Here is a 56,446-nt window from a genome sequence, read left to right as displayed (position 1 = left end):
AGTACCTGGGAGGTTTAGCGTGGCTTTATAATCCACTGCATTTTCAGGAGTTTGCTTATCGCTCATGCAAGTTGTCTTCCAGTTGAATCAGCCCATGGACTGACGCGTTTTACATTAAATATTCAGGGTAAAATTAAAAAGGGAAATTTGGATGATCTTGTCGAAATTCAAGAAGTTTTTCAACATCATCATCAATTCCCGCTTTAAGTGCTTCAAGCGAAGGGTAGTTTTTTTCGCCATGTAAATAGTTTAAAAACGTGACCCGCATTAACAAGCCATACAGATTAGCAGAAACATTGGGGAAATGTACTTCTAATCGCCATTCGGGATGTTCTTGCTTGATGGCAGGACGAGTTCCGACATGCCCTGCACCAAATAAACTGTTTGGGCTGTAGCCTGCAACACCTGTTTTGCTAGGATGTGCATTGCTGACTGTGTCGGTTAAGGAGGTGGTTTCGCAGACCACTTCAACGCCATAAATACCGTTTAAACAAGGACGATGACGGTTTAAACGTACGTTAATGGTGGGGAAATCTAGGGTACGACCAATTTGATCGCCATATTGTACGCGTCCGGTAATACTATAAGGACGTCCGAGCAGTTGTGCAGCGAGAGCCAAGTCACCTGCTTGTAGGGTTTGGCGAATACGTGTGGAGCTGACCCGTTCACCCGATAAATTTACAGTGCTTAAATTGGTAACTTGAAAACCAAAGTTACGTAAAAAGTCACTGTTGCCTTGACGGTTTTTGCCAAAATGAAAATCATCACCCAAAACTAAATGTGTGGCATTTAAGCTATTTTTTAAAAGGTGGGCAAAGGCTTCAGCATTTAAACTACGGAAGTGATTGTCAAACTTGGCCACGGCAATATAGTCGATGCCCAATTCAGTCAGATATTCGACTTTTTCCCGCAAAGAACTGATACGTGGCGGGGCATCATAACCTTTAAAAAATTCCAGTGGTTGTGGTTCAAATAGCATCACCACCGTTTTTAGTTGTTGTGCGGCAGCCACTGCTTTGAGTTGTTGAATCATCGCCTGATGACCGACATGCACGCCATCAAAATTGCCAATGGTCACGGCAGTTTGAGCTAAGTCGGTGGTAGAAGATAAAGCATTCAGGCGGAGCAGCTGCATGGTCGAATGAAAGTTGAAAATTTGTAAGAGCTATATATTGCCATATTCTCGCGCTTTCGTCTTGTTGTTGTGTTTTTAACCTGAAAAATTATCGAAAAATCAGGCAAAATCCGACAATTTAATCTGCAAATCGCAATCGGGTTTGCACCGCATTCAAATTTCTTTTCTAATGGGGCGGTTTTAATGAACTGCACGAGTAGATGGCTATGAATTCTGATTTTGCTTTAATTATGGCATTGCCCAGTGAGTCTAAAGGCTTGTTTGAGCAAGCTGGGATTCAGGTGCATTACAGTGGCATTGGTAAAGTGAATGCCGCATTTAAAGCCTTTGAAGTGATTCAGAAAACAGGCTGTAAAACCTTGCTCAATTTAGGCACTGCGGGCAGCTCCCATTTTGATGCGCATGCTTTGGTGGAAGTGAGTCAGTTTGTACAGCGAGATATGGATGTTTCACCGTTGGGTTTTCAGGTGGGGGTGACGCCTATGGATCAGGAGCATCCTGCAGAAATTGAGCTGGAACGCTATTTTGAGCATTTACCTAACGGAATTTGCGGTACAGGCGATAGTTTTGAAACGGGAACACCGAAAGTGCCGTGTCAGCTGGTCGATATGGAAGGCTATGCGATTGCCAAAGTCTGTAAAAAATTAGGGGTGCGGATGCTGTCGGTGAAATATATTACCGATGGTGCCAATGATACAGCGCATTTAGATTGGGAAGAAAACTTGTTGTTGGGTGCACAAAAACTATTGTCTTTGTATCAGGGTCTTAAATAATATCGTTACCAAAACACCACGACCCTAGTTTTAACTAGGGTCGTGAGTAAAAGTGCGTATCTTAGTTAGTGCTGTGCAATTAGTCTTCTGATTCTTGTTCAGGTGTGGCAGTGACCACAGCGGCTTGAGGTGCATCCACTTCGTCCTGACGCGGCATAATACCGTAGAGCATCATGTGAACCGTATGTTGCAAGACACGTTGCAACATACTGCGGTTACGCAGGGTTTTACCTGTCACCATTTCCATTTGCGTTGCAAAGTCGGCATAGTTTTGGGTAATCGCCCAAATATTCAAAATCAGCAATTCAGGATCAATCTGTTTAGACAGTTTGCCTTGCTCTTGCCACATGGTAATGACTTTGGCTTTGCGTTTGACCAGTTTTTTCAGAGGGCCTTTTAAAATTTCCTGAATATGTGGCGCACCTTGAATCACTTCTAATGCAAATAGACGTGATGCTTTCGGTTGAGTACGTGAAACCTCAATTTTCTGCAGCAGATAATTGGTAATTGCTTCATCAGGCTCGAGTTCAGCTTCGAGCATTTGCAAAGGTGCCAGCCATTTTTGTAGTACTGTAGTCAGTACCTCAACATATAAGGCTTCTTTATTTTCATAATAATAGAAAATATTCGACTTATGCATCTCTGCAATTTGTGCGATTTCGTCCAAACTCGCGCCGCTAAATCCGTATAAAGAAAATACGTCGAGTGCAGCATTGAGAAGCTGATAGCGTTTTTGTGTACTCTTTTTTTGTTCCATTCGTAATTTTAAAACAATGAAAAAAGGGAATTATTAATTGTACGGCAAATCATCAGGCTTGTGCATCTTTTAAAGATGTATTTTTAAAATATTTTTAGTTTATTCTGTAGTTTAGCTATTAAATCCGTGAAAAGTATGATTAGAGAGGGGGAGTATCTTGTTTTTGTATTTTCTGACTGAATGAATAAGTTTTTTGAATTTTCTATATAAATGATAAAAGTAAAGTTTCTTCCTGCCTTGCATCAATTTTATTTAAAAAAACTAAACAGTGGTGTGGATGCTGCCAATTTTGATCATCCCTACACTGTCGTGCTGACAGGTATAGGTGTGATGACCTGATTTAATCGGCAGCATGTTCCACGTGAAACATGTTTGGATTTTGGTTGTGCAGTATCATTCAACCTGTCAAAAAAACTCACTTAGAGCCGTTTTTTACACACAATTGAGTTGCGTTGATAGTTATATAAAGCCTGACGTGCATCGGGCAAATCATCGACACTGGCAGGAGCAAAGCCCTGTTCTAGAAACCAGTGTGCGGTGCGAGTGGTTAAAATAAATAATTGCTGAATGCCCATGGCTTTGGCTTTATCTTCTAAATAATCCAAAATTTGGCGGCCACGGTTGGATTTACGATAAGCAGGATGCACCGCGACACAGGCAATTTCGGCAGACTTGAGTTCATGAGCTGTGGTTGGAATTGGATACAGGGCGGCACAGGCGAGAATCATGCCGTCACGTTCAATCACTGCAAATTGTCCAATTTCATTTTCCAGACGCTCACGTGAACGATATACCAACACGCCTTCTTCTTCTAAAGGACGTAATAAACGAATCAAACCGCCTACATCCTGAATATTGGCCGTACGCACTTCTTCATAATGTGCATCACTCACCATCGTCCCTGAACCATCACGGGTAAACAGTTCTTCGAGTAAAGCACCATCGTAGGCATAGGAAATGAGATGTACCCGATGTACGCCGTTTAATGAGGCATCTTGGGCTGCATTTAAGTGTAAAGCCAATTCAGGATGATGTCGCTGAGCATCTTCAATATATGGATTTAAATGTTGCGGATGAACTTCACGTTGCAATTGACCTTCGGCATTCTGCAAACCGTGCTGCGCGCCTAAGAAAATCAGTTTGTCAGCTTTTAATTGAATGGCAGTTTTAGTTGCCACTTCTTCAGCCAACAAGTTAAACACTTCACCTGTGGTGGAATAACCTGTTGGACCGAGCAACACAATATTATGATTTTCTAAATGGCGTTGAATGGCATCGACATCTACAGTGCGGACTTCGCCAGTCAGTTGATAATCGACCCCATCACGAATGCCATACGGTTTGGCGGTGATAAAGTTACCCGACACCACATCAATCCGTGCGCCGTACATAGGGGAGTTCGCTAGCCCCATCGACAATAAGGCTTCAATTTGCAGGCGAATTGAACCGACAGCATTCATGACACACGATAAAGATTCACGAGTGGTGACACGACGTTGCAAATGAAACGGTGTATCAATTTGGCTGAATTTCAGATTTTGATTAATTTGTGGACGTGCGCCGTGGACCAAAATCAGACGAATTCCCAGCGAATGCAGCAGGGCAATATCGTGAATAATATGCTGAAAATTTTCATGCAGTACCGCTTCGCCATCGAACATGATCACGAAGGTTTTATTGCGATGGGCATTGATATAAGGCGCAGAATGTCGAAACCAATGCACATATTGTAAGGTTGTGCTGTGAGGGTTTTCTGCTGAAGTCATGCGCTGGCCTATTTCAATGATCGAGTGCTGTCTTTGATTCTAATCAAAAAATTCTGCAGCGGAAGACTAAATATAAAAAAACACCTGAATGGTGCTTCAGGTGTTGTGGAGAAATGCTATTTTTCAGCTCAGGCTGAACGGTTTTAGCCAATAATACGAATAATACGCTGGGTGCACTCATTAATCAGCACATAGTCACCGTTGACTTTATACCACTGCTGATAACGACCTGTGTTGGGTAAACGACGTGCTTCATGATCACTGACTTTGTAGCGGTTCGCATCATATCCGCGTGGGAGGTTTTGACCTACACGCCAGTCACGACTTGGATTCACGCGTTTTTGATCATAACGCTTTTGTTCCCACTGTGCATGATGACGTGGATTGTCCCAACGCTTGTCGTGATGTTTATAGGTGGCACTCGCTTGATGACGACGATCATCATAACGATGGTCGGGTGCTGCCATAGCCGATGTTGCCATGATTGCGCTTAAAGACAGTGCTAAGGTGCTGAGTAATTTTTTCATGCGACTTACCTTCAGTTTTAAATATGGGGTAGATGTGTCCAAATTAGTCAAATACTCAAGATAAATGATGGTGGAAATTGAGGTGAATTGTGAATTTTATGGAGAAAACAAGGAGAGCCTGAGCGGACTATCGCTCTATAAAAAAAGCCCAAAGTGAGCTTTGGGCTATGTATTTAGATATTGTGTATGTACAACAGTAGGTCTATAAACCTGCGATACGCAAAATCTGGTGATTTTCGACATCGACCAAAATGTAGTCTTGGTTGATTTTATACCATTGTTGTTTGCGTTCAGGGCGGGGCAAGTTATGTTCCTGATAATCGACTTTATAACCATTGCCACGATAATGCTGCGGCATGACATAACCCGTTTGCCATTTATGTTGCTGTAGACGTTTTACACCACGTTCTTCACGCATGCGGCGTTTGTCTTGCATACGCTCTTCAGCATCGGCACGAAATTCACGTTTATTTTGTGCTTGGTGACGAGGATGGTCAGCTGAGTCTCGATCAAATTGAGGAGCGGCAGTTGCAAAATTGCTGCTTAGTAAAGCACTGAAAGACATTGCCAGAACTGTCAAAATCTTTTTCATGTAAACCCCTCATTCTCTCATCTTGATATCACAGTTCATACTTTAACCATTAAATGCAGAGAAACTGTGAAGAAAGCACATGAATTTTTTAAATACGCTCTGCAGGATGCGGCATGGTATTGATTCTATTATGCGACAAAATACGAAATTTAGTAGCTATCGCTCAGAAAATAGGGGTGGGATGATTTTTCTTGTGCTAAGGAAAGGATGAGACATCACCATAGCAGCGTACTGCTATGGTCTGCTTTAGTTCCAATGTTCAGTTAAGCCTTGTAAAGATTGCACAGCGATGGCAACACATTCGGCTGTTTCACGATCATCCAAAGCCACAATTAAATGCTGACCTAATTGCAAGCTTTTAATACTTTGAATCACGGCAGTTTTACGTTGAATATCAGTCATCACAATTTACCTAATGCTTGTTGTGGAGATACATCAAGCATAGGTGATGTATATTGATTTGGAAAACCGTATAATTTTATAAAAACAATCCAATAAAACGATTATTGCCACCGTTGCCATGAGTTTTGCTTAATAGGCGTAGTTTAAATCGGTGTAGTCGGTCAATGATTTTTGAATATGTGCATTGATAAATTCGCGTACATCTTCAGTACTCATTGGTGCGCCTTGCTTGCTAATCACGTGTTCAATTTCAGGTTGCCCTTCAATTTTAATACGATAAACAAAGTTTTTAACCACTTTGTAGGCATCGTCCAGTTTTTCAATGCCTGTGACATAGTGGTAAGCATGTTCAAAATTAAGGTCGGTATGTGAAAATACAAACTGATCAAACAGTTTGATTTTCTGACCGTTGTCGAGTGCCTGAATGTCATCTACGATGCTGGCTTCAAACTTCATGCCATATTTTTCAGAAATAGGCTGACCATCAATCAGTAAAGACACCATACCATCTTCAAGTGGTGTCACGGTGATGTTGTTTAATTCAGTCATGTTGCTCTCTGCATCGTTGAGGTTGAATTGAGATGTGGAAGCATGGTAATCAGGCTTTGCATTGCCAAAAATAGGCAGGATAGAAACCTGAAAATGCTTGTGCGATGCCATTTTACCGCAAATCAATGTGCAAAAATTGGCAATATGCTAGGTTAAGTCCATAAAAAAGGAAGCAAGCGCTTCCTTTCTTCGGATCAAACGACAGAACTAATCCTGTGCATCAATACTTTGACCATTCATGTGCAAGCTGTCATCGCCCATTAAATATAAATAGGCAGGCATGATGGCATCGGGTGTAGGTAAAGTTTTTGGATCTTCATCAGGATAGGCTTTGGCACGCATGGCAGTGCGGGTTGCACCCGGGTTAATGCAGTTGTAGCGAATATTTGGATGCACCTGTTCTTTGGCAAATAACTGGCTCACCGCTTCAATTGCAATTTTAGACACCGAATAAGCACCCCAGCGTTCACGTGCTTCACGACCTACACCTGAACTGGCAAACACGACTGAAGCATGTTCCGATTTTGCCAAAAGTGGTAATAATTCCTGAGTGAGTACAAATGGCGCACGTAAATTCACTGCCATGACGTCATCCCAAACATCGGCAGGGTAATTTGCCAACTCAGTCCGTTCGCCTAAAATGCCTGCATTATGCAAAATACCATCCAAACGTCCGAATTGTTTGTCTAGGGTATCGACCAGTAATTCATAATCTCGTGGTGAAGCACTTGAAAGCTGCAGCGGCAAAATAGCAGGTTGTGGTGCGCCTAAACTTTCGATTTCATCATAAATCACTTCAAGTTTATTTAAGGTACGACCATGCAGCACTACGGTTGCTCCGTGTAGCGCATAACTGAGGGCAGCCGCTCGTCCAATACCATCACCCGCACCTGTGATCAGGATAATACGATCTTTGAGAAGATCGGGGCGAGGTTGATATTCTGAGTATTTCATGGGCATCCCTCCTGTTCATTTCTTATTGCTTATGGGTTGAGTTTCATGTCATCGCTTTACAGGACTGATTCAAGCATTGGCACTGCTGTTTTGCGTTGCAGCTTGCAGCACCAATTTGTCTAAAACCGTATGTAATTCAGTCACTGAATCCACTATACAATCTGCTTGCCATGCTGTTAAGTCATCTTTGTGTTGCAAGGGTAAATAACCGTATGCTGCCAAAATGGTATACATATTGGCGTTACGACCTGCATCGATATCACGTGGATGATCGCCCACATAAATACAATGTTCTGGGGCAATTTCAATCTGTTTGGCCGCCAAATACATAGGTTCTGGGTCTGGCTTGGTACGGCTAACATCTTCAGGGCAGACCAAAACTGCACAGCGTTCAGTTAAATTCAGTGCTTTGAGCAGTGCTTCGCTGAGCCAGCGCGGTTTATTGGTGACAATACCCCACGGAATTTGACGCTGTTCCAACGCATCAAGCAGTGGATACATGCCTTCAAACAGATCAGTTTCGACTGCAATATCTGCACCGTACAGGTCTAAAAAGCGTTGTCGATGGGCCAAAAATACAGGGTCATCTACCTCAAGTTCTGGATAGACCAATTTGACCATCGCCCGCGCACCTTCAGATACCTGTGTGCGAATGGCGTCTGCTGCCACAATCTCACAGCCTTTATCGCGGCACATATCTTGAATGATGCGAATAAAATCTGCAGCGGTATCAATTAAGGTGCCATCGAGGTCAAATAAAACCGCCTTCATTCTGTTGCCTCATTGACCGTGTAGACCATGTAGTTCACATCAACATTAGGTGCCAACCAATAGCGTTTAGTCAGTGGGTTGTAGTGTAAACCCGTCATATCTTTAAGTTTTAAACCCGCTTGGCGAATGTCGTGTGCCAATTCAGACGGTTTAATAAATTTATGATAATCGTGTGTGCCTTTGGCTAACATGCGCAGCACGTATTCTGCCCCAATAATGGCAAATAGGTATGATTTAGGGTTGCGGTTAATGGTCGAGAAAAATACATGACCGCCCGGCTTGACCAGTTTTTGGCAGGCTTGAATAATCGAGGCCGGATCAGGTACGTGCTCTAACATTTCCATGCAAGTCACCACATCGTATTGACCAGCTTGCTCATCTACCAATTGCTCAACAGGAATTTGGCGATATTCAATATTGTGTACGCCTTCTTGTTCTGCATGCAGGCGTGCCACGTTTAAAGGTGCTTCGCCCATATCAATTCCAAGCACATTGGCACCGCGACGAGCCATGCTTTCTGCCAAAATACCACCACCACAGCCGACGTCTAGCACTTTCTTGCCTGCCAAGCCGCCTGCGTGCTCATCAATCCAGTTTAAGCGCAGTGGATTAATCATGTGCAGGGGACGGAACTCGGAATGCTGATCCCACCATATGGCTGCAAATGCTTCAAATTTGGCAATTTCTTGTGGATCAACATTCAAATGCGACATGGGTGCCACCTCAATTGGGTCGTGATAATTGGAAAAATAGATATAAACCCTAGTGTAGCGTTAATTCTAAAAAAAGCGATAAAAGCTGTAAAAAAGTTCACAGAAGGAAAACGAAATCAGCATAATTGATTTATAGTGTTGCCATACACTAAACAGAATGATTTAGAGGATTATAAACGCAATGAAAAAATTCCTTTTAGGTAGTTTGGCAACTGCCATCTTTGCTATTTCTGGTAGCACTATGGCGGCAAATTTTGTAGCAGGTAAAGATTATAGCGTTGTCGCCAACCCGGGTAAGGTTGATGTACCGGGTAAAATTGAAGTGCGTGAGTTCTTTTGGTATGGCTGTGGTCACTGCTTTACTTTAGAACCATATATGCAAACATGGTTACGCCAGTTACCTAAAGATGTGAATTTTGTGCGTACTCCTGCAGCCATGAATCCTGTTTGGGAAATGAATGCACGTGGTTATTATGTGTCTGAAGCTTTGGGTGTGCGCAAGAAAACTCACTTGCCACTTTTCCATGCCATTCATGACAAAGGTCAGCAAATTTTTGACCAACAATCACAAGCTAAATTCTTTGTGAAATATGGTGTACCTGAAGCGAAATTTAACAGCATGTTTAACTCGTTTGCGATCACCTCTAAAATTTCACAAGCTAAACAATTGGCGCGTCAGTACCAATTGACAGGTGTACCTGCGGTGGTGGTGAATGGTAAATATATCGTTCAAGGCGATAACGGCAAAGTGATTCAAGTAGTGAACTACTTGGTTGATCAAGAGCGTAAAGCTAAGAAATAAGCAGATGCAATAACAAGATGATGCAAGGCTGAATCAGCAGCGCATCGCTAAAAACCGCAATGATTGCAACGTCATTGCGGTTTTTTTAATGCAGGTTAAAAGTGTGTTGTATGTTTAATCTGCGACAGGCTGCGGACGTTGCCAGTGGCAAATGCCACGAAATAATAAATGTACTTGAGTAATGGTTTGTTGAATAAAACGCTGCTGTTGTTCAGGTAATTTTTCGGCTTCAAATTGGCGTTCTAAACCAATCCAGCTCATTGCCCAATTTAACGATAAATTAATTAAAATATTGGCCAGAATGTGAAAATCTTCAGCATGCTGAAAATGTTGTACGCTTTCGACCCGTTGTAAATCATTAGCTAAATCTTCAATTAAAAAATCAATTTCACGGGCGATGGCTTGCCGTAAAATGGTCGAACCGCCCCAGCGTTCGGCAATTAAAAAAATCCATTGTTGTGGATGTTGATCGACAGATTTAAAAAATAGGGTCAATGCCTTTTCGGTCTGTGCATCGGGTTGGTATAAATAAGCTTGTCCCAACTGATACAAAATACCTTTAATGTGCAAGGCAACTTGATCGACCAAATCTAGCCCCAACTCATCCATATCTTGAAAATGCCGATAAAATGCGGTGGGCACCAGTCCAATCTGTCGTGAAATTTCTCTTAAGCTAATGCTGCTAAATGCACGTCCTGCGCTGCTGAGTTGCAGCACTGCATCCATAATTGCCTGACGACTTTGTTGTTTTCGTTCTTCCCGAATCGACATTGTATTTCCTGATTCTGCCAGTGCCGCGCAGTCTAACAAAAACCTGTGTTTCACGATAATACTAAAAGATGAATGAAGCCACTTTGTAAAATACAGGCAAAATTTACCGAAACAGCACACGTCAAGCTTTGGAAAAGCGACCTGCGCTGTGGCATCTGTTATACTTGCGGGCAATTTATTTGAGCCAAAAATAAGGACACATTATGCGTATTGACCAACGAGCTTTAGATCAATTACGTGAGGTAAAAATTACCCGTAACTATACTCGCTATGCTGAAGGTTCAGTGTTGGTAGAGTTTGGTCATACCAAAGTTTTGTGTACCGCAAGTATTGATAACTCTGTACCGCGCTTTTTAAAAGGGCAGGGACAAGGTTGGGTAACTGCAGAATATGGCATGTTGCCACGTTCAACTCATACCCGTAGTGACCGTGAAGCGGCGCGTGGTAAACAAAGCGGACGTACACAGGAAATTCAGCGCTTAATTGGTCGTAGCTTGCGTGCCATGGTCGATTTGAAGAAACTGGGTGAAAACACCATTACCATTGACTGTGATGTGATTCAGGCCGATGGCGGTACCCGTACTGCAGCCATTACAGGTGCAGCAGTGGCATTGATTGATGCTATGAATGTGTTGCTGGAAAAGAAAAAAATTAAGCATGACCCATTAAAGGGTTTGGTGGCTGCAATTTCTGTGGGCATGTACCAAGACCAAGTGTTATTGGATTTGTGCTATGAAGAAGATTCAAATTGCCAAACTGATTTAAACGTGGTGATGACACAAGCAGGTGAATTTATTGAAATTCAGGGTACTGCTGAAGATAAGCCGTTTAATCGTGTGCAATGTAATGCCATGTTGGAAATGGCAGAAAAAGGTATTCAGGAATTGGTAAAAAAACAGCAGCAAGCTTTAGGTTGGTAAGCTAAGCTTTTTGATGTTTTTCTGCTGTTTAAGAGCGCATCTTCGGATGCGTTTTTTTATGGATGAGATTTAGATTGCGATAGGAAGCGTGAAGCAAAAAGCTACAATATTGCAGGATGCGTTCTTTTAAGATGGAAAACTGTATGCAAAGAGCCTGAATGAAAAGAGGAGGAAAGCATGAAACTATTGATTATTTTAATGTCTGCCATGATGTTGTTTTTAACTGCATGTGATTCACGTACTGAGCGTGAAAATGAAGACAATCGTAGTGTACTCGGTCAAGCTTCTGACAACGACAACGACAACGACAACGACAACGACAACGACAACGACAACGACAACGACAACGACAACGACAACGACAACGACAACGACAACGACAACAAGGACGATGATTAAATTCAAAATTGAGGCATAAAAAAAGGAGGCTCATTTGCCTCCTTAAAATCAATTTTTGGAAAAAATTAAGGGTGCAGATTGCACCCTTAATTTTAAAAGTAATCGTTTACGCATTAAAACGCATTGATAAATCCACAGCTTTGACATCTTTGGTTAAAACACCCATCGAAATATAATCTACGCCTGTACTAGCCACTTCACGTAAATTTTCAATGGTGATGTTGCCCGACGCTTCAAGTTTGCAACGACCTGCCACATGCTTGACCGCATCAATCATTTGTTGCTGGCTAAAGTTATCCAACATCACAATATCAGCTTTGGCTTCAAGGGCTTGATTTAGTTCATCCCAAGTTTCCACTTCAACTTCTACAGGTTTGCCCGGAGCAATGGCATGTGCTTTGGCAATTGCCTGAGTAATGCCGCCTGCTGCCATAATGTGATTTTCTTTAATCAAAAAGGCATCAAATAAGCCTAAACGATGGTTTTGTCCACCACCGACCGTGACAGCATATTTTTGTGCAATGCGTAAACCTGGTAAGGTTTTACGGGTATCTAGCAGTTTGGTATTTAAGCCTTCAAGTTGTTGCACATAGGCTGCGGTTTTAGTCGCAACAGCAGACAGGGTTTGCACAAAATTCAGCGCAGGGCGTTCTACCGTTAACAGGCTGCGTGCAGAACCTGCCAATTTCAAAAAGGCTTCATTGGCAGCAACGTGGTCGCCATCATTTTTTAACCACGTGACTTGCACATTGGAATCGTATGCTTGAATCAGGGCATTTACCCACGGTTGACCTGCCAAAATCATGTCTTCACGGCTAATAATGGTGGCAGTGGCCTGCTCATCTTCAGGGGTCAATAATGCGGTAATATCACCATCGCCAATATCTTCTTGCAAGGCTTGCTGAATATTGATTTGGATGGATTGTTCAAGCAAAGCTGGAGAGATGCTCATAAGATTTTCCGTGTCGATCTTGCCCATGAAAATTGCGCGTTATATTAACACTGTTCTGCGCCTGGATGTGTTTTTTAGCCACGTTCGGGTGTAATTTAAGATGTTCATTGTCACGCGTTGGCATTAAACTGAAATTTGTGTTCTAGTTTTCTATTCTAATGGTTTGGGGATTGCCTTATGCAGCATGTGCCGTCGTTTCAGGTGGTTGAGGGTCAATTACAAGGGGCAAGACAAATCCCATCTCCGAATTTCAACGCCCGTCCGACAGACCAAGAGATTCAATTGCTGGTCATTCACAATATTAGTTTGCCGCCGTCACAATTTGGTGGCGGTTATATTGAGCAATTTTTTCAGAACCAAATGGATTGGTCGCAGCATCCTTACTTTCAGACCATTCAGGGCCTGCAGGTTTCGGCACATTTGTTGATTTTAAGAACAGGCGAGGTGCTGCAATTTGTTAATTTTGCAGATCGGGCGTGGCATGCGGGGCGTTCTAGTTATTTGGCACAGCCTGAATGTAATGACTATTCAATTGGGATTGAATTAGAGGGCAGTGATGACTTGCCTTTTGAAACAGCGCAATATCAGAGTTTGGTGCAGGTGGTACACAGTTTGCAGCAGGCCTATCCGAGTATTCAACAGCATATTGCAGGACATTCCGATATTGCACCGGGACGTAAAACTGATCCGGGGCCGTATTTTGACTGGCAGTATTTTCGTGAACAGTTATCTCAACTTAAAGCTTCGACATCACAGGAAAAATTGATCAATCAATAACAAAACTTTGTTGATGCTTTGATTACAATAGCGACTAAATTTTTAATTGGGTGGTAACGATGGCGCTTTGGCGATCGACCTTTATTGTCAGTGCAATGACCATGCTGTCACGGGTGCTAGGATTAGTCCGCGATGTGGTATTGCTGAATGTGTTTGGTGCAGGTAAAGATTTCGATACCTTTGTGGTGGCGTTTCGTATCCCCAACTTTTTCAGGCGACTGTTTGCCGAAGGGGCGTTTTCGCAGGCATTTATTCCTGTATTGACCGAATATAAAACCAGCCGCACTCATGCCGAAGTACAAATTTTAATTAGTCGGGTTTTTGGCTGTTTAATGACGGTAATGACAGGGCTAACCTTTACCGCCATGGTGGCTGCGCCTGCGGTGATGTATATCTACGCACCGGGTTTCCATAGCGACCCTGAAAAGTTTGCGCTAGCCACCGATATGTTCCGCCTGACCATTCCTTATTTGTTGTTTATGTCGCTGACGGCATTTGCCAGCAGTATTTTGAACAGCTATGGCTCATTTACCACGCCTGCCTTTGCGCCTGTATTGCTGAATGTGGCGATGATTGCAGGTGCATTATGGCTCACACCGTACATGGCAGAGCCGATTATGGCACTGGGTTGGGCGGTGATTATCGCGGGTGCTTTACAACTTGCGATTCAAATTCCAGAACTATGGCGTAAAAAGCTGCTGATTCCCCCTAAAGTTGATTTCAAGCATGAAGGGGTGGATCGGATTATGAAGCTGATGCTGCCTGCTTTATTTGGGGTATCGGTCACGCAAATTAACCTGCTACTCAACACCATTTGGGCATCTTTTATGCAGGATGGTTCGGTGTCGTGGTTGTATAGTGCGGAACGTATGACAGAGCTACCTTTGGGCTTAATTGGTGTAGCGATTGGGACGGTCATTTTACCGTCACTGTCTGCGCGTCATGCAGAACAAAATATGGATAAATTCCGCGGCATGATGGACTGGGCTGCACGGGTGATTATTTTGGTAGGTGTCCCTGCCAGTATTGCACTGTTTATGTTATCAACGCCTATTATCCAAGCCTTGTTTGAGCGTGGTCAGTTTAGTTTTAAAGATACGCAAATGACCGCTTTGGCCTTGCAATGTATGAGTGCAGGGGTGATTTCATTCATGCTGATTAAAGTCTTTGCACCGGGTTTTTATGCACAGCAAGACACCAAAACACCAGTACGTGTGGGTTTAATGGCTGTGGCTGCCAATGCGATTTTAAACGTGGTGTTTATTGGCTTCTTTAAACTGATTGACTGGCAAGCTGAACACATGGCATTGGCACTGGCATCATCAGGTTCGGCTTTGGTGAATGCAGGCATGTTGTATTTCTATTTGCATCAACGCAAGATTTTCCGTTTTGGTGCGCACTGGAAAAAACTCATGGTGCAGTTTGCAGTGGCAAATGCCGTGATGATTGCTGCGTTGTGGTATGCCTTAACTTGGTATAACGGTGATGTATCACAATGGATGCGTGTGGCAGAAGTCACTGCGCTGTGTGTGGTGGGCGTAGTGGCCTATGGGGTTGGATTGTTGGCAACGGGTTTTAGACCACGTCATTTAAAACCTTAATGAAGCGAAGTTGATCTGAAAAAATACCGCAATTTAAATTGCGGTATTTTTTTGTTTAAAGATGATGCGGCTTTGGATTATTTTACAATTTCTAAAAGTTCCACATCAAAAATAAGCGTGCTGTTTGGCTCAATTGCATCGCCTGAGCCAATTTGACCGTAGGCTAGAGCAGCAGGAATAAAGAAGCGATATTTGGCACCAACTTTCATGAGTTGTAAGCCTTCAGTCCAACCTTGAATGACTTGGCTGACCTGAAATTCTGCAGCTTGATCGCGGGCGATAGAACTGTCAAATACCGTACCATCAATTAAACGACCTTCATAATGGACTTTAACGGTAGAGGTGGCTTTGGGTGATTTGCCAGTACCTGCCTGTAAGACTTGATATTGCAAGCCAGACTTGGTGACTTTGACCCCTGCCTTTTTGGCATTATTGTTTAAAAAGGCTTGCCCAATTTTAGCATTGCTATCGGCTACTTTTTTAAGCTCAATCAGTTGTTTGGCTTCGGCTTGCTTTTTGAATTGAGTCAGCACTCGTGCCATTTCTTCATCGCTTAAACTGGCGGCTTGGTCTTGTGTTGCCATTTTTAAGCCAGCAATGAAGGCTTCGAGATCAATATCTTTTAAGGTTTCCGCATTGCTGCGCCCCATTAAATAACCAAAGCTATAACCGACCTGATCTGCAACAGGACTTTTATTGGTCACGGTTTTGGCAAAACTGCCACTGCTGAGCAGTGCGATACACACAAGGGCAAGGTGTTTTTTCATTCTTTTCGTCCTAAGACCATACAGGAGAGCCAAGCTCTCCTGAAAGGGTGATGTTGTTATTTCACTTCAATCAGTTCAACATCAAAAATTAAGGTGCTGTTGGCAGGAATCATGCCTGGTACACCTTGTTCGCCGTAGCCCAGTTTCGATGGAATATACAGCGTAGCTTTACCGCCTTCCTTCATGAGCTGTAAACCTTCAGTCCAGCCCGGAATGACTTGATTCAGTGGGAATTCAATTGGCTCACCACGTTGTACCGAGCTGTCAAATACTTTGCCATCGACCAGTTTACCCGTGTAGTGCACTTTGACCACAGAGCTTGCCGTTGGCTGTTTGCCTGTGCCTTCTTTAATCACTTGATATTGCAAGCCAGAAGCTGTGGTTTGTACGCCTGCTTTTTTGCCATTTTCAGTTAAGAATGAATCACTGGCTGTTTGTGCAGCTTGCGCTTGAGTGGCTTGTTTTTGTTGCAACTCTTGCTGGAATTGCTCATAGGCTTTTTGTAATTCTTCTTCGGTGTAGGCAGGTTGTTTACGCGCATGACCTTCACGCACACCTGTTACAAAGCTGTTGATGTCTAGCTCTGGTGGGGTTTGATGTGCCACTTCATAACCCAAAGCGTAGCTGATTTTTTCAACCGCAGAAGCATTTGCCGACGCTTTAGAGGTCGCCACTGCTGGGTTTTGAGAGGCATAATAAACAGGAACAAGTGCAGCACCGCCTAAAATTACAGCAACAGCGATGGGTAAGGCTTTACTCATAGGTTTTCTCAAATTCATTTTATAGTTAAAAAAGCAGCATTCATCTTAGCAGACTTTTTCACAGACTTTTCTAGTTTGGCACGTGGCTTTGCAGCCTGTGTCGATTCAACTTTTTAATATATGCTGCTTACGCAGTTTATTCTATAACAGACTGAATATCTAAAACATTTTTTATACATAAATCTTGCCCATCTGAGATGAGCAAGACCGTTAAATTGGGCAAGATTTAACTTAAAAATCAGTCAAAGTCGGCCTTTAACACCACCCGATAGCGTGCCTTGCCCTGATGCAAATGTTCAATTGCCTGATTGATTTGTGACATCGGAAAAACTTCCACCTGTGGGGCAATCTGTTTGCGTGCGGCAAATTGTAGTAATTGACGCAGCGCTGCAGGCGAACCTGTCGATGAACCAGTAACCGATTTTGCACCGCCAATTAAGCTGCCCGCCTTAATTTGCATGGGTTCTAGCGCTACACCTAGCATGTGAATAGTGCCATGTGGTGCAAGCGTACTTAAATAAGCATTCCAGTCCAAGCTTACGTTTACCGTACTTAAAATCAGGTCAAACTTGCCACGCTGGGTTTTAAGGGCAGCAGCATCACGGCTGTTCACTACATGGTCTGCACCCATAGCCAGTAATTCTGCGGTTTTGTCTGGATTGGAACTGAACGCCGTAATTTCACAGCCCCATGCTTTTAATAATTTGATGGCGATATGCCCCAAGCCACCAATACCAATCACCGCAACATGATGTACTGCCTGAATTTGATGTTTCAAGATCGGATCAAATACGGTAATTCCACCACAGAGCAAAGGCCCTGCACTGACAGGATCGACCTCATCGGGTAATGGAATTACCCATTGCCAACCTGCACGGACTTTATCGGCAAAACCACCTGCATGTCCCACAATGGTTGCGGTAGTGCCATTGCTGCACAGCACTTGTTCGCCTGCAATACAGGCATCGCAGTGTTGGCAACTGTCTGCAGTCCAGCCAATGCCTACACGTTGCCCCACGGTTAAACCTTTGGCTTCACTGCCCAATTGAGTAATCGTGCCAATAATTTCATGTCCTGCCACCACAGGATATACTGAGGAATGCCAGTCATTTTGAATGACTGAAAGATCGGAATGGCATAAGCCACAATATTCGACTTTGACTTCTACCTGATGCGCCTGCAGTTCACCCGCATCAAATTGATAGGCTTGCAGGGCTTCACCTGCCTGCATTGCGGCATAGGCTCGAATGGTATTACTCATATTGCACCGTCCTTGTCATAAGGCTGACTGTATTGATTGGTGATCTTGCTATTATGGGTTGAGCAGTTTTGAATACTAAAGCTTGGATGTTGCTTTAAGATGTTGTTTTAAAGTGACAGTGATTTTCATGATCATCGACCATGCCTACAGCTTGCATAAAAGCATAGCAGGTGGTCGGGCCTACAAATTTAAAACCATTTTTCTTTAAGGCTTTCGACATGGCAACACTAGCGTCGGTTTGTGCAGGCGCAAGACGATAGTCAGGTACATCATTCCTAATAGGTTGCTGTGCAACAAAACCCCAAAGCCATGTCACGACGTTTATATCGGCGTCTTTTAGTTTTTGCCATGCACGTGCGTTGTCACGAATTGCTTGTAATTTACCTCGATGTCGAATCAATCCAGCATCTTGTAATTTGAGCGCAATATCATCATCACTGAAGGCGGCAATTTCAGCAATGCTGTATTGAAAAAAATGCTGACGATACGCTTCACGTTTTTTTAATACAGTAATCCAAGACAAGCCTGCTTGCTGTCCCTCTAAACACAGCATTTCAAATAAATGCACTTCGGCAAATACAGCTTGTCCCCACTCTAAATCATGATAGGCAATATAGAGCGGATCATCGGAACACCAACCACAGCGTTGTATCGTCATGGGTCATGCTCCTTGTTGAATAGATAGCTGAATAGATGTGAATGGGACGGACTTAAAGCTGAAATGCTGCCCATTGGTCATGTTGGTTATCCCAATAATATAGTTCTGCCTGTTGCAGATCGTGAAAGGAAATCCAGTTGTCTTTACCAACTTTATCTGAATAACCTGTGCTGATGAGCAGGGCATCTTCAGTAATTTCCATGACCCAGCCTTGATGGACTTGTCCTGCCAATACAATTTTTTGTTGATTGCCAGATTCTGCAAATTCCACCAATCGATTTATCAAGGCTTCAGACATGAAATGTTCCTAACAAAATTAACGTAAATAAGGATAAGGATTGACCGCACCGCGTCCTTTACCATTTAAATAAAGTCCGTAATGCAAATGTGCGGCAGTGTGTCGGGCGTTGCCTGTATTGCCGACATAGCCAATATGCGTTCCTGCCTTGACATAATCGCCCACGTTTAAACCGCGTTTATGTCCATCCAAGTGTGCATAGTAATGCCAAGTGCCTGCAGGCCCTAATATCCAAATTACTTTACCACCTAAGCGATTATCGCGTAAGTCTGCAATTAAACCTTCTGTAGCGCTATACACTTTGCTGCCTTTGGCGGCAAGAATATCAATGCCTTCATGCAAACGTCCGCTACTACGAGATGCACCCCAAGTGTCATTCAACTGATGCGCTTTAATGCCCTGCACAGGAATGGGCAAGCGAGTTTTTAAACTCATTTGATTGAGTTTTTGCACCAAGGCAGGCGGGAGTGGGGTACTAGGACGTTTCGGTGCAGAACTACAGGCCGCAATCAATAAGGTAAAGAGTGACAGGCTTAAAACAGCAATCCATCGAAACATAAGACATCCTTGTAATGGCAGTGAAAGCAAAGATTTCATTCATCACGATGCTTGACTATGTCACAGATTGATTGCCGAGATCAATTTTTTCATGGCCGTCGGAATGCCCAAATCGCTGGCTTGTTGCGGACTATACCAATCTGCATTCAGTTCTATTGCCAAGTGTTCTTGTAGATCAGCATCGACCTGAAAACACAGTGCTTCAAGCTGCCAAGTGAAATGGGTAAAGCTATGTGAAATCTGTGCGCGTTGCTGTACCTGTTTAAGGCTCAAGCTTTGACACAGTTGCTCAAAAGCCTGTGCATCTTCAATGACAGGCAAACACCATAGTCCACCCCAAAGTCCTGTATTGGGACGTTGTTGCCATAACCACTGATCTGCGCATTGCAGTACTAAGACCTGTGCAGATTTAACGGGTACGGCTTTTTTCGGTTTTTTAAAGGGCAATTCCTGCTCTAAACCTTGTTGATGTGCTTTGCAGTGTTGTTGCATTGGGCAATATAAGCACAGTGGTTTTTTGGGGGTACAAATGGTGGCGCCCAAATCCATAATAGCCTGCGTATAGTCGTGATTACGCACTTCGGGGCAGAGCTGTTCTGCCAGTTGCCACATGGCACGTTCATGTACAGGTTTGGATAAATCATCTTCAATAGCAAAAAAACGTGCTAAAACCCGTTTGACGTTGCCATCCATAATGACGCCGTATTGGCGTAAACCCAGCGACATCATGGCACCACCCGTAGAGCGACCAATGCCCGGCAAAGCCATCCACTGTTCGAGCGTACTTGGAAAATGTCCTTGCTGTGCCACAATGGCTGCGGCTTTATGCAAGTTGCGGGCGCGGGCGTAATAGCCTAAACCTGCCCAATACGGTGCAACTTCATCCCAAGTTGCACGTCCTAAATCTTGCACTGTCGGAAAGCGCTGCAAAAAACGCTCAAAATATTGCAATACGGTTTTGACCTGAGTTTGTTGCAGCATGATTTCAGACACCCACACCGCATAGGGATCATCGGCGACTTGCCACGGCAGGTCATGGCGTCCGTGTTGATCGAACCACGTGAGGAGAGCATCGGAAAATGAAAAAGCAGTCATGCGAACCCAGTTTGTAAAGTAGCGGCTTAGTATAGCCAAACTGGCGTGGGAATTACGTGCATAAAAAAAGAAGATGAGCGTGCATCTTCTTCTTTAGGTTTGGTTTCACTTGGTTTGGGATAAAACGAGTCGTGGTTTAAATTTGACCGCTCATACCCCAACGGTTATCCAATTTTAAGGTCTGACCTTCATAGCGTGGAATAATGTGGATGTGTAAATGCTCAGATTTAGCATCAAACACATCGCCATCATTAAAACCCACATGGAAACCTGCAGGTTGATGACGCAATTGCAACTCATTGCGCGCCAATTCTAATAAAGACAATAAACTTTTACGTTCTTTGTCTGTAATGTCAAAAAAAGAGCCGACGTGACGTAGCGGAATGATCACGCAATGTCCTTTAGACAGGGCATTGGGTTCAGGCAAAATTACCCCAAATTCATTTTTTGCCAAAACATCATAATCATCAAAATTGCAATAAGGGCATTGCTCAGTCATTGTTATATCCTCTTCTTTAAAATTTTCTTGGCTTGCGTTGAGTATATGCTGCGTAATGTGAACAGCAGATTAATCTGCTAAACGACGATCCAACACTTCATACATGGCAGCTAAACCTTGTTGCTCTGCCGATGCGTTATAGCCTAAATCGACCCCATTGGCTTTGGCACGTTCATCAGCTTGAGGGTTACTAAAGCCGTGTTTGGCATCTTCAAAAATAATCACTTCATGCTCTACTTGAGCCGCGTGCATTTCTTCACGGAAACTTGCGACGTCGTCTAAAGTCACCATGCTGTCCAGTTCACCATGCAACACCAAAATCTCGGCTTGTACCTGACCTTGTTGTGCAGGGGCTTTCGGGCTGAGGTTGGCGTGGAAGGTCACCACTGCTTTTAATGCTGCGCCAGAACGAGCCAAATCCAGAACGACTTTGCCGCCATAACAGAAACCAATTGCAGCGAGTTTATCGCGATTTACTTCAGGTTGGGCAGCTAAAGTGTCCAAAGCTGCAGACGCACGAGTCACAATTGTGTCAGCATCTGCAAAAGTTTGCATCATCCATTCATTGGCTTGGGCTGCGGTGGTGGTGACTTTTTTATCGCCATACATATCAATCGCTAAGGCTGCAAAACCATGTTCAGCCAATTCACGCGCGCGTTGTTCGGTGTATTCGTTACGTCCCCACCATTCAGGTGCGACAATCACCCCCGCGACAGCTTGTGCTGTTTCTGGTGCAGCAAAATAACCGATCAGTTTGCTGCCATCTGCAGCCGTATATTCAATTTCGCGAGTTTTGATTGCTAAAGCCATGCCTTATTCCTTATCGTTTTCAATGCCATGATTAAAGCATAATAATATGGCACGCATTTTTAAAAACAGGGTAAATACTGCCTATAAATGTGAGAAAATATTTTTAAAATAGCCAAATTGGCATTTGTTGCGTAAAAAGCGGACATAAAAAAAGAAGGAAAAATCCTTCTTTTTTATCTGATTTTTAGGAATTTATAGACGAGGTCACTAGATTTTTCCGCGAGAGAGGAAACCAACAATTGCCAAAATCACAGCAATCACCAATAAAATAATGGCAAAGTCTTTGGATAAACCTGCGACACCACCAAAACCAAGTAAACTCGCGATTAACGCAATCACTGCGAAGATTATAGCCCAACGAAACATAATTGTTCTCCATGTGTTTTTATAGCTTCTGAATTTAGTATAGGGAGCTGAACGCAGCACACTGTTTTGTTTTTGTGTATTAAATGTTCAGTTGTTTGAGTTAAGTGTTTGATTCATTTAAAGACTAAACAAAAGCAACAAGTTGAAACAAGGCTGTTATAATGACGCAGTTTTGTTATTTTCTGTGCGCTATGTCTGATCAATTACGACCTGAATTTTGGAAAAACTATCCGCTGAATGCCTTAAATACTGCGGAATGGGAAGCCTTGTGCGATGGTTGCGGTTTATGCTGTTTGGTCAAACTAGAAGATGAAGACACGCAAGAAGTGGCCTATACCAAAGTGGCGTGCAAGTTACTGGACTGTAACACAGCACGTTGTTCAGATTATGCCAATCGCTTTGACTTTGTGCCCGATTGCATTCAACTTTCCCCCGAAAAACTAGAAAAAATTCACTGGTTGCCGCCAAGTTGTGCCTATCGTCGTTTAAAACAGGGCAAAAATTTGCCATCTTGGCATTACTTAAATACGGGCTCACGCCAAAGTGTGATTAAAGCCAAAAAATCTGCGGCAGGGCGTTGTATTTCAGAACTGGATGTTGCAGAAGAAGATATAGAAGATTATGTGGTGCGTTGGGTGCGTTAATTCATACTGCAGAATAAACTTTGAATCGTGTTTTAGCGATAAATCGGTACGATTAGAAATACTCCAAAGCTTGAGATCATAGTAGACTAGGTTGAAGTCAAGTATAGAAATAACAAGATGTCAGAGAGTCATATTCCACTGCCTGAGCGTTTGCGTCCACGCGATTTATCGCAAATTATTGGTCAAGATCATCTTTTAGGTGAGCAAGCGCCGTTACGCCAAATGATTGATCAGGGGCATTTGCCTTCAATTATTTTCTGGGGGCCACCAGGGGTGGGGAAAACCACCATCGCTTTGCTGTTGGCGCAGGCGGTAGATCGTCCTTTTATCAGCCTTTCTGCCTTGAATACTGGGGTCAAAGAGCTGCGTGAAATTATTGCCGAAGGCGGCGATTTGCTCACACCAGTGGTGTTTATTGATGAAATTCATCGCTTTAATAAGTCGCAGCAAGATGCCTTATTAAATGCGGTGGAAAAGGGCAAAATCACCTTAATTGGTGCGACCACTGAAAATCCATCTTTTGAAGTCAATAGTGCGCTGCTTTCACGTTGTCAGGTCTATACCTTAAAGGCTTTAGATGCCGATTCGATTCAGACTTTGCTTACTCAAGCCATTCAGCAAGATCAATTCTTAAAAGACCGTTATATTCAGATTGAAGAATTTGATGCTCTGATTCAGTTTGCTGCAGGTGATGCACGCAAGGCTTTAAACCTACTGGACTTGGTGGCAAGCACCTTTGAACCCGAGGTGGAAAATATCATCACCAACGCGATTGTGGTCAAGGTTGCGCAACAAAACATTGCCCGTTATGACAAGTCAGGCGAGCAACATTATGATTTGGTATCGGCTTTTATTAAGTCAATTCGTGGCAGTGACCCCGATGCTGCATTGTATTGGATGGCGCGCATGCTCAAAGGCGGTGAAGACCCGAGCTTTATTGCGCGTCGCATGTTGATTGCTGCTTCGGAAGATATTGGCAATTCAAATCCGAATGCCTTGTTATTGGCAGGCGAGTGTTTCCGCTCGGTACAAGTGCTGGGTATGCCCGAAGCGCGGATTATTTTAGGACAATGTGCAGTATATTTGGCAACCAGTGCCAAAAGTAACAGTACTTATTTGGCAATTAATAAAGCCATGGATTTGGCTGAAAAAACCGCCAACTTACCTGTGCCACTGCATTTGCGTAATGCACCGACCAAACTGATGAAAGAACAAGGCTATGGCGTAGATTATTTGTATCCGCACAATTACCCAGAGCATTTTGTGCTACAGGACTATTTGCCGCCTGAACTGAAAGGCACAAAGTTGTATGAGTCGGCACGTAATAAACGTGAAGTGGAAGGTGAGCGTTTACAACAACGTCGTTGGCAGCAGACTCAATCCTAAGCGATTTGGTATAGCTGAAAAGATATTTGTAAAAGTATTGGCATAAAAAAAGCTCAAGAATCAACTTGAGCTTTTTTAGATTTGTTTGCAGCCTTGAGTGCTGCATTCAAAGGTTTAAAGCGGTTTGATGTTTACAGCATTCGGGCCTTTTTGACCTTGCGCAATGCTGAATTCAACTTGCTGACCTTCGTGTAAAGTCTTGAAGCCTGAGTGTGCGATTTCGCTGAAATGCGCAAACACATCTGGACCAGATTCTGGTTGAATAAAACCAAAACCTTTAGTTTCGTTAAACCACTTTACCGTGCCTTTCATTGTCGGATTTGACATAGGGAAATATCCTGCTGAATTTTAATATGTTGCAATCTAAAAAAGATTTGGAATAACTGGGAAAAAGATGCGACTTAAAATCTGAACAAACGAAGGATTACAAAATAAAACTACGGACTTAGACGATTAAAACGAACTTCATATTTTTCTAGTATGACAACAAGCATACACGGAATTGCAGAATACACAATTTAAATTCAGATAAATTTAAAAATAGGCAGACAGACTGGGCATTGTGGATGGGGCGATTTTTTCAAAGATTTGGTTTGTAAACCCTGTTTGGTCTACAGCAAAATACAAAAAACCGAGCAATGTTGCTCGGTTTTGGGAATTCAGCTTTTAAAATTGAAAAGCTTGAATTAGATATTGTCTAAGTCGATGCCTAAACGTGCAGCAACTTCTTCATAAGCTTCAACCACACCGCCTAAACCTTGACGGAAACGGTCTTTGTCGAGTTTCTTCTTGGTGTCTTTGTCCCATAAACGGCAACCGTCTGGAGAGAACTCATCACCCAACACAATACGGTCGTGGAATACACCAAACTCAAGTTTGAAGTCGACCAAAATCATGTTACCTGCATCAAACAATGCTTTTAATACATCGTTGACTTGGTAAGTTAATTCTTTCATTTTTGCCAATTGTTCAGCATTGGCCCAACCTAAAGCAATCGCTTGAGATTCGTTTACCATTGGGTCGCCAAGAGCGTCATCTTTAAAGAACAATTCAAATGTAGGTGGGGTCAGTTCTTTACCTTCTTCTACACCTAAACGACGGCAGAGTGAACCTGCAGCGTAGTTACGAATAACGCACTCTACAGGAATCATGTCTAACTTTTTCACCAATACTTCGTTTGGTGTAAGTAGTTTTTCAAAGTGAGTTTCGATACCCGCTTCAGCCAATTTTTCCATGATAAAGGCGTTAAAACGGTTGTTCACCTTACCTTTACGATCTAGTTGTTCGATTTTTTCGCCATTGAACGCAGAGGCATCATCACGAAAGACTAAAATCAGGTGGTCTGCACTGTCTGTGGTATAAACAGATTTTGCTTTACCAGTATAGAGCAAGGTTTGTTTTAACATGAGGGAACCTTTTTCAAAAAAAAATGCCTAGTACGGCTAGGCTGGCCAATTTTGGTAAATCTGGGCCAACAGATCTGCAGCTTTTTCTTGATCTGCAAAGCTGTTATCGGCATTGAATACAGCTAGGTTGTTGCTCGAACCGACAGAGGTCAATCTTAAGACATAAATCTGTTGATCGACCTTAATGGTTGCCTCGTAACGGTTCTTACTTTGACCAACAATGCTGTAATTCAGACTGCTGAGGGTGGCAAGTGTGTATTGCCAAATTGTAGCAGAATTTCCATCAATTTTGAGCAACGGATTTTGGTTTCCGTCAACTACGGGTTGAGGACGTCCAATTTGCGTACTGTCTTGAACTGTGTTGCTGCTGGCTTGCATGGCTTCAGGACGTGGCATCGCAAAACGGTTGCCACGTGCATTTTCAAGCTTAGGTGCATTTGCCGTTGCTAAAGGGTCAACGCTTGGTGCAGGATACAACGGTGTTGCAGGTCGAACCACAGAACCTTCTGGATATTGAAGTGGTGCTAAAGTAGCGGCGTCTTTATAGTCCAATGAACCATTATTGATGGCAAGAGAACTACAACCAGCCAAACTCAATACTGAAAGTGCGGCGATCAAACCAAAACGTAATTGCATCATACTAAGCTCTTTTATTGAATGACACCCGCAGCCTGAAGGGCTTCGCGTAACGGTGCACGATATTGTTCTGCAAGCGGAGTTAATGGCAGGCGAATTCCTGTACCAATTAATCCCATTTCATGAAGTGCCCATTTCACAGGAATTGGGTTCGATTCACAAAATAGAATATTGTGTAAATTTGCAATCGCACTGTTTTGTTGCTCTGCACCTGCAGCATCACCTGCGATTGCAGCCGCGCAAACTTGGCTCATGGCTTTTGGTGCAACATTGGCAGTTACAGAAATATTGCCTTTTGCACCGTGCAGCATCAATTGATATGCCGTAGCGTCATCGCCTGAATACACCACCATGTTTTTGCCTGTTAAGCCAGCCAATAATTGCTGACCACGTGGCACATCGCCCGTTGCATCTTTTACGCCCACAATATTTGGGATGTCTGCAAGACGGATGACCGTTTCATTTGACATATCTACACCAGTACGACCCGGTACATTATATAAAATGATAGGTAAATCAACTGCTTCTGCAATTGCTTTATAGTGCTGGTATAAACCTTCCTGAGTTGGCTTATTATAATAAGGCGTTACCAATAAGGCCGCATCTGCGCCCAATTGTTGTGCTTCTTTGGTCAGTTCGATGGCTTCATGCGTTGAGTTTGCACCAGTACCAGCAATGACAGGAATACGCTTATTTGCGACGCGAATAATTTCTGCGATCACTTTGGTGTGCTCTTCCATACTTAAGGTCGATGCTTCACCAGTTGTACCTACAGCAACAATACTGTTGGTACCTTGTTCTATGTGCCACTCAACGAGCTTCTCGAGACCTTTCCAATCTACGCTGCCATCTTCTAACATTGGGGTGACAATTGCGACAATTGAGCCTTGAATGGTCTGTGCTTGCTGAGTCATTTTTTAAAAAGATCCTATTTTTCCATCCACAGAGGTGTAGAAAAGGTAGATGTGGATGGTTGCAGTATTTTGATTTGGGTCAAAATTCAATCAAATTGATTAAATAATGCTTAGCCAAATTATGACTGATTCAGTGTGTCAGAACAATATGCTTTCGTCAAAGCAATCATAAACTTTGTTTAATTTAGTATTTTAGGATCAGCAGCTTGTTGTTCAAAATAAAAAAATAATAACCATCTCCTTTGTACCCAAATTTTCATTGGTATGGCGCAACGGTATCAGCGTTTTTTTAGCCACATGAGCAAGAACAAAGCGCTGCTTTGTTTGCTGCGCAAGGGGGCGAGCATATTTTTTGCTGCTATTGCGTTATGTGCCAGTCATTTAGAATGACTAAATTTCCTGTCTCATGCCTTATATCAGCTAAAAAATATGTATCGCCGCAAACATAGACAAATTGTCAACAGACCCTAGATATTTATATAAAAAAACGCTCAATTCAGAGCTTATAGCTCTTATATCTGAGTGTTTTAATCGGGATATTTTGATTTTTGATTCTTAAGAATAATAGCTTTTAAGTCTACCTATGTTGTCGCTGACTTCTTAAATGGTGAGAAATCTTGCGCTGAATTTACTGCTTTAAGCGGGAAAATAGCGTGTAATTTGCCAGATTTATTGTTTTTTTCGCTATGTTTTTTTCTACATGCTGCGCAACACGTTTGCGCTGATCTGAAAAAATTCACTTTGGTCTAACACTTATTGATAGCTATTGCTGCAGTTTAAAACTGCGCAAGATGCAGGCTTTCACATGGCTATCTAATTCTAGTAGAGGGACCCAATGGATAGATCAACACAACATAGCGATCCGCGGCATGCGGTTATTACCGTCGCGATCTGCTTTTTAATTGCAGTGATTGAAGGTCTGGATATTCAGGCAGCAGGTATTGCTGCGGCAGGTATCCGTGAGCATTTTGGTTTAGACAGCTCGCAGCTTGGGGTATTTTTTAGTGCGGGTATTTTAGGTTTATTGCCAGGTGCTTTGGTTGGCGGACGTTTTGCAGACCGTATTGGTCGTAAAAAAGTATTAATCTGGTCTACAGCAGTCTTTGCTTTATTTACCTTATGTACGGTGTGGGTGAATAGCTTTGAAAGCCTATTGGCGGTGCGCTTCTTGGCAGGTGCGGGTTTAGGGGCAGCCATGCCAATTTTAATTACTTTGGCATCTGAAGCTGTTTCGCCACAAAACCGTGGTCGTGCTGTGGGCTTGATGTATTGTGGTATGCCTGTGGGTGCAGCCATTTTATCTTTAATTGCCAGTACAGATTTTGGCTCAAACTGGAAAAACATTTTCTATTTGGGTGGTTTGCTGCCATTTATTGTCATTCCATTGATGATGTGGTTATTGCCAGAATCACGTGAATTCTTAAAAGCACAAGCGGCAGGTAAAGATGTCACAGCACAAAATGCTGCGCCAAAAGCATCTTTTAAAGATTTGTTTAATTCACAAAACTTATTGCGTACCTTATTTATTTGGGTGAGTTACTTCTTTACCTTGATGGTGGTTTACATCATGTTGAGCTGGTTACCATCTTTATTTATGGAATTAGGTTTCTCGCGTAAAGAAGGCAGTACTGCACAGTTCTATTTCATGGTGAGTGCGACAGTCGGTACTGTAATTTTGGGTATGCTGACCGACCGTTGGAAAAAAGCCTACGTGATTTTATTGATGTATGGTGGTATTTTGGCAGGTTTATTTGCTCTAAATGCAGCGGGTTCACTCATGCAAATGTATATGGCTTCAGCTTTGGTCGGTGCTTTTGTGATTGGCTGTCAGGGCGTGTTATATGCTTTTGGTAGTATTGTCTACCCAACCGAAGTACGTGGTACTGGGGTCGGTGTTGCCTCTGCTGTTGGTCGTGTAGGCGCAATGCTTGGCCCTGCTATTGCAGGTCAGTTGTTGGCAGCAGGCTTTGGTGCGGCTGGGGTTATTTCAGCAGCCATTCCATGTATTATTATTTCAGCCATTTTCATGTTGTTATTGGTACGTCGTATTCAAACTGTTTAAAAGGATGAGAACAGTTGAAAGACCAAATAGCCTGCACCTGCAGGCTATTTTTTTGTATGTTGATCGCTGATTTTTGAGAAAAAATGCTCGAATGAAGTGTGACAAGTACTGTCGCAAAGCTGCCTGTTCTACTGGGTGACAATGACGCAAGCAGGGTATAATAAGTCCTAAAAAACAGTAAATATAAGAGTATCATTTGAAGCAGAAAAAATTGATTGCAGAATTTCAGTTGGATCAACAGCAGTTTTCGCTGTATCTGATTGAATATGAATTTATTTTAGAACTGAAACGCCATTTTCGAGCAACACGGACTTCTCCAAAACAAAACGCGTGGCTGGCATTTGCCGATCAAGCTACTTATGAAGATGTCAACGCAGGTATTGATGCCTTTCAGGTGATGCGTTTAACCCGACAGCATTTGGTCAATTATTTAACTCGGCATCCACTGCCTTATTTTTATTTTCATGCCGCGACTGCACGCAAAGCCAAAATCTATCCACGTTTTGTACGGCAATTATTGTTACAGCTACCGAACTATCAACATTGTGCCGAAAACGATTCTTTTTATTTTTATCAAAGCGATACAACTCAGACTTAAATTTCAGCTATGCTGAGGGTAGCGTTTAAGATGGGAAAGGAAACAGCATGCAGCAGCTGAATAATGCCTTGATTGTGGTTGATGTGCAAAATGGTTTTTGTCCAGGAGGTAATTTGGCGGTTGCAAATGCCGATCAAATTATTCCCTGCATTAATGCGTTGGGACGTGTGTTTCAGAACATTGTGATCACCCAAGACTGGCATCCTGCAACGCATGTGTCCTTTGCTGCCAACCATGCAGGCAAACAGGACTATGAGCAGATTCAGCTCAGTTATGGCGAGCAAGTGTTGTGGCCTGTGCATTGTGTGCAAGGCACAGCTGATGCTGAATTACACCCAGATCTAGATTTGCCTACAGCACAATTGATTATACGCAAAGGTTTTCACGAGCAAATAGACAGTTATTCTGCCTTTATGGAAGCAGACCGCAAAACCACCACAGGCTTGGCGGCCTATTTAAAAGCCCGTGAAATTGATACGGTTTATATTGTGGGCATTGCCACCGACTTTTGTGTGGCGTGGACGGCAATAGATGCCTGTGAGTTGGGTTTTAGCACCTATGTGATTGGAGATGCCACCAAAGCGATTGATTTAAATGGCTCTTTAGAACAAGCATGGCAACAGATGTTGGCACAAGGAGTACAGCGAGTACAAAGTCAGCACTTACTTGGCTAAAACTAGATAACGAACTGGCCGCGAAAGGGAAGGGCGAAATCTTCCTTTTTTCTATAAAAATAGATTAAATGTAAAATAAAATAAATAAAAATCAATTTTTTACATATACTCAATTTTGACGAAATGTTCTGCGATTGATTGTGGGTGTAACATGATTGTCATAATCTCTACCTACCATGCCTTGCACAGAGGCGAAATAAGCAGACTGTCTTAAAAACAGCATAGAGAAGATATGGAACACTTTCAGCATTCATCTGATACTTATTTTAATCGTGAACTCTCTTTAATTGAGTTTAACCGTCGGGTCTTGGCGCAAGCTTTAGACCCAGAGTTACCTATTTTAGAGCGACTCAATTTTTTAATTATTTTTTCACGTAATTTAGATGAGTTTTTTGAAATTCGCGTTGCAGGTTTAATGAAGCAACTCGATTTGAATGCCATTACCCGTACCCCAGATGCCATTCCGACTGAACAGGTCTTGGTAGAACTGTCTGATAAAGTGCATCAGGCGGTGAAGCAGCAATACGACACTTTAAATTATGCCATTTTGCCGCAGCTGCAAAGTTTAGGGATTCACTTTATTCAATACCATGACATTGTGGATAAACATAAAGCGTGGATTGCCGATTATTTTGCCCGTCAGGTACAGCCTGTTTTAACGCCAATTAGCCTAGACCCATCGCATCCATTTCCGCGTTTGGTCAATAAAAGTCTGAACTTTATTGTCAGTTTACAAGGCAAAGATGCTTTTGGACGTGAAATTGAAATGGCGATTGTGCCTGCGCCACGCTCTTTGCCACGTTTAATCAATTTGCCAAAAGAAGTGGCAGGTAGTGCGACTGAACATATTTTCTTGACTGCGATTATTCAGCAGCATATCAATGATCTGTTCCCAGGCATGAAAGCCACAGGTTGCTATGCGTTTCGAGTGACCCGCAATGCCGACCTGATTTTGGCCGAAGATGTCGATGATTTGGCAGTTGCCTTAAAAGATGAATTATCGTCACGTCGTTTTGGGCGTGCGGTACGTTTAGAAATTGAAGATGATTGCCCGCAAGATATTATTGATTATTTGCTCAGAGAGTTTGATTTAGATGAGCAGCAATTATATCGGATTAGCGGGCCGATTAACCTGTCGCGTCTGACCAGTAGTTTTGACCGACCTGAATTGAAATATCCACCTTTTGCACCTGTGATTCCAAAAATATTTCGGAAGCAAAAACCGATGTTTGAGATTCTGAAAAAGCAGGATGTGTTGCTACATCACCCATTTGACTCTTTTCAGCCGGTGATTAATTTACTCAAAGAAGCGGCGAAAGACCCAAATGTGTTGGCGATTAAGCAAACGCTGTATCGTAGTGGCCCAGATTCTGAAATTGTGCAGGTACTTGCAGAAGCCGCACGTAATGGCAAAGAAGTCACTGCCGTGATCGAGCTACGCGCACGTTTTGATGAAGAATCCAACATTATGGTCGCCAACGTCTTGCAAGAGGCAGGCGCAGTGGTGGTGTATGGCATTGTCGGCTATAAAACCCATGCCAAAATGATTTTGATTGTGCGTCGTGAGCAAGATCAGTTGGTGCGCTATGTGCATTTGGGTACAGGCAACTATCATGCGGGCAATGCACGTATGTACACCGACTATGGTTTGATGACCACACATCCTGATATTTGTGAAGATGTGCATCGGGTGTTTCAGGAACTCACAGGCATGGGCAGATCGGCAAAATTAAAAAACTTGCTGCATGCACCATTTACCTTGCACAGTGAATTGCTCAAACTGATTGAACAAGAAATCGGGTTTGCACAAGCAGGCAAAGCTGCCCGAATTATCATTAAAGTCAATGCATTGACTGAGCCTGAGTTAATTACGGCTTTGTACCGTGCTTCGCAGGCAGGGGTACAGGTCGATTTAATTATCCGCTCGATTTGTTGTTTGATTCCAAAAGTGAAAGGTATGTCTGAGCGTATTCATGTCCGTTCGATTGTGGGACGCTTTTTGGAACATACCCGCGTGTATTATTTTGAGCATGGTGGTGCAAAAAAATTGTACTGCGCCAGCGCAGACTGGATGGGGCGCAACTTATTTTCACGGGTGGAAACTTGCTTCCCTATTTTGGATGAGAAAATTAAACAGCGTATTGTAGAAGATGGCTTGCTGAGTTATTTGCATGACAATCAAAATGCGTGGGAGCTACAAGCCAATGGCGAATGGCAGAAAGCTGCTGTGGTGGGGCAGGCTGCTGTACACAATGCGCAAATGTATTTGGTCGAGCAGAAGCAGTTGAATGTGTAAATTGGGCTGCAGTAAATGGATGTGATCTAGCATCTGTGAGTATAAAAAACCTGAGTATGTGTGCATACTCAGGTTTTTATGCTTTTAAGGCATCTCATGGATTATTTTAAGAAGCTCTTGAATGTTTGCCTTTTAGAATTTCAGTTCGCAGGCTTTGCGCCAACTCAGCCGATTGGCTGTCCATGCCATTAACCATAAAGGCATGGCGCATCAGCACATTGGTCGGATTTGGCATACTCACCAATTCATAATGCGTAGACAGTTCATCTAGTAATTCATTCGGTAAATGCACTGCATTTTCACGAGCAGATAATTGATGCACCAAACGCTCTGCTGCCTGCACTGCAGATAACTGCATGGCTTCGACTGCGGTTGATAAACCACTGCGAGTTTGCAACACAAAACGCTTTTCTTCACGATAACGCTTATACAGCACTTCAGACAATAACTGGAACACCGTGCCAATCATGGCCATACAGGCTGCTGCATTTGGTGTATTGGCTGCAATACTGAGTGTTGCGCCATCTTCATGGAATGGTTGTACTGTTTGAATGTCGGAACGGTTTAACTTGTAGTGTTGTACGCACAGTTCAATGCTTTTGTTCAGGAAAATCTGACATAAGCTAAAATAAGGCACAGACACACTTTGCGTGACCGTGTCTAATAATTGTTTCGGGTCATAAAACTGAATATTCAGCGCAATGTTGTTTTGCTCTTGGCTTTGCTCAATGGCTTTGTTTGCTTTAGGCGACATCACAGGTTTAGGCTGTTGCTGTGCCTGCGCAAGTGCCAAAGCCGTTTGATGTTTTTCTTGTTCAAGGGCTTGCGTCAATAATTGTAATTCGTGTTTAAGGCGAGATTCATTATTAATGCGTGCTAAATATTCACTACGACTTGGACGGGCAATCGCGCGATAAGCCAACCATAACAAGCCATGAACCAATAATGATAAAAGTGTCGCTAACCATTGGGTACGCAGAATTTCACCAATACTTGGCTGAATTAAGGTAATTTCAATGCTGCCGACTTTCTTTTCATTGATGATTGCATCGCGGACAAAGACTTCACCTTCACGGGTACGTGACTGTCCACCTGTCGCCAAGACCTGATTTTGCGCATCTAAAATACGAATAGAAGCAATGCTTGGATTGGTGGCATAACGATTCACCAATAATGCCAGTGATACTGTATTGGCAGGTTCCAGCTCAGAAAGGCTGTCTGTGACCAGTTGGCTGGTCATTAACTGCCCCTGATTGGCGCGGTTTTCATTTAATTGGTGTGTTGTTGCAAGCACCAATAAAAAGGTGTGAAAAGCAAAACTTACAATCAATAGGCTAGCAAATAGCCCTTGTCTAGGCGCATTCAAGGTAAAACTTCCAAGGCATTTATATTCAATTTAGATTATGATTCTCACAATAGTTGTAGCTCAGACCCGAGTCAATTCATGCGAGAAATCATTCTTATATCATTTTTAGGACCTGACCAACCTAATCAGTTTACTCGATTAATGCAGGTATTGTCCGCTCATTCCTTACAAATCTTAGATGTTGGCCAAGCTGTTATTCATAATCAACTGACTTTAGGTATTGTTGTTGCATCAGAAGACCAGACTGCAACTGCTTTAGCCATGAAGGAGATTCTGATTTTAGCACATGATATTGGCTTAACTGTGCGTTTTAAACCAATCTCTGCAACTGAATATGAGCAATGGGTCAAAGAAGGCGGTCGTACCCGTTATATCGTGACTGCACTGGCACCAGAGCTGAATGCCTCACATTTACAGGCGGTCACGCATATTGTATCTAGCCAAGGTTTTAACATTGAAACTGTAACCCGTTTGTCGGGTCGCCCACAGCTTAATGTAGCCGAAGATGAACCTAAACGTGCTTGCATTCAGTTTGGATTAAGTGGACAAATGCTAGATGCAGTTGCCATGCGTGCTGCGTGTTTAAGCCTGTCGAATGAACTGAGTGTGGATGTCGCGGTACAAGAAGACAATGCCTACCGTCGTAACCGCCGTTTGGTGTGTTTTGACATGGACTCAACGCTCATTGAACAAGAAGTGATTGATGAGTTGGCGATTGAGGCAGGTGTGGGCGATCAGGTGGCGGACATTACCGAACGTGCCATGCAGGGTGAACTGGATTTTCAGCAAAGTTTCCGCGCGCGCGTAGCATTGCTCAAAGGTTTAGATGCTGCTGTGTTGCCTAAAATTGCCGAACGTCTGACCGTGACCGAAGGTGCTGAACGCCTGATTTCAACCCTGAAATCTTTGGGTTATCGCACCGCTATTTTGTCGGGCGGTTTCCAATATTTCGCAGAATATCTGCAGGAAAAATTGGGGATTGATGAAGTGCATGCCAACATTCTAGATGTGGAAAATGGCATGGTTACAGGCGAAGTAAAAGGTCACATTGTGGATGGTGCGCGTAAGGCATTATTGCTACGTGAACTGGCAGACAAAATGGGGATTTCTTTGGAACAAGCCATTGCGGTGGGTGATGGTGCGAACGACTTACCAATGCTTTCTATTGCAGGTTTAGGTGTGGCGTTCCGTGCTAAACCGTTGGTACGTCAAAACGCCAATCAAGCCATTTCAAGCGTGGGCTTAGATGGTGTGCTGTACTTATTGGGCGTGCATGACAAAGACTTGAACCGTGCCTAATATGACAATTCAATGAAAAAAACGCAGCAGTCATGCTGCGTTTTTTGTTTGTATAATCAGCAGATAACGATGAACGGTAAACAAAAACTGTCGATAAAAACCGCAACAGCATTGAATGAAAAAAATATTTTTTAAGGCAAAAAAATAAGGTGTTTTTTTGTAATGACACGCGAATAAAGAGCTAGCTTAGCTTCCCGAAAACTACAAAATTTAAAAAATGTAATGACAATATAATATTGCGACAAGGTGTGTCGCTTTATAAAAATACAAGTCTTTTTTTATCTAGAAAACGCAGCATAATGCAGACATAGAATTTAAATCGACATCCATTATTTATTTAAACGGTATTTGAAGTCGCAGACCAATTCAAAAAGAGGCTGCATCTTTAGACGGAGGTTTTTATGCTAACAGCGAATTTAGCGACCATTGTAGGCTTAAGCCTCGTCGCAGCTGCGTTGATTGCTGTTTTCTTTTCGCCTTATCGTCGCTGGTTAAACTTTATGTTGGCAGGTATGGTGTTTTGGGGTTTATTGGAAGTGGTGCGCTACAGTGTGCAAAGCGTATTTGAACTGCCAATTACCTACAGTTACTTGTCGGCAATTTTCTTGGCGATGACTTTGGTGACTTTATTATTATTACGAGAAGACCGTCGGGCAGAGCGTGCTTTGGCAAAACGTCGCTATATCGAACATACCCCAGTCTATGAAGACGATCAGCAGCAGTGCTCAAGCCGCTAAATCGTACAGACTAAATTCAAAAACTTTAAAAAGATGCAACTGGTTTGCATCTTTTTTGCTTTATCTGTACGGCAGTTTGCGCCATCCAAACAGCGACAAAATTTTAACACCCTCCTAAAGATTGTTATACAAAGCCTTGCAGCAAAAAGTGGGAGTTGTGATAGGATGAGTCTGTTCATTATCCAACAATTACAATAGGCTTCACTGTCATGAAACTTTCTGCAATTCCTGTGGTCAAACTTCCTTTGGTTGATGTCAGCACCGATCCACTTGACCTTCTCGTGGCAGGTTTGGCATTGCGTATGAAACAACTGGCACGTACCAGTCCAAAATTTATTGAGTTGGTGCATGAACGCCAGTTCCGTATTCAAATTGGCACAGACTTGGGTATGGCGCGTCAAATTATTGTCAACAATGGACATATTGACACTGTGGCAGGCGATGCAGAAAAAGCCGATTTTATTTTGCAGTTTGCAGACAGCGAGCAAGGCGTAAAAACCTTAATGAAAGGTGATCCAACTGCATTTATGACAGGCATGCAAAATGGCAGCATTAAAATGGAAGGTGATTTTGGCTTATTGGTGTGGTTTAACCAAGCAGCGAAATTGATTCCACCTAAACTACCAAAACCTGTAAAAGAAAAAATTAAAATGGCACGCCAGTTTATTAAACAAAAAACGGGTAAATAAGCTGCTCAGACCCAAACAAAAACCTCTGATCAATTTTTGACAGAGGTTTTTTTATATGTGATTTACTCGACTTCCAAACAAAAAGTCACAGGCCCGTCATTTACCAAATGCACTTTCATATCGGCAGAGAAAATACCTGTTTCCACCCTGTCAAACTGACTTTTGGCATAGTCCACCAATTGTTCATACAGCGCTTTGGCATCGTTTGGGGGCATCGCAGGGCCAAAATCAGGACGTAAACCTTTTTGAGTCTGTGCCATGAGGGTAAATTGTGAAACCAATAACACACTGCCATTGGCCTGACTGACATTCCAACCCATTTTGCCTTGTTCATCATCAAAAAAACGATATTTTAAAATTTTATCAATCAGCTTTTTGCCTTTCTCAAAATTATCGTCTTTGCCTAAGCCCAAAAATACCAAAATACCCTGTTGAATCTCGCCAGTGATTTCACCATCGACCACGACTTTGGCTTCAAGAACTCGTTGTAATAATGCGCGCATGGGGGACTAATTTTCTCAGTGTGGGGGATGGCTGCAGATTGTAGCAAACTTAGGCACTTTGGCGTGCATTAACATCAATCACGAAAGCATCAGAACGGTAGCTGCCCGCAGAGAGGTAAAATATCTTGGGAAGGCTACACTTCAGCAAAGTTGTAACAAGATTGTCGATAAAAGCCCTTTTTTGCTGAATAAAGTATGCTTTAATGCAAGAAGTACCGCGAAATGATGATCCCTATGACCCCCATTATTCAATCTCTGCTCGATACTGATTTATATAAATTCACCATGTTACAGGTGGTGCTGCATAAATTTCCGCAAACGCACAGTGTGTATCAATTCCGCTGCCGTAATCTTGAAGATACCGCGTATCCACTGAGCGATATTTTAGCTGAGTTGAATGCGCAGCTTGATCATTTGTGTCAGTTGAAATTTAAAGAAGATGAATTGCAGTATTTGCGTAATTTACGCTTTATTAAAAGTGACTTTGTCGATTATTTAGAATTATTTCAGCTCAAGCGTCGTTTTATTCACGCCAGTATTGATGCGCAAGGTCGTTTGGATATTCGGGTAGAAGGCCCGATGGTACAGGCCATGATGTTCGAGATTTTTGTCCTGGCAATTGTCAATGAACTGTATTTTCAGCGCATCCGTAATGATGAGGTTTGGGCAGAAGGTGAGCGCCGTTTACAGCAAAAAATTGCCCTGATTCAAAGTTACCAACAGCAGCAACTGCCTGAAGATCCACCATTTTTGGTTTCAGATTTTGGTACGCGCCGCCGTTATAGTTTTGCATGGCAAAAGCACGTGATTGCGGCTTTTCATCAAGCTGTACCTGAAGTGTTTCGTGGTACTAGTAATGTACTGTTGGCTAAAGAATTAGGCATTACCCCAATTGGGACAATGGCACATGAGTTTTTACAGGCATTTCAGGCGCTAGATGTACGTTTACGTGACTTCCAAAAAGCCGCACTAGAAACTTGGGTGCAAGAATATCGGGGTGATTTAGGCATTGCCTTGACTGATGTGGTCGGAATGGATGCTTTCCTGCGTGACTTTGATTTGTATTTTGCCAAGTTATTTGATGGCTTGCGACATGACAGTGGTGACCCGTATGTGTGGGGCGATAAAGCTTATGCACATTATAAAAAGCTAAAAATTGACAGTAAAACTAAAATGCTGACCTTCAGTGATGGCTTAAATGTCGAAAAAGCATGGGCCTTGCATCAGTATTTTAAAGACCGTTTTCAGGTTAGTTTTGGGATTGGTACCAACTTAACCAATGATATGGGGCAAACTGCGCTAAATATTGTGTTGAAATTGGTGGAATGTAATGGTCAGTCGGTGGCGAAATTGTCCGATAGTCCGGGTAAAACCATGACCGATAATGACACCTTCTTGGCATATTTACGCCAAGTTTTTGAAATACAAACGCCTGTTTAAAACCTGAGCACATTGAAAAAACCGAAGAAAATCTTCGGTTTTTTTCTAGATTAAAGCATGTGATTGTTAAAATTCTGCGAAAGTTATGAAAAAAACAGCATGCTATCAAAAATGACCTATACTAAGTTAAAGTTGATTGCCAAACAGACTGAACCGCATAAAAATGAGCACTTCTCCATTCAATTTTGGACTGCTGATTGAAGCAGAAGATTTAGTTCCCTCTTTAGGGCATGAAAAATTGCGCATTGTCGATTTGAGCCGCAATTCGGTGTACGAGCAATTGCATCTTCCGCATGCTTTACAGGTCAAACCGAGCATGTTGCTACGTCAGGATGAAGATACATCGGGTTTATTGCCTGAACCCGAGGCTTTACAAGACTTGATTCAGTATTTGAGTATTTCCCCTGAGCATCATGTGGTCGCCTATGACGATGAAGGTGGCGCATGGGCAGGGCGTCTGATTTGGAATTTACACTGTTTAGGCTTTGAAAATACCAGTTTACTAAATGGTGGGATTCACGCATGGTTGGCAGCAGGTTTTCCAACTACTTCTGAGGTTGAACCGCTAACACCCGTCAGCATGCTTGTTCCTGTTGCCGAGCAAAATCAGTATAGAATTCAATATGATGAGCTATTAGAAAAGTGCCAAAACCAGTCGGTGCAACTTTGGGATTGCCGCACCATAGATGAATATACAGGGCTGCGTTTGGCTGCACGACGCGGCGGTCACATTCCTGGGGCATTGCATTTTGAATGGAGTACTGCCCTTAATCGTGAAAATCATTTAAAATTGCATCCCTTAGAACGCACACGACAGCGTCTGGAACAACTCGGATTCAATTTAAACGAACCTGTAGTGGTGTATTGTCAGTCACATCACCGTTCAGGTTTGGCCTACATTTTAGGGCGTTTATTGGGTTGGAAAATTCAGGCCTATGATGGTGCGTGGAGTGAATGGGGCAACCGCCCTGACAGTCCTGTTATTACTGGAGAGTTGCCGTCTTGAGCCTCACATCACGTTTAAAAAAACAAATTTTCATTCAGGCACAACGCGTTGTGCCACAACATCAATTATCACGTGTTGTGGGTAAACTTGCAGCCAGTGAGCATCCTGTGCTCAAAAATGCGGTGATCACTGCATTCAAGGCGCAATACGGCATTGATATGTCTTTGGCAGAACAAAGCAATGCCTTGAAATATAAATCTTTTAATGAATTTTTTACCCGTTCTTTAAAGCAGGGTGTGCGGGAAATTGACAGCAATCCGAACAGCATTGTATCGCCTGCAGATGGGGCGATTTCACAGTTGGGTAAAATTGAAGATGGGGCAATTTTTCAGGCCAAAGGTCAGCAATTTACTGTTGAAAACTTAATTGCCGACCCGCAATTGGCTGAACCATTTAAAAATGGTCAATTTGCAACCGTGTATTTATCTCCGCGCGATTATCACCGTGTACACATGCCTTTTGCAGGCACACTCACCGAAACTTTATATGTGCCAGGTGAGTTGTTTTCTGTCAATCAAACCACAGCCGAAAATATTCCGGGTTTATTTGCCCGCAATGAGCGCATGGTGTGTTTGTTTGATACCGAATTGGGTCGTATGGCGGTTGTTTTGGTGGGTGCCATGATTGTGGCGGGCATTGAAACCGTGGCGACAGGCAAAGTGAAACCATCAGGGCGTTTGGAGCTGAATCAGCACCAATTATTCCTTGAAAAAGGTGCAGAATTAGGACGTTTTTATTTGGGTTCAACCGCGATTGTTTTGTTTGAAGAAAATAAAATGCAGTGGGATGCTGAATTCAAAGCCAATTCTGTAGTGGAAATGGGGAAAGCCCTGGGACATATCGTTTCTGCTGAATAAAATATGTGAATAAAGAAATAAAAAACGCCAAAGTAATTTGGCGTTTTTTTGTTTTTTAAATCTGTAATTTATTGTCTATTTTAGCTCAACCAGCGCTTAAGTTTCGTAATACAAACGCTCTTTCGGGAACACAGCTTTGAATATAGAGCCTTGATTTTCTTTAGATTCGACTTCTAAGTGTGCATTATGCTGCATCAAAACGTGCTTCACAATTGCTAAACCTAAACCAGTACCGCCTGTTTGTCGGCTACGTGCGCTGTCTACACGATAAAAGCGTTCGGTTAAGCGTGGTAAGTGTTTCGGATCAATCCCGATGCCTGTATCTTCCACAGTAAAATAACCTTGATTGCCATCATCATGCCAGCCAATGGTAATCGTCCCACCTTTCGGGGTATATTTAATCGCATTGGTGATCAGGTTGCTAAAGGCACTGGCCAATTCTACATCTGAACCAATCAGATCATAATGACTGTCAATATTTAAGTTGAGCGTATGTCCATAATCGACGTTATAGGCATGTGCATCGTCAAATAATTGATTCATTAAACTTGGCATTTCAATAATTTGATTTTTGGCGATGTTTTTTTCATTTTCCAGACGCGACAGCAGCAGCAGGTCATTTACCAAAGCGTTCATGCGTCTGGTTTGTGACTGCATTTGCTCAAAAGCACGTTTCCAACGCGGGTTAATATCTTCCTGATCGGTAAAGGTTTCGATATAACCACTCAGCACCGTTAGCGGAGTGCGTAATTCGTGTGAAATATTATCGACAAAGTCTTTACGCATTTGTTCTAGGTTATGCATACGCGTCATGTCGTAAGCAAATAACAAACGGCTATCGCCACCAAACTGAGTCATTTTGACTTGCACATATTGCCCTTCATGCACGCTAGATTTCATTTTTAAACCGTCAGGTGCTTGATCAATATGATTAAAATATTCAATAAAACTAGGTTGGCGCAAAATAGTGAGGATGTTGCGTCCACGGTCTAAAGGCTGAATACCCAATAGCTTTTCAGCAGCAGGGTTCCACCATTCAATTTGATGATTTTCATCAATCAGCATCACGGCTTCATCCAACGCCACCAATGAAGACTGGGCGCGATCAATCAACCCGACCATTTCGGCCTGAACGATACGTTCCTGACGTTGTGAGCGATAAACATTGAACAGTAATGCACCCCAAATACCATGCAGATTTGGCGGCACATCATAAGGACGATTGGAAATCCAATCATTAACTAAATAGAGGGAGCGCATTTGCTGAAGAAAAAACAGCAAAAAGGCGAGGCTAATACAAATCCAAAAATACCCAATCCCAAAACCAATCAAGCTTGCAATAATTAGGAAAAAGGCCAATAAACGAAAATCTTGTTTGGCAAAAGTCCATAAACTGCTGTAACGAACTTGTTTGAGGTCACGGGCGAGTTCAGGGACTGGGTAAGGTTCGTACATAAAATAATTTTAGCCTAAAGCAACATCCGCACGTGTCGAGAAGCGATAGCCTGTACCACGTACCGTTTGTACAAAACGGTCTACGCCATACGGTTCTAAAACTTTACGTAAACGACGAATATGCACATCAATAGTTCGGTCTTCAATATATACATTGCCGCCCCAGACTTGGTCAAGCAATTGCGCTCGGGTGTAAGCGCGCTCTGGGTGCGTCATAAAGAACGCCAATAGACGATATTCGGTTGGGCCCATTTCTAAAATATTGTCACCAAAACTGACACGCTGGCTGACTGGGTCCAAAATTAAACCGTTGGCATCAATAGTTTTTTCACCGCTTAAGGCATTGGCACGACGTAAGACCGCTTTAATACGTGACACCAGTTCACGGGTCGAGAACGGCTTAGTCATGTAGTCGTCCGCGCCAGCATCTAAACCTTGAACTTTGTGATCTTCTTCGCCACGTGCAGTGAGCATAATCACAGGAATTTCAGCAAGGTTGTCATCGCGTTTTAGGCGACGGCACAAGTCTACACCGCTGACACCGCCTGGCATCATCCAATCAAGCAAGATAAGCGCTGGACGTTGATCGACAATCATCTGATGAGCTTGTTTTGCATCTTCTGCTTGTAAGCACTGAAAGCCTGCCATATCTAAAGAGGTATGGATCATCTCCCGAATTGGAAGTTCGTCATCGACGATTAAAATGTAGTCATCTTTCACAACGCAATATCCTATAGATGTTAACGGTGGACCGTTTTATTTATGACAGGCTTATTACAAAGATTAATTATGACAGTATCATTGCAGAAAGGGTTGAATGGGCTATTTTTGCAATAATTTGTGACAAAATAGTGTCGATTTGATGAAAAAACTGAACAGATTCAGTCAAAGTAAATAGGGTCTGCTGACACTTCGTCTATGTTTGCGATGACGCATATTTTTAGCTGATATAAGGCATGAGGCAGGAAATTTAGTTATTCTAAGTGACTGACTCATAACGCAATAGCGGCAAAAAAATATGCTCGTTCCGAAGGACTGTAGCTAAAACTTTCTCAGATTGCGTTATGAAACTTGGCAATAGACCCACTATTCCCTGCCTGATCTGCTCAGTTTTAGCCTACAGCGCAAGCCATTTATGAAATGTCAGCAGACCCCTCTGAATTTGAAAAATATTATGAATATTTTTCGATTTTATGACAATGTCGAAGAATCTTTCACAAAAGCTTGCTCTTTTTCCGAAAAGGTCTGTAATAACGATAAAAATACAATACGGCAAGAAGACAAGACATCTTCCATGGATTGTTTGAAATCGCTCATCACCCAGCGAATCGCAATTTGGGTGACATAACCATTTAAGCCTGTCGCTACCAGTGAAATTTCTCGGTTGGGGCGGTCTAAATGCGGCATCATCAGCATGACAAAGGCCTGAATCATGCGGTCAAAACGCGACATAGTTTCGTGAATGGTGGCTTGGTTATGTAGTTCTTGCACCAGCATGGCATCAATATAAATAATACGTGCCATTTGCGGGTTATTTTTTAGCGTGGTCAGTAAAGCAGTCAGTCCTGCATCAATCATTTTTTTAGGATCAGCCGAGGCTTGCATAATGGCTTGCATGACATTTTGCTGTAATTCATCAATCAATTTTAAAAAAATGGTCTGAAACAGTTCTTCGCTTTTTTTAAAGGATTCGTAGAAATAGCGCTCGGTTAGTTTGGCTTCGGTACAAATATCTTTTACGGTCACGGCAAAAAAACCATGCGTGCCATAGGCTTGAATACCTGCCTCAATCAGTTTTTCACGACGCGCCTGTTTGCGCTCAGTTAAAGACAAGCCTTTAAACTGACGTTCTTTTTGTTGTTTCTTGGTGGTTTTTTCTGTTTCTGCAGTCACGGGCAGTTGTTCTGTCATGTTCAGTTAAGCCAAATAAGAACCGTAATTAGGCTTTATACTAGCAATAATTATCTGTTAAACCTATGTTTTCAGATTCATTTGCGATATTCGTACTGGCTTATATTGACAATACTTATTGTCAAAATTATATTTAAACCACAGCGCATCGCACAGCCCTACAAAACAACAAGCAGGTCTGAACTGTGCACGCCACATACTCAAGGAAATCACATGAAAAATTTTAAAAATAAAGTTGCCGCAATTACAGGCGCAGGCTCGGGTATTGGGCAGCAATTGGCTGTTCTATTGGCGAAGCAAGGCTGTCATTTATCGCTCAGTGATGTGAATGAACAAGGTTTGGCGCAAACAGTGGATTTGCTCAAAGACAGTAATGTGCGCGTGACCATTAAAAAGGTGGATGTTTCTAAATTAGAACAAATGCGCGAATGGGCAGCTGAAACTGTGCGAGACCACGGCTCGGTCAATATGATTTTTAATAATGCAGGCGTGGCGTTGGGTTCTACCGTAGAAGGTGCAAGTTACGAAGAGTTGGAGTGGATTGTTGGTATTAATTTCTGGGGTGTGGTCTATGGCACCAAAGAATTTTTGCCTTTAATCAAACAAACGGGAGATGGTCATATCATTAACATTTCCAGTTTATTTGGTTTAACTGCACAGCCAACGCAGTCGGCTTATAACGCAACCAAATTTGCGGTGCGCGGTTTTACCGAGTCTTTGCGTCAGGAATTGGATTTGGAAAATTGTGGTGTGAGTGCGTTGAGCGTGCATCCAGGCGGGATTCGTACCAATATTGCCAACAATGCTAAAATGAACGACAGCATGCGCACTTTGGGCATGAATCCTGAAAAATCGGCACGTGCTTTTAATAAATTATTGCGTTGCCCGCCTGAAGAAGCGGCGCGCCAAATTTTAGAAGCGGTACAAAAAGACAAGCGCCGTTTATTGATTGGTAATGATGCCAAAACTTTGGATTTAATCCAGCGTATTGTTCCAACGGGTTATCAGAAAGTTACCGCATGGGCGACTAAGTTGGGCAAGAAACGCGGTTAATCTAACTTACAAATATAACAGACCATTCAGACCAAAACCTGAATGGTTTTTTTCTTCCAGACAAATTGATAATACGCACCTTGACCGATGCACAGACTCACAAATGCCAAGGCATAGGCATACCAAATTCCTTGCAAACCCCACCACTGACTGAAGAAATAAGCACACGGTACTTCAATTAAAACAATCGCTAAAATATTGATGATCATTGGAACATTGACCGTGCCACTGGCGCGCATAATGGAGGCAAAAATTGCACTGGCACCAAAAAATAAAATGGCCCATAACACAATAAATAAGAGCTGCTGACCCAGTACCACCACCGCAGGATCGGTAATAAACAACGCCATCAGATATTTAGAAAATAAATAACCCAAGGTGACTAAAATACCTGTAATCAGCAAATTCATGCCTAAGGCTGTACGGGTCACTTTAGCCAGTAATTCGGCTTTGCCTGCACCAATGGCTTGTGCAGCAAAAATTGAAGCGGCAATTGCAATAGATAGCGCAGGAAATTGAATATAGTTCAACACCTGATTAACTGCGCCATAGGCGGCAGTGGCCTCAGCACCATGCCGATTGACCAAACCGACAATCACCAAACCTGCCATAGAGGTAGTGACCATTTGTAAGCCTGTGGGAATCCCTAAGCGTAAAATCACCTTGCTTAAATTGGGTTGATGCCGAATTTGACGTAGTAGATGCACATCCATTTTTAAGGGATGATTCTTTTTATTCAGGTAAATCACCAAAAAAATTAAAACAGCCAGATAGCCCAGAATGGTGGCAATTGCAGGGGCAATAATGCCCAAGCGAGGAAAGCCAAAATAACCTGCAATCAGGATGGGGGTAATCACCAATCCCATTAAACTAGTCAAACTCAGGGCAATGAGTGGCGTAAGGCTATCGCCCACTCCACGTAAAATAGAGGTATAAATAATATAAACAAACAGCAGTGGGCTGCCTGCCAACATCCATTGCACATACGGCAGGGATAGATGCATCACTTTAGGGTCTGTGCCTAATAATATTAAAATTTGTTCGGCAAAAATCACCCCCAAACAGGCAATGAAACTGCCGCCAATTAGGGTCATAAATAAAGTCGAACCGACAATACAACGCACTTTTTCGACATTTTGTGCGCCCCACGCTTGCCCGACCAACACGGTCGATCCTGCCGAAAGCCCAATCACAAAGGCCATCAGGCAAAAAATAATGGGAAAAAATACCGACACCGCAGCAATGGCTTCCACACCGAGCATTTGCCCGACAAAAATCGTGTTAATGGTGCCCGAAAGATTTTGCAAAATATTGGTGGCAATCAGTGGCAATAGAAACACCAAAAAGGTTTTCCAAAGCTGAGGGTGATCGACCAGTGCCTGAGGTCTTGCCATGCCAAATCCTGCGCTTCAATATGCGGTTGTTTGAAATTTCACCCTAGCATGATTTGGTCATAAAAAGCCTTAGCTTTTCAGTAACTCAGTGGCATTTGTTGCCGCTTAAATTGCCGATAAAATTTCACCTGCACGCAACAGGGTTTCGGTTTTTTTAGCAAAGCAGAAACGGATTAAACGTAAATCATCGGGTGGGGTTTGATAAAATGCAGACACAGGAATACCGACAATGCCGTGCTCCTCGGCTAGAAAATGGCACATATCGACAGCATTTAAGCCGGGACGGATATTGCTGTAATCTAAATTTTGAAAATAAGTGCCTTGTGCAGGGCTGAATTGAAAGCGTGAATTGGCAATGCCTTGATTAAACAAATCACGTTTGTCCTGATAAAACTTTGCCAGTTCTGCAATATGTTCAGGGTGCTGCTGCATATAATTTGCCAAAGCCACTTGCACAGCGCTAACTCCGCAGAAATTAATAAATTGATAGGCTTGGCGAAAGAGCTGCATTAAGGCAGGTGCAGCCGCACAGTAGCCTGTTTTCCAGCCTGTGACATGAAAAGTTTTACCAAAGGAACCCACGACAAAACTGCGTTCCCTAAGCTCAGGAAAAGACAGTGCAGAGCGGTGTTGATGCGCATCAAAGACCAAATGTTCATAGACTTCATCGGACAGCACCACAATATTATGTTCCTGAATAACATCAATTAAATGCTGCCAATCTTGCGCTGACCATACTGTGCCTGTGGGGTTATGTGGTGTGTTGATGATGATCATGCGGGTTTTGGCATGAATCGCATCTTTGACCATATTCCAGTCCACCTGAAAATGTGGAGCCTGCAGCGGAATATGAACGGCTTTTGCACCCAATAATTTTACACAGGGTGCATAACTGTCATAACTTGGATCAAAAATAATGACTTCATCGCCTGCCTGCAGCACGGTTTGCATGATGCTAAAAATAGCCAGTGTTGCCCCTGGGGTGATGGTAATTTCACTGATCGGGTCAAGCATTAGCTGATCACGCTGTAAAAATTGCTGTGCCAGTTGTTCGCGTAGTGGCAAGTAACCATCGCCCGAAGGATATTGATTGAAGCCTGCGTGTGTGGCTTGGCTTAAAGCATCCAGTAATGCTGCAGGTGGGGGAAAGTCGGGAAAACCCTGCGATAAATTTAAGGCATTCAGTTGTTGTGCCAAGTTAGACATGGTACTAAAAATACTCAGACCTTGAGCAGGCAGTTTCGCGTGAATATCGAGCATAGTGGGGTTCTGGTTGTGGCAGCAGCTTGTTTTACATCGTAGCGTTTTCAGGGGGGAATGCAAATGGGGTAAAGGGTGATGATGTGGCTTGAATAGATCGTTCGAGGCGTTATTTTTGATTGAACACCTCAAGATCGACTTATCAAAAAAATTTCATCTCAAATCAACTCCACCAATGCCCGAATAATCCCCAATCCCAGACCAATAAATGCACCTACCACTACACCATTGACCCGAATCATGTGTAAATCACCACCGACTTCGTTTTCAATTTTGCCAATCATTTCGCGCGAGTCCCATTCATGAATGCGCTCACTAATAAAGCGAATTACTTTTTCACTATATTGATCTGACAAGTTCACCGCAATCGTACTCATTTTTTCATTCAGTAATTGACGTACTGCGGTATTGGCAATGATATTTTCACCGACTTGCTGAATAGCAACACGCAGGTTTTGTGCAATTCCCGAATCAGGTTTTTGTAAATCTTCCTTAATCGCATTGCAGAGAATCACCACTGCACCACTGATAAAATTCAAGACTTGTGGACTGTCTAATAGGGCATTTTTAGTGTCATTTAGACGTAGACTGGCACTGCTGTTGTTATCTGCCAGTTGTAACATCAGTTGTTGCCCAGCCTCTTCAATTTTTTGTCGCCAAGGGTGTTCAGGGTCTGCCAACATAGATTCGACCCGTTGCAGTAAAGAATCTATGGTGCGTTGCTGCACATCAATTCCAATCCAGCTCGCACCTTTGGCCAGTTTCCACACGCCAAGCTCTTTAAACAATTGACGGGTCAATTCACGGCTTTTTTCAGGATGTTTCAGCATCCAGTCATGGGCAAGGTCTAAACCGCGTTGCAGCACATCCTGATGAAAGTCATTTTCCAAAACCGCACGCAGCATTTCACTGGCCAAGTGGTTGACCTGCGTGTTGCGAACCCATTGCACACTGTTGCCTTGAATAAAGCGCCCAATTTGTTCTTGCCCGACAAATTCAAAAATTTTCGGTACAGTCTGCTGAATGACTTGGGTCACTTGCGCATTATTTTGTGGATTCGCCAACCATTTGCCCACGGATAAAGATAAGTCAGTGCTGTGCAGGCTTTTTTGTACCACTTGGGGCGATAAAAAGTTTTCCTGTACGAAACGCCCCATCGACTCGGCAATACGGTCTTTGTTGCGTGGAATAATTTCGGTGTGATCACGTAAGAATTTAGGAATTGGCATTTTGCCAAAAGGATTGCGAAACAGCACCGTAATCGCATACCAGTCTGCCAGACCACCGACCACGCCTGCTTCGGCAGACAGCATTAGTATGTGAATCAACCACGTATATTCAGGCAGTAATTTTGCGGTTAGCATTAATGCCAGCCATGCCACCACGGCAATCACTAAAGCAATGGTGGCAAAGCGTTTACTGCGTTGCAGGCTCGGAGAGCTATGCTGCGAGCTGCTCGCTAAAGTGTGGTCAGACGCTGTATTCATGCAGGCATCCTTATCTCATTAGGGCGCGGCAGGGGCAGAGGTTGGTGGGGGTAATGGTTGTCCTGTGGGACTTAAACCATATTTTGCCCCCAGTGATTGTAAAATTAGGCTCGCATCAAAGGCATCTTCAGGTGCAGATTTTTGATCTTTAAAACACTGAATGGTGTAAGACACTTGAGTCGGATCGAGGGTCACCACTTGCGGCATATCATAGAATGGGTCAGGCCAGAATGGTGCGCGACGATGATAATATCCATACGGCGAATAGCTATACGGATAGTAACTTGGTGCAGGGTAAACCACGGCTTGTCTAGGTGGTTTCTGGCTACGGTTACTCGGATCATCTAAAACTTTAAAAAAGCGAAAACCGTGTTGCAGCGTGGTTTGTGCTGCTTTCACCAAAGTAATTTCTTCTGCAGTGCCAAAACTCATGTTATGACCCGCTAAAAAACTAATCCGATAGGTTTGCGCATTCAGTGGTGTGGTGCTGTATTGCCCCAACTGCTCAAAGCTGAGCGGTTTAGAGGATGTCGTGGCACAGCCTGTAAACAGCAAACTGCTGGCAAGGGCAAGACCGAGTAGGGAATATTTCATGTGAAAGCTCCTGTACACATCAACCAGCCAAGACAAGCTCGCCAGTTAGAAACTGCTATTGGGTTGGGTTAAAAACTCAAGTTCTTCTGCACTCGAAGGACGTCCCAACACCTGATTCCGATGCGGATAACGCCCAAAACGGTCAATAATCACTTTATGTTTCAGTTCATAGCCCAACACGGTGGGGTCATTCAAACTTTCAAACAGCGTCAATGCGACTTCGTGAATACGTTTGGATTCACTGTGCATAAACGGCATATATAAAAAACGGCGTTCGGTTGGGTTTAAGTCCTGATCCAATTTTAAGTGAATCATTTCCTGTGCCAACACCAAGGCCATTCCATCTTGGGCAAAGGCACGCGGGTCATTACGGTATAAATTACGTGATAATTGATCTAAAACAATGATTTCAGCCAAACGACCTGCAGGTGTTTCGCGCCATGTCCATAATTCTCCTTGTGCCGCTTGTTGCAGTACATCGGTAAATTTTTCTGCGAGCAGGGCATCAAATTCTGCGCTTTTGACAAACCAGTTCGGTTCTGCAGCAGGAGAAAACCAAAAATCTAAAAAATCTTGATAATTCATACGCTTTATTATTTACCTCTGTTCTTTTGATTATAAAATCACAAATTTAGCATGTCTTATAGTGCAACTTTGTGATAAAAAATTGCCAAATTAAAATTTATTGACGTTGACCACTTTATAAAATGTCAGCATGCCCCAAAATCATCATTTTGTTAGAAAAAACAGCCCAAGCGCATGTGCTGATGCCAAATCAAGTTATACTTGAACGGTAGCAATTTCATCTCAGATCATCTGCATGATAGAGAAAATTGCCACCGACCCAAAATCAGCCTGTGGTTTATGTCGTATTTGTAGTGTATTGGATTAAGCGAGAGTGTAATGAGTCAACCCGAACCAAATGCGCAAGATGTTCTACCAACATGGGTAGACGCTGCGTTGCTTCAAGGGATGTTGCGCGGGATTGAACGCGAAAGTCTGCGTATGCAAAGCGATGGCTTCTTGTCGCAGCAAGCACATCCTCAAGCCTTGGGTTCGGCACTCACACATCCGCATATTACTACGGACTATTCCGAAGCGTTGATGGAGTTCATTACTCCACCGCAAAGCAGCATTCAACACGCGCTTGATTATTTGCGAGATATTCATAGCGTGGTGCATCAACACTTAGGCGAAGGTGAAAAACTTTGGCCGCTGTCGATGCCATGTATGCTTGATGAAACCGATGACGGTATTCCACTGGCGCAATATGGCAGCTCCAATATTGGGCGCTTTAAAACTTTGTATCGCCGTGGTTTAGGTGTGCGCTATGGTCGCCGTATGCAGACCATTTCAGGGGTGCATTATAATTTATCCTTCCCTGAACATTTATTTGCCGCCTTGCAACAACATGAAAGTGATGAGCAGCTCAAAGCACTGAGTTTGCAAGATTATCGTAGTCATCGTTATTTAGGTTTAATTCGTAACTTTATTCGTTTAACACCATTGGTGATGTTTTTAGTCGGTGCAAGTCCATCGGTTTGTCAGTGTTTTATGACGGGGCGTGAACATCATTTGCTGCCGTTGTTAAGAGGCACGTTGTATTTACCGTATGCGACTGCATTGCGTATGGGTAACTTTGGCTATCAAAACTCGGCGCAGAAAAAACTTGGTATTCATTACAATGATTTAACGGGTTATTTGGATGGTTTGCAAAAAGCCGTGAAAACCCCGTACTTGCCATTTAGCCGCTTAGGTTTAGATGATGCTACGGGTGAGCCAATTCAAATTAATGACCATGTGCTGCAAATCGAAAATGAGTACTACAGTTTGGTGCGCCCAAAACAAGTACCACAAGAAGGTGAAACCCCATCTCAAGCACTTGCCAATCGTGGTATTGGTTATGTCGAATTACGTGCGGTAGATGTTAATCCGTATAGCCCAATTGGGATAGATGAACATACCGCAGGCTTTTTGGAAGTCTTAGCATTGTATTGTTTGTTGCAAGACAGCCCAGCCTTGTTAGATGCGGAACAAAGCATCATCGAAAAAAATCAGGCCGAAGTGGTCAATCGTGGGCGTGCGCCAAATGCGCACATTCAAGAGAGCGATGTTAAAACCCCAATTGAAGCGTGGGGACAGCAGTATGTCACCGCCATGCAACCTTTGGCTGTTTTACTCGATCAAAGTTATGCGACGCAGCTGTATTCTCAAGCTTTAGAACGCATGATGGCGCGTTTACATGAAGTCGATGAAACTCTGTCGGCACACATGATTGCCGATACTATTCGTCATGGCGGTACGTGGGGCTTTGGCAGTTATATGGCGCAGCAACATGCACATGCGTATGAGCAACATGCGCTGCGTCCTGAAACACAAACATATTTTGATGAAATTGCAGTGCAATCTATTCAGCAACAACAACAACTTGAACAAGCACAAGGTCTGAGTTTTGCAGACTATGTCGCACAATATAGATAACAGTTCAGGGATTTAAACATGCAATTGAGTTATCGTCTGCTAAGTGGTGTTTTATTTTTAGCCAGTGTCATTGGGATGACATTTGCATTGTATTTGGAGCATGTGCAAGGTTTAGCGCCGTGTCCACTGTGCGTTTTTCAGCGGGTGGGCCTAATTGTATTGGGCTTGGTTTCACTGATTGCCTTTGTGCATAACCCTAAATCTAACGTGGTTAAGCGTATTTATGCGCTGTTCGGCAGTATTGGAATTTTATGGTCGGTGGGTGTGGGAGCACGTCATGTTTGGCTGCAAAACTTACCGCCTGATCAAGTGCCAAGCTGCGGCCCAGGACTGGATTATTTGGTAGATGCTTTACCCATGAAAGCTGTGTTGCAACAAGTGCTGTCGGGTTCAGGTGAATGTGCTGTGATTGATTGGACGTTCTTGGGGCAGTCTTTACCAGTATGGTCATTGCTGTTTTTTAGTGTGTTGGCCTTGGTCAGTTTATGGCAATTACTGCGTAACTATCCTTTTGTTGCGCCTGCTTCATTTGGCAAAATCAAGAAAAAATAAGTTTGGTCTATCTGGTATTGGATTTAAAAAAGCGCCATCTACAAAACTGAGATGGCGCTTTTTTATATTTTTAGTTGGGTAAGTCTTAAATTTTAAGTCAGGGCAATGCCTTCTAAACTTGACCAATCACCAATAAATTCATGGATTTGCTGTTCAGGTACATCTTCTTGTGGTGGATAAAACCACTTCACCAATTGCTCGGCCACACTTGGGTGATAAGGCAACTGAAAATGGTTTAAACCATAAAACACCGCTTTATGTGATTCGGGCAATTTCAATTCAAAACGTGGGTTGGGATGTTCGCCCAAAGCACTTTTCACGCTAACCAGATAATCGCCAATCACTTTGCGGTTCAGCTTTTGTTTTTTCTCACGCTCAATACTGCCTGCAACAAAGTAGGTGTTGATATGGGTCGGTAAGGGCGCAGGTTTACGATTGTCATCGACCTGTCCAATCCGTGCCTGATTATGTTCCCAGTCATCATCACGCACACTGCCATGCCGCAAATCTAAAATACCGTTACTGCGGATATTGACCAAATGCCCGACAATTTTCACAATCGGGAAGCGGCCTAATTTATCTTGCAAATGGAACCCAAAACGCTCCAGTACTGCCCCATGGTGCGGTGAACCTAGACATACCAGATTTTCCACCAAATGAATCCAGCCATGCATATTTTGTTTGCCGTAAAACAGCGCACTGCGTGACACCAAGCCGCCCATGCTGTGGCCAATTAAATCAATACTGGTAATTTGAGGATGACGCTGAATTAAGTCTTCCAGTGTATTGGCGAGACTACGCCCATTGGCTGAAATTCTGCGTCCTGTATTGTAGTTCAGATACAGCATGGTGTTGTGATCACGTTGCGCCAGTAGTTTTTCACCAAAACCACCCATTTGATGTGATGTCCAATCTAAATGGTTACGACACAAACCATGCGCAAAAATCACAATACGCCCAGACAAATCGCCTTGTTGAACTGCACCATAATGATCGTATAGCACCATAGGCAACGCGAGCGGATTTTGCTGCTCGAGTAAATAATCTCCCAACACCCCATTGAGTACACCGACTAAAAAGTGCAGGCTGGGGGTTAGGGCTTTGTCATGTAAATTTGGGAATTGTGCATTAATATGGCGTAAGCCAGGTGCAACAAAGTGGTAGCCGTATTGTTGCAAACTATTAAAGGCGAATTTATACAGCTTTTGAAATGTGGCTGTTTTCTGGAATTTTTTGGAGCGTTGTTCGCTCATGCCAAACACGCTAAGCAGGACTTCACGCTGAATGGTTTGAATGACATCGGTCATGACAGCATTCAGACGTGTGCTGACCAATTGTGCCAAGCCTTCTAAAATATCGGCCTGACTTGGAGGTGTACGATCCCATCTACAATAGGTTTCATGCAGTGGTGTTAAACTTGGCATACTGTGTTGCCCCTTGTGTTCCCATATACCGAACGCTTTATTTTTACTTGAGTTCGCGGTATAAACTTGTACGCTTTCATTTTATCGTGTTTATTTCGATCTACTTTTAAAATACCGATGACTGCCAAGATGCACGCGTCTTTTTGTCTAACAATTGCATTTTTCCATGAAAAATAAATTAAAAACACATAAAAAGTGGCTAAATTTCACGAGATCGAGAGAAAAAATAAGGGCATAGCAACAATGAATTTGATTTATTTACATGGTTTTCAAAGTAGCCCTTTGTCCATGAAAGGGCAGTTATTGTATGCCTATGTGCAGCAGCATCGCCCAGATATTCAGATGCATTTGCCCGATTTAAATGCACCGCCTTTAGAGGTTTTGGCACAACTGTCGGCATTGATTCGAAGCTTGCCCAATGTGGCATTGGTGGGTAGCAGCTTGGGTGGTTTTTATGCGACACAATTGGTCGCACAGCATCATGTGCCTGCTGTTGTGATCAATCCTGCTATGCGACCATGGCAGTTGTTTCAAGACTTGTTTGGCGATGTATTGCCTTACACCGTACACCCAAACTGGCATTTAACTGCACAGCAATTGGATGACTTAGCAGACATTGCGTTGCCAGTTGCGCAAGATGCAGACAAAATATTGGTGTTATTGCAACAAGGTGATGAAGTTTTGGATTATCGTGAAGCGCAGCGTTATTATAGTGCTGCTTCGCCTTCGGCCATGATGATGACCGAAGCGCACGGCAACCATGCCATGGATGATTTTGCAGACAAAATTCCGATGTTACTGCAATTTTTATCGGATTCCCTAGCCTAAGGAAACAGTACAACGTGTCTCAATATACCGCTCAATCTCTTGAAGTTTTATCTGGTTTAGATCCAGTACGTCGTCGTCCGGGCATGTATACCGACACCACACGTCCAAACCATTTGGCGCAAGAAGTCATTGATAATGCGGTGGACGAAGCGCTTGCGGGACATGCCAATAAAATTACGGTAAAAGTCTATAAAGATGGCTCATTGTCAGTAGAAGACAATGGCCGTGGCATGCCTGTCGATATTCACCCTGAATACGGACAAAGCGGGATTGAAATTATTCTGACCAAACTGCATGCAGGCGGTAAATTCAGTACCGATAACTATCAGTTCTCTGGTGGTTTGCACGGCGTTGGTATTTCCGTGGTCAATGCCTTATCTAGCCGTGTAGAAGTGACCGTACAGCGTCAGGGTAACCTGTATAAAATGGCATTTGATCAGGGTGAAGCTGCTGCGCCTTTAGAAGTATTGGAAGGCAAAGCACCAAAACGTGCTTCGGGTACGTTGGTGCATTTTTGGCCTGAAGCTAAATATTTTGATTCGCCTAAATTTGCACTAAAAGCCTTAAAACATAATTTAAAAGCCAAAGCGGTACTGGCTGCAGGTTTAGAGATTCATTACATTGATGAAATTAACGATGAAAAAATTGTTTGGCAGTTTGAAAATGGTCTAGTCGACTATTTGATGGATGAGCTAGAAGATCGTGAGATTTTACCAGCCCCTGCTTTTGTGGCGACAGGTGAGGCAGAACGTGCCAGTGCCGAATTTGCAATTTGCTGGAATGTAGAAGGCGGCGAGCAAATTCAGGAAAGTTATGTCAACTTGATTCCAACTGCTCAAGGCGGTACGCATGTCAATGGTCTGCGTTCTGGTGTGACCGATGCGTTACGTGAATTCTGTGAGTTACGCAATTTATTGCCGCGCAATTTAAAACTGTCTGCCGAAGATGTTTGGGATGGGGTCAACTACATTTTATCGTTAAAGTTCCAAGAACCGCAGTTTTCAGGGCAAACCAAAGAGCGTTTATCGAGCCGTGAAGCAGCAAGTATTATGCAGAATATCGCCAAAGATGCCTTTGCCTTGTGGTTGAACCAAAACTCTGACATTGCCATGCAACTGGCAGAAATGGCTATTTCCAAAGCAGGTCGTCGTTTAAAAGCGGCGAAAAAAGTAGAACGTAAAAAAATTGTTTCAGGCCCAGCCTTGCCAGGTAAACTGGCCGACTGCGTGGGGCAAACCCGTGAAGAATCGGAACTGTTTA

Annotated in this window: 61 protein-coding genes (2 of these 61 only partly in view); 23 read left to right on the top strand and 38 right to left on the bottom strand. The window is 43.1% G+C overall.

The features are described 5' to 3' along the window. Both ileS and ribF read right to left on the bottom strand, forming a co-directional pair. A protein-coding gene (gene ileS, locus FTU70_RS06000; RefSeq protein WP_180060301.1) for an isoleucine--tRNA ligase crosses the window boundary here: on the bottom strand, positions 1-66 show its start. The gene continues 2,781 nt to the left of window position 1, outside the view; only the first 66 of its 2,847 coding nucleotides appear in the window; the start codon lies at positions 64-66; its stop codon lies off the left edge, out of view. A 67-nt stretch (positions 67-133) separates the two neighbouring features. Continuing rightward, positions 134-1,135, bottom strand: a complete 1,002-nt coding sequence (gene ribF / locus FTU70_RS05995; RefSeq protein ID WP_131261250.1) for a riboflavin biosynthesis protein RibF — start codon at positions 1,133-1,135, stop codon at positions 134-136. 206 nt (positions 1,136-1,341) lie between these two features. On the opposite strand from ribF, the gene FTU70_RS05990 reads away from it, so the two are divergent. Then, a complete protein-coding gene (locus tag FTU70_RS05990) occupies positions 1,342-1,908 on the top strand; it encodes a 5'-methylthioadenosine/S-adenosylhomocysteine nucleosidase (RefSeq protein ID WP_167846491.1) in 567 nt (188 codons plus the stop codon). A 79-nt stretch (positions 1,909-1,987) separates the two neighbouring features. Here FTU70_RS05990 and FTU70_RS05985 read toward each other — a convergent pair whose 3' ends face one another. The 9 genes from FTU70_RS05985 to ubiG form a co-directional block, all read right to left on the bottom strand. Then, entirely contained in the window at positions 1,988-2,665 is a 678-nt protein-coding gene (locus FTU70_RS05985) for a TetR/AcrR family transcriptional regulator (RefSeq protein WP_180060299.1), read from the bottom strand. A gap of 419 nt (positions 2,666-3,084) precedes the next feature. Then, positions 3,085-4,431 carry an amino-acid N-acetyltransferase gene (gene argA, locus FTU70_RS05980; protein ID WP_180060297.1) on the bottom strand — a complete coding sequence of 449 codons (1,347 nt, stop codon included), beginning with the start codon at positions 4,429-4,431 and terminating at the stop codon, positions 3,085-3,087. 143 nt (positions 4,432-4,574) lie between these two features. Beyond that, positions 4,575-4,958 (bottom strand): RcnB family protein, encoded by a 384-nt coding sequence (locus FTU70_RS05975; RefSeq protein WP_180060295.1) that lies wholly within the window; start codon positions 4,956-4,958, stop codon positions 4,575-4,577. Positions 4,959-5,160: 202 nt separating this feature from the next. Further along, entirely contained in the window at positions 5,161-5,550 is a 390-nt protein-coding gene (locus FTU70_RS05970; protein WP_004974052.1) for an RcnB family protein, read from the bottom strand. Positions 5,551-5,796: 246 nt separating this feature from the next. Next, positions 5,797-5,952, bottom strand: a complete 156-nt coding sequence (locus FTU70_RS05965; RefSeq protein WP_179990216.1) for a hypothetical protein — start codon at positions 5,950-5,952, stop codon at positions 5,797-5,799. A gap of 129 nt (positions 5,953-6,081) precedes the next feature. After that, a complete protein-coding gene (locus tag FTU70_RS05960) occupies positions 6,082-6,501 on the bottom strand; it encodes a hypothetical protein (protein WP_004974057.1) in 420 nt (139 codons plus the stop codon). Between the two features lie 207 nt (positions 6,502-6,708). Continuing rightward, positions 6,709-7,455, bottom strand: a complete 747-nt coding sequence (locus tag FTU70_RS05955) for a YciK family oxidoreductase (RefSeq protein ID WP_004974058.1) — start codon at positions 7,453-7,455, stop codon at positions 6,709-6,711. A 69-nt stretch (positions 7,456-7,524) separates the two neighbouring features. Next, the gene (locus FTU70_RS05950) at positions 7,525-8,226 is read right to left on the bottom strand and encodes an HAD family hydrolase (RefSeq protein ID WP_004974060.1); all 702 of its coding nucleotides are present in this window, start codon (positions 8,224-8,226) and stop codon (positions 7,525-7,527) included. Further along, a complete protein-coding gene (gene ubiG / locus FTU70_RS05945; protein ID WP_004974063.1) occupies positions 8,223-8,939 on the bottom strand; it encodes a bifunctional 2-polyprenyl-6-hydroxyphenol methylase/3-demethylubiquinol 3-O-methyltransferase UbiG in 717 nt (238 codons plus the stop codon). Before ubiG ends, FTU70_RS05950 begins: the two co-directional genes overlap by 4 nt. Positions 8,940-9,120: 181 nt before the next feature. Between ubiG and FTU70_RS05940 the strand changes: the two genes are divergently transcribed. Continuing rightward, entirely contained in the window at positions 9,121-9,741 is a 621-nt protein-coding gene (locus tag FTU70_RS05940) for a thiol:disulfide interchange protein DsbA/DsbL (protein WP_004974070.1), read from the top strand. Positions 9,742-9,855: 114 nt separating this feature from the next. Here FTU70_RS05940 and FTU70_RS05935 read toward each other — a convergent pair whose 3' ends face one another. Continuing rightward, positions 9,856-10,512 carry a TetR family transcriptional regulator gene (locus tag FTU70_RS05935; protein ID WP_004974072.1) on the bottom strand — a complete coding sequence of 219 codons (657 nt, stop codon included), beginning with the start codon at positions 10,510-10,512 and terminating at the stop codon, positions 9,856-9,858. Between the two features lie 203 nt (positions 10,513-10,715). Between FTU70_RS05935 and rph the strand changes: the two genes are divergently transcribed. Then, the gene (gene rph, locus FTU70_RS05930; RefSeq protein ID WP_004974074.1) at positions 10,716-11,432 is read left to right on the top strand and encodes a ribonuclease PH; all 717 of its coding nucleotides are present in this window, start codon (positions 10,716-10,718) and stop codon (positions 11,430-11,432) included. Positions 11,433-11,609: 177 nt separating this feature from the next. Beyond that, entirely contained in the window at positions 11,610-11,831 is a 222-nt protein-coding gene (locus FTU70_RS05925) for a hypothetical protein (protein WP_179994338.1), read from the top strand. 106 nt (positions 11,832-11,937) lie between these two features. Here the strand turns inward: FTU70_RS05925 and nadC are convergent, their stop codons facing one another. Beyond that, positions 11,938-12,783: a carboxylating nicotinate-nucleotide diphosphorylase gene (gene nadC, locus FTU70_RS05920; protein ID WP_154320159.1), complete on the bottom strand. Its 846-nt coding sequence runs from the start codon at positions 12,781-12,783 to the stop codon at positions 11,938-11,940. Positions 12,784-12,960: 177 nt separating this feature from the next. On the opposite strand from nadC, the gene ampD reads away from it, so the two are divergent. Then, complete coding sequence (gene ampD, locus FTU70_RS05915; protein ID WP_180008549.1) at positions 12,961-13,560, top strand: 1,6-anhydro-N-acetylmuramyl-L-alanine amidase AmpD; 600 nt, start codon at positions 12,961-12,963, stop codon at positions 13,558-13,560. A 50-nt stretch (positions 13,561-13,610) separates the two neighbouring features. Continuing rightward, entirely contained in the window at positions 13,611-15,161 is a 1,551-nt protein-coding gene (gene murJ / locus FTU70_RS05910; protein ID WP_171287394.1) for a murein biosynthesis integral membrane protein MurJ, read from the top strand. A gap of 77 nt (positions 15,162-15,238) precedes the next feature. Here murJ and FTU70_RS05905 read toward each other — a convergent pair whose 3' ends face one another. The 10 genes from FTU70_RS05905 to FTU70_RS05860 form a co-directional block, all read right to left on the bottom strand. After that, positions 15,239-15,928, bottom strand: coding sequence for an FKBP-type peptidyl-prolyl cis-trans isomerase (locus FTU70_RS05905; RefSeq protein WP_004974089.1), 690 nt, complete (start codon positions 15,926-15,928; stop codon positions 15,239-15,241). Between the two features lie 56 nt (positions 15,929-15,984). After that, the gene (locus tag FTU70_RS05900; RefSeq protein ID WP_004974091.1) at positions 15,985-16,689 is read right to left on the bottom strand and encodes an FKBP-type peptidyl-prolyl cis-trans isomerase; all 705 of its coding nucleotides are present in this window, start codon (positions 16,687-16,689) and stop codon (positions 15,985-15,987) included. 238 nt (positions 16,690-16,927) lie between these two features. Continuing rightward, complete coding sequence (locus FTU70_RS05895; RefSeq protein ID WP_004974093.1) at positions 16,928-17,950, bottom strand: NAD(P)-dependent alcohol dehydrogenase; 1,023 nt, start codon at positions 17,948-17,950, stop codon at positions 16,928-16,930. Between the two features lie 94 nt (positions 17,951-18,044). Further along, positions 18,045-18,608 (bottom strand): DNA-3-methyladenine glycosylase I, encoded by a 564-nt coding sequence (locus FTU70_RS05890; protein WP_104852759.1) that lies wholly within the window; start codon positions 18,606-18,608, stop codon positions 18,045-18,047. 52 nt (positions 18,609-18,660) lie between these two features. Continuing rightward, positions 18,661-18,906 carry a hypothetical protein gene (locus tag FTU70_RS05885; protein WP_104852758.1) on the bottom strand — a complete coding sequence of 82 codons (246 nt, stop codon included), beginning with the start codon at positions 18,904-18,906 and terminating at the stop codon, positions 18,661-18,663. Between the two features lie 18 nt (positions 18,907-18,924). Continuing rightward, positions 18,925-19,464, bottom strand: a complete 540-nt coding sequence (locus FTU70_RS05880; RefSeq protein WP_131261236.1) for a M23 family metallopeptidase — start codon at positions 19,462-19,464, stop codon at positions 18,925-18,927. Positions 19,465-19,524: 60 nt separating this feature from the next. Then, positions 19,525-20,559, bottom strand: coding sequence for an A/G-specific adenine glycosylase (gene mutY, locus FTU70_RS05875; protein WP_131261235.1), 1,035 nt, complete (start codon positions 20,557-20,559; stop codon positions 19,525-19,527). 136 nt (positions 20,560-20,695) lie between these two features. Next, positions 20,696-21,058 carry an HIT family protein gene (locus FTU70_RS05870; protein ID WP_070155794.1) on the bottom strand — a complete coding sequence of 121 codons (363 nt, stop codon included), beginning with the start codon at positions 21,056-21,058 and terminating at the stop codon, positions 20,696-20,698. A 69-nt stretch (positions 21,059-21,127) separates the two neighbouring features. Then, complete coding sequence (locus FTU70_RS05865; protein WP_136144130.1) at positions 21,128-21,868, bottom strand: dienelactone hydrolase family protein; 741 nt, start codon at positions 21,866-21,868, stop codon at positions 21,128-21,130. A gap of 207 nt (positions 21,869-22,075) precedes the next feature. Continuing rightward, positions 22,076-22,234: a DUF1328 domain-containing protein gene (locus FTU70_RS05860; protein WP_004974108.1), complete on the bottom strand. Its 159-nt coding sequence runs from the start codon at positions 22,232-22,234 to the stop codon at positions 22,076-22,078. A 191-nt stretch (positions 22,235-22,425) separates the two neighbouring features. Here FTU70_RS05860 and FTU70_RS05855 point away from each other — a divergent pair, with 191 nt between their 5' ends. After that, positions 22,426-22,878, top strand: coding sequence for a YcgN family cysteine cluster protein (locus FTU70_RS05855; RefSeq protein WP_026438343.1), 453 nt, complete (start codon positions 22,426-22,428; stop codon positions 22,876-22,878). 117 nt (positions 22,879-22,995) lie between these two features. After that, positions 22,996-24,264, top strand: coding sequence for a replication-associated recombination protein A (locus FTU70_RS05850; RefSeq protein WP_004974112.1), 1,269 nt, complete (start codon positions 22,996-22,998; stop codon positions 24,262-24,264). A gap of 114 nt (positions 24,265-24,378) precedes the next feature. On the opposite strand, the gene FTU70_RS05845 is transcribed toward FTU70_RS05850, so the two are convergent. From FTU70_RS05845 to dapA, 4 genes are all read right to left on the bottom strand, one after another. Continuing rightward, complete coding sequence (locus FTU70_RS05845) at positions 24,379-24,591, bottom strand: cold-shock protein (RefSeq protein ID WP_004974113.1); 213 nt, start codon at positions 24,589-24,591, stop codon at positions 24,379-24,381. Positions 24,592-24,950: 359 nt separating this feature from the next. Then, positions 24,951-25,670 carry a phosphoribosylaminoimidazolesuccinocarboxamide synthase gene (gene purC / locus FTU70_RS05840; protein ID WP_004974116.1) on the bottom strand — a complete coding sequence of 240 codons (720 nt, stop codon included), beginning with the start codon at positions 25,668-25,670 and terminating at the stop codon, positions 24,951-24,953. A gap of 36 nt (positions 25,671-25,706) precedes the next feature. After that, a complete protein-coding gene (locus FTU70_RS05835; protein ID WP_179990751.1) occupies positions 25,707-26,306 on the bottom strand; it encodes a lipoprotein-34 precursor (NlpB) in 600 nt (199 codons plus the stop codon). A gap of 14 nt (positions 26,307-26,320) precedes the next feature. Further along, a complete protein-coding gene (gene dapA / locus FTU70_RS05830) occupies positions 26,321-27,220 on the bottom strand; it encodes a 4-hydroxy-tetrahydrodipicolinate synthase (protein ID WP_131261232.1) in 900 nt (299 codons plus the stop codon). An 835-nt stretch (positions 27,221-28,055) separates the two neighbouring features. Here dapA and mhpT point away from each other — a divergent pair. The 4 genes from mhpT to ppk1 all read left to right on the top strand — a co-directional run bounded on the left by mhpT (position 28,056) and on the right by ppk1 (position 32,850). Continuing rightward, a complete protein-coding gene (mhpT, locus tag FTU70_RS05825; RefSeq protein ID WP_179988768.1) occupies positions 28,056-29,282 on the top strand; it encodes a 3-(3-hydroxy-phenyl)propionate transporter MhpT in 1,227 nt (408 codons plus the stop codon). Positions 29,283-29,478: 196 nt separating this feature from the next. Beyond that, positions 29,479-29,880 (top strand): hypothetical protein, encoded by a 402-nt coding sequence (locus FTU70_RS05820; RefSeq protein ID WP_131261230.1) that lies wholly within the window; start codon positions 29,479-29,481, stop codon positions 29,878-29,880. 47 nt (positions 29,881-29,927) lie between these two features. Then, positions 29,928-30,554, top strand: a complete 627-nt coding sequence (gene pncA, locus FTU70_RS05815; protein WP_180060293.1) for a bifunctional nicotinamidase/pyrazinamidase — start codon at positions 29,928-29,930, stop codon at positions 30,552-30,554. Positions 30,555-30,786: 232 nt separating this feature from the next. Next, a complete protein-coding gene (gene ppk1, locus FTU70_RS05810; RefSeq protein WP_131261229.1) occupies positions 30,787-32,850 on the top strand; it encodes a polyphosphate kinase 1 in 2,064 nt (687 codons plus the stop codon). A gap of 106 nt (positions 32,851-32,956) precedes the next feature. On the opposite strand, the gene FTU70_RS05805 is transcribed toward ppk1, so the two are convergent. Then, the gene (locus FTU70_RS05805) at positions 32,957-34,216 is read right to left on the bottom strand and encodes a hypothetical protein (RefSeq protein WP_004974135.1); all 1,260 of its coding nucleotides are present in this window, start codon (positions 34,214-34,216) and stop codon (positions 32,957-32,959) included. A gap of 78 nt (positions 34,217-34,294) precedes the next feature. Between FTU70_RS05805 and serB the strand changes: the two genes are divergently transcribed. The 3 genes from serB (at position 34,295) to FTU70_RS05790 (ending at position 36,941) form a co-directional block, all read left to right on the top strand. Continuing rightward, positions 34,295-35,515 (top strand): phosphoserine phosphatase SerB, encoded by a 1,221-nt coding sequence (gene serB, locus FTU70_RS05800; RefSeq protein WP_004974136.1) that lies wholly within the window; start codon positions 34,295-34,297, stop codon positions 35,513-35,515. Positions 35,516-35,916: 401 nt separating this feature from the next. Further along, entirely contained in the window at positions 35,917-36,252 is a 336-nt protein-coding gene (gene aciT, locus FTU70_RS05795; RefSeq protein ID WP_004974137.1) for a ciprofloxacin tolerance protein AciT, read from the top strand. A 209-nt stretch (positions 36,253-36,461) separates the two neighbouring features. After that, a complete protein-coding gene (locus tag FTU70_RS05790; protein WP_004974140.1) occupies positions 36,462-36,941 on the top strand; it encodes a hypothetical protein in 480 nt (159 codons plus the stop codon). Positions 36,942-37,003: 62 nt separating this feature from the next. Here the strand turns inward: FTU70_RS05790 and dtd are convergent, their stop codons facing one another. Beyond that, on the bottom strand, positions 37,004-37,444 hold the full coding sequence (dtd, locus tag FTU70_RS05785; RefSeq protein WP_004974142.1) for a D-aminoacyl-tRNA deacylase: 441 nt from the start codon (positions 37,442-37,444) through the stop codon (positions 37,004-37,006). A gap of 234 nt (positions 37,445-37,678) precedes the next feature. On the opposite strand from dtd, the gene pncB reads away from it, so the two are divergent. From pncB to asd, 3 genes are all read left to right on the top strand, one after another. Further along, positions 37,679-38,884: a nicotinate phosphoribosyltransferase gene (gene pncB, locus FTU70_RS05780; RefSeq protein ID WP_131261228.1), complete on the top strand. Its 1,206-nt coding sequence runs from the start codon at positions 37,679-37,681 to the stop codon at positions 38,882-38,884. Positions 38,885-39,047: 163 nt separating this feature from the next. After that, positions 39,048-39,890 (top strand): sulfurtransferase, encoded by an 843-nt coding sequence (locus tag FTU70_RS05775; RefSeq protein WP_180060291.1) that lies wholly within the window; start codon positions 39,048-39,050, stop codon positions 39,888-39,890. Beyond that, positions 39,887-40,747, top strand: a complete 861-nt coding sequence (gene asd, locus FTU70_RS05770) for an archaetidylserine decarboxylase (protein WP_096901498.1) — start codon at positions 39,887-39,889, stop codon at positions 40,745-40,747. Before FTU70_RS05775 ends, asd begins: the two co-directional genes overlap by 4 nt. 96 nt (positions 40,748-40,843) lie before the next feature. Here the strand turns inward: asd and phoR are convergent, their stop codons facing one another. From phoR to FTU70_RS05755, 3 genes are all read right to left on the bottom strand, one after another. Continuing rightward, positions 40,844-42,202: a phosphate regulon sensor histidine kinase PhoR gene (phoR, locus tag FTU70_RS05765; protein ID WP_180060289.1), complete on the bottom strand. Its 1,359-nt coding sequence runs from the start codon at positions 42,200-42,202 to the stop codon at positions 40,844-40,846. Positions 42,203-42,211: 9 nt separating this feature from the next. Then, positions 42,212-42,922, bottom strand: a complete 711-nt coding sequence (gene phoB, locus FTU70_RS05760) for a phosphate regulon transcriptional regulator PhoB (protein ID WP_004974162.1) — start codon at positions 42,920-42,922, stop codon at positions 42,212-42,214. A 471-nt stretch (positions 42,923-43,393) separates the two neighbouring features. After that, positions 43,394-44,113, bottom strand: coding sequence for a TetR/AcrR family transcriptional regulator (locus FTU70_RS05755; protein WP_180060287.1), 720 nt, complete (start codon positions 44,111-44,113; stop codon positions 43,394-43,396). A gap of 213 nt (positions 44,114-44,326) precedes the next feature. Between FTU70_RS05755 and FTU70_RS05750 the strand changes: the two genes are divergently transcribed. Continuing rightward, positions 44,327-45,166: an SDR family oxidoreductase gene (locus tag FTU70_RS05750; RefSeq protein WP_096901500.1), complete on the top strand. Its 840-nt coding sequence runs from the start codon at positions 44,327-44,329 to the stop codon at positions 45,164-45,166. Between the two features lie 26 nt (positions 45,167-45,192). On the opposite strand, the gene FTU70_RS05745 is transcribed toward FTU70_RS05750, so the two are convergent. The 5 genes from FTU70_RS05745 to FTU70_RS05725 form a co-directional block, all read right to left on the bottom strand. Next, positions 45,193-46,560 (bottom strand): MATE family efflux transporter, encoded by a 1,368-nt coding sequence (locus FTU70_RS05745; protein ID WP_096901501.1) that lies wholly within the window; start codon positions 46,558-46,560, stop codon positions 45,193-45,195. Between the two features lie 105 nt (positions 46,561-46,665). Continuing rightward, on the bottom strand, positions 46,666-47,820 hold the full coding sequence (locus tag FTU70_RS05740) for a methionine aminotransferase (RefSeq protein WP_096901502.1): 1,155 nt from the start codon (positions 47,818-47,820) through the stop codon (positions 46,666-46,668). A 158-nt stretch (positions 47,821-47,978) separates the two neighbouring features. Then, positions 47,979-49,307 carry a DUF445 domain-containing protein gene (locus FTU70_RS05735; protein WP_180060285.1) on the bottom strand — a complete coding sequence of 443 codons (1,329 nt, stop codon included), beginning with the start codon at positions 49,305-49,307 and terminating at the stop codon, positions 47,979-47,981. An 18-nt stretch (positions 49,308-49,325) separates the two neighbouring features. Continuing rightward, complete coding sequence (locus FTU70_RS05730) at positions 49,326-49,901, bottom strand: hypothetical protein (protein ID WP_104852739.1); 576 nt, start codon at positions 49,899-49,901, stop codon at positions 49,326-49,328. A gap of 45 nt (positions 49,902-49,946) precedes the next feature. Beyond that, a complete protein-coding gene (locus FTU70_RS05725; protein ID WP_167846415.1) occupies positions 49,947-50,486 on the bottom strand; it encodes a DUF924 family protein in 540 nt (179 codons plus the stop codon). Positions 50,487-50,804: 318 nt separating this feature from the next. Here FTU70_RS05725 and gshA point away from each other — a divergent pair, with 318 nt between their 5' ends. Both gshA and FTU70_RS05715 read left to right on the top strand, forming a co-directional pair. Then, positions 50,805-52,382 carry a glutamate--cysteine ligase gene (gene gshA, locus FTU70_RS05720; protein ID WP_180060283.1) on the top strand — a complete coding sequence of 526 codons (1,578 nt, stop codon included), beginning with the start codon at positions 50,805-50,807 and terminating at the stop codon, positions 52,380-52,382. Between the two features lie 18 nt (positions 52,383-52,400). Next, complete coding sequence (locus tag FTU70_RS05715; RefSeq protein ID WP_180060281.1) at positions 52,401-52,934, top strand: disulfide bond formation protein B; 534 nt, start codon at positions 52,401-52,403, stop codon at positions 52,932-52,934. Between the two features lie 92 nt (positions 52,935-53,026). Here the strand turns inward: FTU70_RS05715 and FTU70_RS05710 are convergent, their stop codons facing one another. Further along, entirely contained in the window at positions 53,027-54,358 is a 1,332-nt protein-coding gene (locus FTU70_RS05710) for an alpha/beta fold hydrolase (RefSeq protein WP_168417674.1), read from the bottom strand. Positions 54,359-54,601: 243 nt separating this feature from the next. On the opposite strand from FTU70_RS05710, the gene FTU70_RS05705 reads away from it, so the two are divergent. Together FTU70_RS05705 and parE are read left to right on the top strand one after the other, a co-directional pair. Continuing rightward, positions 54,602-55,186, top strand: a complete 585-nt coding sequence (locus FTU70_RS05705; protein ID WP_180060278.1) for a YqiA/YcfP family alpha/beta fold hydrolase — start codon at positions 54,602-54,604, stop codon at positions 55,184-55,186. A gap of 14 nt (positions 55,187-55,200) precedes the next feature. After that, a protein-coding gene (gene parE / locus FTU70_RS05700; protein WP_180060276.1) for a DNA topoisomerase IV subunit B crosses the window boundary here: on the top strand, positions 55,201-56,446 show its 5' portion. Its footprint extends 635 nt past the window's final position; only the first 1,246 of its 1,881 coding nucleotides appear in the window; it begins with the start codon at positions 55,201-55,203; the stop codon falls past the right edge of the window.

The sequence above is a fragment of the Acinetobacter sp. YH12135 genome (genome assembly GCF_013418565.1).
GTDB classification, from domain to species: domain Bacteria; phylum Pseudomonadota; class Gammaproteobacteria; order Pseudomonadales; family Moraxellaceae; genus Acinetobacter; species Acinetobacter towneri.
This window is presented reverse-complemented; position numbering and strand designations above follow the sequence as displayed.

What these genes read in the sequence shown, in the direction of transcription:
- FTU70_RS05870 (WP_070155794.1), bottom strand. Translation starts at nt 21,058, where the DNA reads ATGACTGAGCAATGCCCTTATTGCAATTTTGATGATTATGATGTTTTG.
- pncB (WP_131261228.1), top strand. Translation starts at nt 37,679, where the DNA reads ATGACCCCCATTATTCAATCTCTGCTCGATACTGATTTATATAAATTC.
- mutY (WP_131261235.1), bottom strand. Translation starts at nt 20,559, where the DNA reads ATGACTGCTTTTTCATTTTCCGATGCTCTCCTCACGTGGTTCGATCAA.
- aciT (WP_004974137.1), top strand. Translation starts at nt 35,917, where the DNA reads ATGCTAACAGCGAATTTAGCGACCATTGTAGGCTTAAGCCTCGTCGCA.
- FTU70_RS05865 (WP_136144130.1), bottom strand. Translation starts at nt 21,868, where the DNA reads ATGGCTTTAGCAATCAAAACTCGCGAAATTGAATATACGGCTGCAGAT.
- FTU70_RS05985 (WP_180060299.1), bottom strand. Translation starts at nt 2,665, where the DNA reads ATGGAACAAAAAAAGAGTACACAAAAACGCTATCAGCTTCTCAATGCT.
- phoR (WP_180060289.1), bottom strand. Translation starts at nt 42,202, where the DNA reads ATGTACGAACCTTACCCAGTCCCTGAACTCGCCCGTGACCTCAAACAA.
- nadC (WP_154320159.1), bottom strand. Translation starts at nt 12,783, where the DNA reads ATGAGCATCTCTCCAGCTTTGCTTGAACAATCCATCCAAATCAATATT.
- FTU70_RS05900 (WP_004974091.1), bottom strand. Translation starts at nt 16,689, where the DNA reads ATGAGTAAAGCCTTACCCATCGCTGTTGCTGTAATTTTAGGCGGTGCT.
- FTU70_RS05790 (WP_004974140.1), top strand. Translation starts at nt 36,462, where the DNA reads ATGAAACTTTCTGCAATTCCTGTGGTCAAACTTCCTTTGGTTGATGTC.
- FTU70_RS05735 (WP_180060285.1), bottom strand. Translation starts at nt 49,307, where the DNA reads ATGAATACAGCGTCTGACCACACTTTAGCGAGCAGCTCGCAGCATAGC.
- FTU70_RS05925 (WP_179994338.1), top strand. Translation starts at nt 11,610, where the DNA reads ATGAAACTATTGATTATTTTAATGTCTGCCATGATGTTGTTTTTAACT.
- FTU70_RS05845 (WP_004974113.1), bottom strand. Translation starts at nt 24,591, where the DNA reads ATGTCAAATCCGACAATGAAAGGCACGGTAAAGTGGTTTAACGAAACT.
- FTU70_RS05835 (WP_179990751.1), bottom strand. Translation starts at nt 26,306, where the DNA reads ATGCAATTACGTTTTGGTTTGATCGCCGCACTTTCAGTATTGAGTTTG.
- FTU70_RS05990 (WP_167846491.1), top strand. Translation starts at nt 1,342, where the DNA reads ATGAATTCTGATTTTGCTTTAATTATGGCATTGCCCAGTGAGTCTAAA.
- FTU70_RS05850 (WP_004974112.1), top strand. Translation starts at nt 22,996, where the DNA reads ATGTCAGAGAGTCATATTCCACTGCCTGAGCGTTTGCGTCCACGCGAT.
- serB (WP_004974136.1), top strand. Translation starts at nt 34,295, where the DNA reads ATGCGAGAAATCATTCTTATATCATTTTTAGGACCTGACCAACCTAAT.
- purC (WP_004974116.1), bottom strand. Translation starts at nt 25,670, where the DNA reads ATGTTAAAACAAACCTTGCTCTATACTGGTAAAGCAAAATCTGTTTAT.
- FTU70_RS05705 (WP_180060278.1), top strand. Translation starts at nt 54,602, where the DNA reads ATGAATTTGATTTATTTACATGGTTTTCAAAGTAGCCCTTTGTCCATG.
- ubiG (WP_004974063.1), bottom strand. Translation starts at nt 8,939, where the DNA reads ATGTCGCATTTGAATGTTGATCCACAAGAAATTGCCAAATTTGAAGCA.
- FTU70_RS05955 (WP_004974058.1), bottom strand. Translation starts at nt 7,455, where the DNA reads ATGAAATACTCAGAATATCAACCTCGCCCCGATCTTCTCAAAGATCGT.
- FTU70_RS05750 (WP_096901500.1), top strand. Translation starts at nt 44,327, where the DNA reads ATGAAAAATTTTAAAAATAAAGTTGCCGCAATTACAGGCGCAGGCTCG.
- FTU70_RS05885 (WP_104852758.1), bottom strand. Translation starts at nt 18,906, where the DNA reads ATGTCTGAAGCCTTGATAAATCGATTGGTGGAATTTGCAGAATCTGGC.
- FTU70_RS05755 (WP_180060287.1), bottom strand. Translation starts at nt 44,113, where the DNA reads ATGACAGAACAACTGCCCGTGACTGCAGAAACAGAAAAAACCACCAAG.
- FTU70_RS05970 (WP_004974052.1), bottom strand. Translation starts at nt 5,550, where the DNA reads ATGAAAAAGATTTTGACAGTTCTGGCAATGTCTTTCAGTGCTTTACTA.
- pncA (WP_180060293.1), top strand. Translation starts at nt 29,928, where the DNA reads ATGCAGCAGCTGAATAATGCCTTGATTGTGGTTGATGTGCAAAATGGT.
- FTU70_RS05940 (WP_004974070.1), top strand. Translation starts at nt 9,121, where the DNA reads ATGAAAAAATTCCTTTTAGGTAGTTTGGCAACTGCCATCTTTGCTATT.
- dapA (WP_131261232.1), bottom strand. Translation starts at nt 27,220, where the DNA reads ATGACTCAGCAAGCACAGACCATTCAAGGCTCAATTGTCGCAATTGTC.
- FTU70_RS05905 (WP_004974089.1), bottom strand. Translation starts at nt 15,928, where the DNA reads ATGAAAAAACACCTTGCCCTTGTGTGTATCGCACTGCTCAGCAGTGGC.
- gshA (WP_180060283.1), top strand. Translation starts at nt 50,805, where the DNA reads ATGAGTCAACCCGAACCAAATGCGCAAGATGTTCTACCAACATGGGTA.
- ppk1 (WP_131261229.1), top strand. Translation starts at nt 30,787, where the DNA reads ATGGAACACTTTCAGCATTCATCTGATACTTATTTTAATCGTGAACTC.
- FTU70_RS05855 (WP_026438343.1), top strand. Translation starts at nt 22,426, where the DNA reads ATGTCTGATCAATTACGACCTGAATTTTGGAAAAACTATCCGCTGAAT.
- FTU70_RS05880 (WP_131261236.1), bottom strand. Translation starts at nt 19,464, where the DNA reads ATGTTTCGATGGATTGCTGTTTTAAGCCTGTCACTCTTTACCTTATTG.
- FTU70_RS05895 (WP_004974093.1), bottom strand. Translation starts at nt 17,950, where the DNA reads ATGAGTAATACCATTCGAGCCTATGCCGCAATGCAGGCAGGTGAAGCC.
- FTU70_RS05715 (WP_180060281.1), top strand. Translation starts at nt 52,401, where the DNA reads ATGCAATTGAGTTATCGTCTGCTAAGTGGTGTTTTATTTTTAGCCAGT.
- FTU70_RS05890 (WP_104852759.1), bottom strand. Translation starts at nt 18,608, where the DNA reads ATGACGATACAACGCTGTGGTTGGTGTTCCGATGATCCGCTCTATATT.
- FTU70_RS05860 (WP_004974108.1), bottom strand. Translation starts at nt 22,234, where the DNA reads ATGTTTCGTTGGGCTATAATCTTCGCAGTGATTGCGTTAATCGCGAGT.
- dtd (WP_004974142.1), bottom strand. Translation starts at nt 37,444, where the DNA reads ATGCGCGCATTATTACAACGAGTTCTTGAAGCCAAAGTCGTGGTCGAT.
- FTU70_RS05965 (WP_179990216.1), bottom strand. Translation starts at nt 5,952, where the DNA reads ATGACTGATATTCAACGTAAAACTGCCGTGATTCAAAGTATTAAAAGC.
- FTU70_RS05740 (WP_096901502.1), bottom strand. Translation starts at nt 47,820, where the DNA reads ATGCTCGATATTCACGCGAAACTGCCTGCTCAAGGTCTGAGTATTTTT.
- FTU70_RS05730 (WP_104852739.1), bottom strand. Translation starts at nt 49,901, where the DNA reads ATGAAATATTCCCTACTCGGTCTTGCCCTTGCCAGCAGTTTGCTGTTT.
- rph (WP_004974074.1), top strand. Translation starts at nt 10,716, where the DNA reads ATGCGTATTGACCAACGAGCTTTAGATCAATTACGTGAGGTAAAAATT.
- ribF (WP_131261250.1), bottom strand. Translation starts at nt 1,135, where the DNA reads ATGCAGCTGCTCCGCCTGAATGCTTTATCTTCTACCACCGACTTAGCT.
- FTU70_RS05935 (WP_004974072.1), bottom strand. Translation starts at nt 10,512, where the DNA reads ATGTCGATTCGGGAAGAACGAAAACAACAAAGTCGTCAGGCAATTATG.
- FTU70_RS05960 (WP_004974057.1), bottom strand. Translation starts at nt 6,501, where the DNA reads ATGACTGAATTAAACAACATCACCGTGACACCACTTGAAGATGGTATG.
- FTU70_RS05775 (WP_180060291.1), top strand. Translation starts at nt 39,048, where the DNA reads ATGAGCACTTCTCCATTCAATTTTGGACTGCTGATTGAAGCAGAAGAT.
- argA (WP_180060297.1), bottom strand. Translation starts at nt 4,431, where the DNA reads ATGACTTCAGCAGAAAACCCTCACAGCACAACCTTACAATATGTGCAT.
- FTU70_RS05950 (WP_004974060.1), bottom strand. Translation starts at nt 8,226, where the DNA reads ATGAAGGCGGTTTTATTTGACCTCGATGGCACCTTAATTGATACCGCT.
- mhpT (WP_179988768.1), top strand. Translation starts at nt 28,056, where the DNA reads ATGGATAGATCAACACAACATAGCGATCCGCGGCATGCGGTTATTACC.
- ampD (WP_180008549.1), top strand. Translation starts at nt 12,961, where the DNA reads ATGCAGCATGTGCCGTCGTTTCAGGTGGTTGAGGGTCAATTACAAGGG.
- FTU70_RS05975 (WP_180060295.1), bottom strand. Translation starts at nt 4,958, where the DNA reads ATGAAAAAATTACTCAGCACCTTAGCACTGTCTTTAAGCGCAATCATG.
- FTU70_RS05745 (WP_096901501.1), bottom strand. Translation starts at nt 46,560, where the DNA reads ATGGCAAGACCTCAGGCACTGGTCGATCACCCTCAGCTTTGGAAAACC.
- FTU70_RS05725 (WP_167846415.1), bottom strand. Translation starts at nt 50,486, where the DNA reads ATGAATTATCAAGATTTTTTAGATTTTTGGTTTTCTCCTGCTGCAGAA.
- FTU70_RS05710 (WP_168417674.1), bottom strand. Translation starts at nt 54,358, where the DNA reads ATGCCAAGTTTAACACCACTGCATGAAACCTATTGTAGATGGGATCGT.